Source organism: Actinomycetospora sp. NBC_00405 (assembly GCF_036044095.1).
GTDB lineage: Bacteria > Actinomycetota > Actinomycetes > Mycobacteriales > Pseudonocardiaceae > Actinomycetospora > Actinomycetospora callitridis.
Genome location: NZ_CP107938.1, coordinates 4,425,915 through 4,483,042, shown reverse-complemented (window position 1 = coordinate 4,483,042; position 57,128 = coordinate 4,425,915). Strand labels below are relative to the sequence as shown.

Sequence of the window (57,128 nt, the reverse complement as noted above, 5' to 3'; positions counted from 1 at the left end):
AGGATCTGGTTCTTGAGCTCGAGCGCCGCCTCGACCTTCTCGCGCAGCAGCTTCTCGTCGAGCAGGTCCTGCATCCGCACGCCGACGCGCGCGACCTTGTCCTGGTAGGCCGGGCCGATGCCGCGTCCCGTGGTGCCGATCCGGGACTTGCCCAGGAAGCGTTCGGTGACCTTATCGATCGCCACGTGGTACGGCATGATCACGTGCGCGTCGGCGGAGATCAGCAGCTTGCCGGTGTCGACGCCCTTGCCCTCGAGCTCGGCGAGCTCCTCGAGCAGGACGCCCGGGTCGACCACGACGCCGTTGCCGATCACGTTGGTGACACCCGGCGTCAGGATCCCCGACGGGATGAGGTGCAGCGCGAAGTTCTTGCCGTCGGGGAGGACGACGGTGTGCCCCGCGTTGTTGCCACCCTGGTAACGCACGACCCACTGGACCTGCTCACCGAGGATGTCGGTGGCCTTGCCCTTGCCCTCGTCACCCCACTGGGCGCCGATGAGGACGATGGCCGGCATGTCAAACTCCCTGGCGTCGACTCCGTTGGTCGCACGGGAGTGCGGGCCGCCCCGTGCAGCGAAAGGGTAGTCCACGCGTGTGCAGCGGCTCGTCCTCACGGGGTCCCTGGTGCGCGTGATGACCTGCGGGGACTCCGCCCGGGCCCGCTGGGCGCCCTGGCTGCCCGCCCACGGCACCCCGCGACACGACCTCCCCGACCTCCCCGCGCGCGCCGACGTCGACCCGGTGCTCGCCGACGTCCCGGCCGGCGGACGCCTCGCGGTGGCGGGTGACGACGCGGCGCTCGCCGCCGTCCTCGTGCGCCTGCTGCGCCGCGAGCGCCTCGACGTCGCCGTCGCCCTGCTCCCCGCGCCCGGCTCCGCCGCGGCCGGCACCTGGGGTGTCCCGACCGACCCCGCGACCGTGGTCGCCCTCGCTCGCGACGGCGTCGCGCACCCGGCGCCGCTGGTCCGCGACGACCACGGCGGCCTCGTCGCCGGACGCCACGCGACCGGACCGTTCCACGGCGAGGTCTACTGCGACGAGCACCTCGTCGCGCGCGGCGACGCCGAGAGTCTGGTCGTCGTCCCGGATCCCGGCGGCGGCGTGACCGTGACCGTCACCGGCCCGCGCCGGCTCGCCGGGCTGCGCGCGGGGCACGTCACGACGCTCTCGGGCCGCGCCGTGCAGCTCGGCTGCCGCCTGCCCGTGTCCGTGGTCCGCGACGGGGTCCCCGGTGACCGGCCCGTGGCTCGGCGCAGCTGGTACCGGCACACGCAGGACTGGCTGCTGGTCAGACCTCGGGCGGCGTCAGCGGGACGGTGACGACGAGGACCTCGTCGAGCCCCTCGGACGCGTGCTCGACCCGCCGCCGCTCGGCGTCCACCGCCGCGGCCTCGCGGTCGAACGGGCCGAACGCGTCGGTCTCGCCGGTGACCGGATCGGCCACCAGCACGACCCAGGCCACGGGACCCGGTTCCGCGTGCCCGGGCTCGGCCGGTCCCGGGCCGCCGCTGCGCGACACGTCGACCACGCCGCGAAACTACCCCCGGGCGCGCCGGCGCCTGCGGGGACACGGCGCAGCGGGTGACCGGCGACGTTCCCCCGACCCAGGGGTAGCGCACCGATCGATCGACCGATCGACTTCTCTGCGCGACCGGCCAACGACCGTCCGTGCACACTCATGCCGATCACGCATGGGTCCCGGAGGCCCGGGTACACAGCCTCCATGCTGGCGGTGGTCATCCTCGTTCCGATCGCGATCATGGTTCTGGCCTGTGTGCTCGAGCGGTTCGAGGCCCGGGCCGTGCCCACCGCCCGAGCCCCCCGCACCTCGCGCGCCGGCCTCCGCACCCCGGCCACCACCCCCGCGGCGCCCCTGCAGCTGGTGCCCGGCTCGGCCGACGACGGCGAGCAGGACGTGCTGCCCGAGTCGGCGGCAACGCCCTCGGGGCCCCTGCGCCGCGCGTCCTGAGCAGACCCGCCCGGACACCACGCCGCCCAGGTCCCGCCAGCTCAGCCCTCGTCGAAACCCGGGCGCATCCGCGCCGTCGCCGCCACCGCGTCGTCCCGCTCCATCCCGGTCGCCCCCAGCAGGTCCACGAGCATCGAGCGCAGCTGCGCCAGCACCACCTCCGCCGAGTAGCCCCCGCCCTGCGCCGGCACCAGCGCGGCGGTGTCGAGCAGGTCGCTGCGGGCCCCGTCGGTGGACTCGCCCGTGGTCAGCTCCTGACGCAGGACCGCGACGGCCTCGGCGAGCCGGCGCATCACCAGCACGAGATCGGGATCGGGCTCCTCGCCGTCGAGCACCGAGGCGTGCCCGCGCCGCGCGAGCACCCGGGCGTTGCGCAGCGCCAGGTCCACCGGCCGGATCGCGGTGCGCAGCCGCGCCAGCTCCCCGCGGTGCCGGCGGCGCAGCGGGGCGATGGTCGTGATCTCGAAGCCGGCGTCGACGGCGTCGATCAGCGTGTCGACGCGCTTCTGGGTGGCCCGCGCCCGCTCGAGGACCGCCGCGGCGGCGTCGCCGTCGTGCGCGTCGAGGGCGTCGGCGGTGCCGACCAGCACCGCCTCGAGCTCCTCGAGCAGCTCGGTGAGGCCACGGCGCGCGCGGGTCAGGGGGTGGGACGGCAGCGTCGCCGCCATCGCCAGCCCGATGGCGGCCCCGATGAGCGTGTCGATCCACCGGGAGAACGCCGCCATGGTGCCCGGCGGCTGCAGGGTCGCCACCAGCACGGCCGACACCGCGGCCTGGTTGAGCAGCAGGGCACCGACGTCGAAGAGCAGCGCCGCCAGCAGCGCGAGCCCCACCACGACGCTGATCTGCCACCAGCCGGGGCCGATGAGCACGACGATGAGGTCGCCGACGGCCACGCCGACGCTGACCCCGACGGCGAGCTCCACCGAGCGCCGTAGCCGGTTGGTGACCCCCACGCCCAGGACGAGGACGCAGGCGATGGGCGCGAAGAACGGCACCGGGTGGCCGAACAGGTCGCGCGCGACGAGGTAGGCGAGGCCGGCCGCGAGCGCGCACTGCAGCACCGGCAGCCCGGAGTCGCGCAGCCGCCGCACCCGCGTGCCGGCGACCCGGCGCAGACGGTCGACAGCGGAGGCAGCGGCCACGGCGCGACTCCGGGGCCCGTCAGTCCGCGAGGCCGAGCAGCTCGACCGCCGAGGGGTCGCAGTCGGCGACGAGCTGCACGCAGCGCTCGACCTCGTCGGCCTCGCCGATCGCCTTCGCGGCACGCGCCAGCGCGGCGACGGAGCGCAGGAAGCCCTGGTTGGGCTCGTGGTCCCACGGCACGGGGCCGAAGCCCTTCCAGCCGTTGCGGCGGAGCTGGTCGAGGCCGCGGTGGTAGCCGGTGCGGGCGAAGGCGTACGCCGTGACGTGCTCGCCGGCCGCCTCGGCGCGCTCGGCGAGCGCCGCCCAGCCCGCGCTGTAGGTCGGGTGGTCGGCGACGACGGCCGCCGGGTCCTCGCCCGCGGCGAGGCGCGAGGCGGGTTCGGGGGACTCGGGGAGGTAGGTGGGCTGGGGTCCGAGCAGGTTGTAGCCAAGAGGATCGTCGGAGTGCGCCGCGCCGGGCCCGGTCGGGATGGTCATGGACTCCATCATCCGCCCGGGCCCACCGCGCTCAGCGGCCCAGGGTCTGCCCGGTGGAGCGCAGGTTCTCGCAGGCGGTGACGACGCGCGCGCCCATGCTCTTCTCGGCTTCCTTGAGGTAGCTGCGCGGGTCGTAGACCTTCTTGTTGCCGACCTCGCCGTCGATCTTCAGCACGCCGTCGTAGTTCGCGAGCATGTGCCCGGCGATCGGGCGCGTGAACGCGTACTGGGCGTCGGTGTCGACGTTCATCTTGATGACGCCGTAGTCGAGCGCCTCGTGGATCTCCTCGAGCAGCGAGCCGGACCCGCCGTGGAAGACCAGGTCGAACGGCTTGGAGCCCTCGGGGAGCCCGAGCTTGCGCGCCGCGACCTCCTGGCCCTCCTTGAGCACCGAGGGCTTGAGCTTGACGTTGCCCGGCTTGTAGACGCCGTGCACGTTGCCGAAGGTGGCCGCGAGCAGGTAGCGGCCCTTCTCGCCGCCTCCGAGGGCGTCGACGGTGTGCTCGTAGTCGCCCGCGGCGGTGTAGAGCTTGTCGTTGATGTCGTTGGCGACGCCGTCCTCCTCGCCGCCGACGACGCCGATCTCCACCTCGAGGATGATCTTGGCCTTGGCCGCCTCGGCCAGCAGCTCCTGGGCGATCTCGAGGTTCTCGTGCAGCTCCACCGCCGAGCCGTCCCACATGTGGGACTGGAACAGCGGGTTCTGCCCGGCGTTCACGCGGTCCTGGCTGATCGCGATCAGCGGGCGGACGAAGGCGTCGAGCTTGTCCTTCGGGCAGTGGTCGGTGTGCAGCGCGACGTTGATCGAGTACTTGTCGGCGACGACGTGCGCGAACTCGGCCAGGGCGCTGGAGCCGGTGACCATGTCCTTCACCGACTGGCCCGACCCGAACTCCGCGCCGCCCGTCGAGAACTGGATGATCCCGTCGCTCTCGGCCTCGGCGAAGCCGCGCAGCGCCGCGTTGATGGTCTCCGAGGACGTGCAGTTGATGGCCGGGAAGGCGAAGGCGTTGGCCTTCGCGCGGTCCAGCATCTCGTTGTAGACCTCGGGGGTCGCGATGGGCATCGTCGTGTCTCCCAGGAGTTTCTCGACGCGGTCGGTGCAGGGCGGCCGACCGGCGGACTGGCGCGCAGTATGACTCAGGCGAGCGCCCCGGCGCTGGGTCTCCAGGGTGTGACCCGACCGTCGTCGGTGAACGGGCCGGTGCACCCCGGTACTCGTCTTGGGCCACGCGGGTGACACGCCGGGGGTCGCTCCCCGGACCTCGTCCCCACCGGGAGCACGGGTGGTGAAGGGCTATCGTCGGAGACGTGGGCCACCCCGGGGAGAGTGCCGTCGAGCGCACGCTGGGCAGCCTGAGGGCGATCGATGCGGTCGCCCCGTCGGATGCCTCGGTGCACCATCCGTCGGCACCACCCGCGGCGCCGTACCGACCGGGCCCCCCGGCGCCGCACCCCGCCAGCGGGCCCGTCGCGACCCAGAACGAGCAGGCCCCGCGCACGCTCGAGGATCTCTACCGCGAGCACCGCATGCGGTTCGTCCGCCTCGCCGTCCTGCTCGTCGACGACCCCGCGACCGCCGAGGACGTGGTCCAGGAGGCGTTCACCGGCCTGCACCGGCACTGGAGCCGGCTGCGCGACGAGCACGCGGCGCTGGGCTACCTGCGCACAGCCGTGGTGAACGGCTCGCGCTCGGTGCTGCGGCGCCGGCGCACGGCCCGCGAGTACACCCCGCCCCACACGGCGGACGCACGGTCGGCGGAATCCCTGGCGATGCTCTCCACGGAGCACCAGGCCGTCGTGTCCGCCCTCGGGAAGTTGCCGCGCCGCCAGCGCGAGGTGCTGGTGCTGCGCTACTACGGCGGCCTGTCCGAGGCCGAGATCGCCGAGGCCACCGGCATCAGCAAGGGCACCGTGAAGTCGACGGCGAGCCGCGGCCTGGAGGCCATCGGCAAGCTCATGGGAGACGGCTAGGCCGTCGGCTGGGCCGTTCGGGGCCCCTCGGGCGGGCCTGGGTCGCGTCGGGGGGCGCGGCTACCATCGATCGGGATGGACGACGAGCGGCTGCTGTCGGAGGCCCTGCGCGCGCACGCCGCGGGCGGGGTCTCGTCCCCGGGCAGTGGCCCGGCCGCCCCGACCCCGGGTGCCGCCACCCCGTCGGACACCGCGTCCGACTCCTCCCGTCTGCGTGACCGTTTCCGCCCGCTCGGGCGCCGCCGCGGCGCCCCCGATACCCCTGTTGCCCCCGACGCCGAGGACGTGACCGCTCTGTCCGCCCGCCCCTCCGCGACTCCCCCGTTCCCGGCCGCCATGCGGGGCGCACCCCCTCCCGGAGCCCGCCCCGGGCCTCCCGCACCGACCGGACCCGCACCGACCGGACCCGCACCGACCGGTCCCGCACCGACCGGTCCCGCGCGTCCCTGGCCGCAGACCGGCCCCCGTCCCACGTCACGCCCGCCGGTCCCGCCCACCGGTCCGATGGGCCGTCCCGGCGTCCCGCAGCAGCGGCCCGCCCCGGGCACGGGAGCCACGACGGTCACCCCGACCGGCGCCGGGCGCCCGGTCGCGGACCAGGGCGGCGCGACGGGGTGGACGCCCGCACGGATCGCGTGGTGGTCGGCCGTCGCCCTGCTCGGCGGCGCCATCGTCGGCGCGCTCACGGCCGTCGGCACTCTCGCGCTGCCCGGCTGAGGACCGACCCCGGGACACGCCCGCGGGAGACCCCGAGGCTCGCGACGAGGCGCGCCGCGTACCATTTTGACACGTGTCGACCACTCTCGCCGCCGCGACGACCTCGGTGCAGGCCCTCGGACCGGAGTGGCTGGACCCGCAGTTCATCATCGAATGGCTGGGCCCGTGGGCCCTCGCGGGTGTGTGCCTGATCATCTTCGCCGAGTGCGGGCTGCTGGTCGGGTTCTTCCTCCCGGGCGACTCGCTGCTGTTCATCACCGGGCTCGCCGTGGTCACCGGCCTCATCGACACGCCGCTGTGGCTGGTCTGCGTCCTGCTCCTCGTCGCCGCGTTCCTGGGCAACGTCTGCGGCTACTACATCGGGCGCAAGGCCGGGCCGGCGATCTTCGACAAGCCGAACTCGCGGCTGTTCAAGCGCGAGAACGTCGACCGCACCCAGGCGTTCTTCGACAAGTACGGCAACCGCGCGATCGTGCTGGGCCGTTTCGTGCCCATCGTGCGCACGTTCATCACGGTCATGGCGGGCGTCGGGCGGATGGACGCCAAGCGGTTCTTCACGTTCTCCGCGATCGGCGGCGTCGCGTGGGCGGCCGGCGTGACGCTGCTCGGGGCGGCGCTCGGCCAGATCCAGTTCGTGCGGGACAACATCGAGATGATGCTGATCCTGGTCGTGCTCATCTCGGTGCTTCCGATCGTCTTCGAGGTGATCAAGGCCCGCCGGGAGAAGAAGGTCGGCGCCCAGGGCCTCGCCGAGGACGTCCTCGACGGCGCGAGCGAGGAGCCCACGCAGGTCATCGACACCCGGCGCACCGACCGCTAGGGCTCCGCGTGCGCGCGGATCCACGCGTGCATGGCGATCCCCGCGGCGACGCCGGCGTTGATGGAGCGCGTCGAGCCGAACTGGGCGATGGCCAGCACCTGGTCGGCGCCCGCCGCCGCCTCCGCGGTCAGCCCCACGCCCTCCTGGCCGAAGAGCAGCACGCAGCGCCGCGGCAGCACCGCGGTCTCCAGCGGCCTCGCCCCCGGCCCGTTGTCGACGGCGACCACCGCCAGGTCGTCGGCCCGCGCCCAGGCGAGCAGCGCCGCGACATCGGCGTGGTGGTGGACGTGCTGGTAGCGGTCGGTGACCATCGCGCCGCGCCGGTTCCAGCGCCGCCGCCCGACGACGTGCACCGCGGCCGCCGCGAACGCGTTGGCCGTGCGCACGATCGTGCCGATGTTCGCGTCGTGGTGGAGGTTCTCGATCGCGACGTGGAACGGGTGGCGGCGTCGGTCGAGGTCGGCGACGACGGCCTCGCGGCGCCAGTAGCGGTAGCGGTCGACGACGTTGCGCCGGTCGCCCTCGGCGAGCAGCTCCGGGTCGTAGCGGGGGTCGTCGGGCCACGCCGCGGGCCCGCCCGGCCACGGCCCGACGCCCACCGGCTCGGGGCCCGTGCGCCACTCGGTGGGGCCGGGCCCGTCCGGGTCGTCGGGGGTGGTCACAGCCCCAGGTCGGCCAGCCCGAGCAGCGATCGGCAGGCCAGGCCGCGGGCCTCGACGGCCTCGGTGGCGCCGGTGTCCCGGTCGACGACGGTGACGACCCCGACCACCTCGGCGCCGGTCTCCAGCAGCGCGTCGACGGCCGTGAGCACGCTGCCGCCGGTGGTCGAGGTGTCCTCGACGGCGAGCACCCGCCGGCCGACGACGTCGGGCCCCTCGATGCGCCGCTGCATCCCGTGGGTCTTCGCCGCCGAGCGCACGACGCACGCGTCGACGGGAGCGCCCGGGGCGTGCATCACAGCGAGGGCCACCGGGTCGGCGCCCAGGGTGAGCCCCCCGGCGGCGTCGTAGGTCCAGTCGGCGGTCAGCTCGCGCACCAGGCGCCCGATCAGAGGGCCTGCCTCGTGGTGCAGCGTGGCCCGGCGCAGGTCGACGTAGTAGTCGGCCTCGCGGCCCGAGGACAGCGTCACCCGCCCGTGCACGACGGCGAGCTCGGTGACCAGGGCGGCGAGCCGGGCGCGGGCGTCGGGGTCGACCGACGGAACGTCTGCGGCGCTCATCCGCGCCCCGACGCCGAGCGGGCGGCCAGGGCGCGCAGCAGCGCGCGCGGCATCACCCGCGTCACCCCGACGATCGTCTTGTACACCGCGCCCGGCACCGACACCGCCTTCCCTGCCTCGAGGTCCGCCATGCCCTGCGCGACGACCTCGTCCGCGTCCATCCACAGCCACTCCGGGCCGGAGCGCTCCTGGCCCAGCCGGGCGTGGAACTCGGTGCGCGTGTAGCCGGGGCACAGGGCCATCACCCGCACGCCGGTGTCGACCAGCGTCAGGGCGAGCGTGCGCGAGAGCGCCGTGACGTAGGACTTGCCGGCGCTGTACACCGAGCCGCGCCCGGGCAGGAACCCCGCGACGCTGGAGATGTTGACGATGTCCCCGCGTCCGCGGGCGACCATGCCGGGCAGCGCCGCGGCGGTCAGCTCGAGCACGGCGGCCATGTTGACCTCGTAGTTCGCGCGCAGCGCCGCCGGGTCGGTGTCGACGAACTCGCCGGCGGTGGCGAACCCTGCGTTGTTCACCAGCAGGTCGATCGGGCGCTCCGGGGCCGCGACGCGCTCGGCGACGCGGGCACGGCCGGCGGCGTTCGCGAGGTCGGCGACGAGCACGTCGACCCGCACCGCCTGCGCGCGCAGCCGGTCGGCGACCTCCTCGAGGCGGATCGCGTCGCGGGCGACGAGGACGAGGTCGTGGCCCGCGGACGCGAGGTGCTCGGCGTACGTGGCCCCGATGCCGGAGCTGCCGCCGGTGACCAGCGCCGTGCCGGCCGGGCGCGCGCCCCGGGGCCCGCGCCGGCCCCGCAGCGCCTGGGGCAGGGATCCGCGCCGCAGGCCGGCGGCGACCCGCACCGCGGGGAACGGCACGAGCCGGGAGACGCCCACCAGGGCCCGCGGGCCGACACCGGGCACGCAGAGCGCCCGGCCCGCGGCGTGGTCGGCGAGCGCGGCGGCGGCCACCGCGTCCGCGTCGGGCGGTGCGACGTGCAGCGGCATCGCGCCGGCGAGGCGCCACCGCTCCTTCTCGACGTTCGGCGGCGTCGGGCACACCGTGGTCAGGGCGAGGCCGTCGCGGGAGAACGTGTGCGCCAGCGCCTCGGTCAGCATCCCGATGTAGGCCTGCGCGGCGCCGTCCAGCCCCGCGGGGCCGGGCACCGGCAGGTACCCCGCCGGGCCGGTGACGGTGATCGCCCCGCCGGGACCGGGATGGCGACGGGAGATCATCCCGGGCAGCGCGGCCCGCAGGAGCGCCAGCACGGCGCCGGCGCTGCGGTCGAGCGCGGCCCGGACCTCGGCGACGCCGGCCTCGGGCAGCGCGCGGGTGCTCGGCGGGGCGGGCCCGACGACGAGCAGGTCGATCGGGCGGGTGCCGGTGAGGAGCCGGCGCACGACGAGGTCGAGGTCGAGCTCGTCGGCGAGGTCGCCGGGCAGGACCTCGGGGCGCGATCCGGACGGCCCGGACAGCTCGCCGGCGAGCGCCTCGAGGGCGTCGCGCTCCCCGCCCGCGAGCACCAGCTCGTCGCCCGCGGCGTGCAGGCGGCGGACGAAGGCGCGTCCCAGGTCCGTGTCCGCACCGGTCACGAGGGTGCGGCGCGGGGTCGGTCCGGTCACCGCCCCGAGGACGAGCTGCTGCGGGCGCCGGGCCCGAACTCGTCGTCCTCGATGTCGTAGGGGATGTCCGCCGGGCGGTCACGGTGGGTCGGGCGCGGCTGGGACTCGGGCTCGGGCTCGGGCTGGGCGTCCACGGGCTCGGCGTCCACGGGCTCGGCGTCCACGGGCTCGGCGTCGCCCGGCGCGTCGTAGGCCCCGAAGCCGCCCTCGGACCAGCCGTCGCCGCGGTCGTGATCCGCGCCGCCGCCCGCCGCGTCCTCGAGCGCCACCGACACCTCGACGAGGGCCTGCAGCAGGTTCTGGACGCGATCGGGGTCCGCGCCGGGCTCGATGGTGGCGAGCACCCAGGTGTCCTCGGCCCACAGCAGCGGGACGTCCTCGCCGACGAGGTCGGCCGCGCGGGCGACGTCGGGAGTCACCAGCGGTCGCGCCTGCGCCACGGAGGTGACGAAGGCGTAGCGCTCGCCGACCTGGCCCAGCGAGTCGAGCCCCGCGTCGTCGGGCAGCGGCGCCGACGGGAGCCGCAGCTCGATCGCGACCGGCAGCGTCGCCACGCCGCGGACGGCGGCCACGATCCCGGTGACCTGGCCGGCCTGCTCGTGGTCGAAGACGTGCGCGAGGCGGCGGCCACCCGGCCCGGGCACTGCGCCGGTGGCGAGGTCGAGCGCGCGGCCGTGGCCGCCCTGGTGCACGGCGCCGTAGCGCCAGCGACTCGGCAGGACGGGGTCGACGTCGACGAACTCCCAGCTCTTCGCCTCCGCCCACCGACGCCGGTCGCGTCGGTGCCCGCCGGTGCGGGAGCGGTCGGAGAGCAAGAGCAGCGCCCCGCCGCCCGCGGCCAGCGCCGCGATGACGAACCAGACCCAGGCAGGCACGGGCCCGAGCCTACGACGCCCCCGTCCCCCCATCGTGCAGCACGTCACCGGCGCGCCGGAGGAGATGTGAGCGATGGTCGTGGCGACAGCCGCGGATGCCGCTCACACGGGAGCGCCGAAAGGGGTCGCGGCGCACGGATAGGCTCGATCGTCGTGAGTGCCACCCTGGTCGCGCGGGACCTCGCCGCCGCGCACGGTGCCCGGGTGCTGTTCACCGGCCTCGACCTCGTCGTCGCCCCCGGGGACGTCATCGGTCTCGTCGGCGTCAACGGCGCCGGGAAGTCGACGCTGCTGCGCCTGCTGGCCGGTCTGGCGGCGCCCGACCAGGGCTCGGTCGCCGTGTCGCCGGCGACGGCCAGCATCGGGCACCTGCCGCAGGAGACCGCTCGCGTGCCCGGCGAGACCGTGCGCGGGTTCGTCGGACGCCGCACCGGGGTCACCGCCGCGACGGCCACCCTGGAGTCCGCGACGACCGCGCTCTCCGAGGGCCTCCCGGGTGCCGACGACGCCTACGCCGTGGCCCTCGAGCGCTGGCTCGACCTCGGTGGCGCCGACCTCGAGGAGCGCACCGAGGAGGTCGCCGACGACCTGGGCCTCGCCACCGACCTGCTCGACGCGGAGATGACCTCCCTGTCGGGGGGCCAGGCCGCGCGGGCCAACCTCGCGTCGCTGCTGCTTGCGCGCTTCGACGTCTTCCTGCTCGACGAGCCCACCAACGACCTCGACCTCGCGGGCCTCGACCGGCTCGAGCGCTGGGTGCGCGAGCTGCGGGCGGGCACCGTGCTCGTCAGCCACGACCGCGAGTTCCTCGCCCGCACCGTCACCTCGGTGCTGGAGCTCGACCTCGCCCAGCAGGAGGTCACGCTCTACGGCGGCGGCTACGAGGCCTACCTGACCGAGCGGGAGACGGCCCGGCGGCACGCGCGCGAGGCCTACGAGGAGTACGCGGAGAAACGCGGCGAGCTGACCGCGCGGATGCAGACGCAGAAGCAGTGGGTGGAGAAGGGCGTGCGCAACGCCCGGAAGAAGGCGTCCGACCCGGACAAGCACGTCAAGCACTTCCGGGGCCAGACCTCGGAGAAGCAGGCCGCGAAGATCTCGCAGACGGAGCGGCGGATCGAGCGCATGGAGGTCGTCGAGGAGCCCCGCAAGGAGTGGGAGCTGCGGATGTTGATCGCGGCGGCCCCGCGGTCGGGCACGGTCGTCGCCACCCTCGACGGCGCCGTGGTCCGGCGGGGCGACTTCACCCTCGGCCCCGTCTCCCTCCGGCTCGACTACGCCGACCGCGTCGCCATCACCGGCGCCAACGGGTCCGGCAAGTCGACGCTGCTCGCCGTCCTGCTCGGGCGCCTCGCCCCGGACGAGGGGCGTGCCGCGCTGGGCTCGGGGGTCGTCGTCGGCGAGGTCGACCAGGCGCGCGGCCTCCTGTCGGGCGGCACGTCCCTGCTCGACGTGTTCTCCCGGGAGCCCGAGCTCGACCGCTGGCCCACCGCGGAGATCCGCACCCTGCTCGCGAAGTTCGGGCTCGGCTCCGAGCACGTGCTCCGGGGCGCGGACACCCTCTCGCCCGGGGAGCGGACCCGGGCCGCCCTCGCGCTGCTGCAGGCCCGCGGGGTGAACCTGCTCGTGCTCGACGAGCCGACCAACCACCTCGACCTCACGGCGATCGAGCAGCTCGAGACCGCGCTCGCGTCCTTCGAGGGCACGCTGCTGCTGGTCTCCCACGACCGGCGCCTGCTCGCGGGCGTCGCCACCACCCGCGGCTGGCACCTCGACGCCGGGCGCGTCGTCGAGGTCGACCGGCGTGGATGAGAGCACTCTCATCCGGGCGTCACCCACGGCTCACCGACACCCACGAGGGTGGCCGCATGGCTCGATCGACGGCTCGGCCCCGGCTCGTCACTGCCCTGCTGCTCGCGGGCCTCGCCGTGGGCGCGACCGCCTGCGACACCGCGGGCGAGGTCCCGCTGCCCGCGCCGGTCTCGGTGCCGTCCGTCCCGAGCGGTGCGCCCGTGCCGGCGCCCGACCAGGACGACGACGGCTACGTGGCCCCGCCGCCCGCCGGGGGGCAGGAGGACGGGGATGACGGACCGGACGCCGGGCCGAACGACGACGGACCGGACGACGACGGCTGACCGCCACCCCGCGTCCGGCGCGGATCTTCGCCCGGTTCGCCCGCGGCAGCGGGGCGACGCGACGCTCGGACGGCGCCGGCCTCGGGCTCGCCATCGCGGGCGCGATCGCCGCCGCGCACGGCGGCCGCGTCGAGCTCTCCGACGGCGTCGGCACGGGCCTGCCGGGCCAGACCGGCCCCGGCGCCACGTTCACCCTGGTCCTGCCCCTGCATCCCGGGACGGAGGTGGCGTCCCGATGAGCAGCATCCTCGTCGCCGAGGACGAGCCGCGCATCGCCTCGTTCGTCGAGAAGGGCCTGCGCTCGGCGGGGTTCGTGACGGCCGTGGTCGCGGACGGGATCGCCGCCCGCGACCAGGCCCTCGGCGGGCACCACGACCTGCTCGTCCTCGACATCGGGCTACCCGGCCTCGACGGCTTCGCGGTGCTCGCCGAGCTGCGGGCCTCGGGGTCACGGATGCCGGTGATCGTGCTGACCGCGCGCGACAGCGTCGCCGACACCGTCGCCGGGCTCGAGGGCGGCGCCGACGGCTACATGGCCAAACCGTTCCGCTTCGAGGAGCTGCTGGCCCGCGTGCGCCGCCGGCTCGCCGACTCCGGCCCCGGCGAGGTGACGGTCCTGCGCCACGGGTCGCTGTCGCTCGACCTGCGCACGCGGCAGGCGACGGTGGACGGCGCGACCGTCGACCTGTCGGCCCGCGAGTTCGTCCTCGCCGAGACCTTCCTGCGCCATCCCGGCCAGGTCCTCTCCCGCGAGCAACTGCTCTCGCGCGTCTGGGGCTACGACTTCGACCCGGGCTCCAACGTCGTCGACGTCTACGTGCGCTACCTGCGCCGCAAGCTCGGGACCGAGCGCATCACCACCGTGCGCGGGATGGGCTACCGGCTGGCCTGAGCGGGGCCGGGGCTGTGGCAGCGAGGGACGCCCCGGCTGCGTGGGGGGCAGGCAGGGCGTCCCTCGCTCGCGACCTCAGTCGTCCCGGTCGTCATCCAGGTCGTCGTCGCGGTCGTCGAGGTCGCGGATGTCGTCGTCGTCATCGTCGTCGTCGACGAACGCGGGCTGGGGCGCCGGGACCGGGCCGCCGGCGGGGACGGCCGGCACCGACACGGACGCGGGGACCACCCCCGTGTCGTCGGCGGCACAGCCGGTGAGCGCGAGGCCGGCGGCCGCGGTGGCGAGGGCGAGGGCGAGGCGGGAGCGGGTCACGGGAACCTCCGGGGCGGGTGCTCACCGGGGCGGATCGCCCGGCGAGGACCAGGGTCGGCGGCGCCCGTGAGGCCCTCGGGAGACGTTCGTGAGGGCCTTCTCATCAGCGCTCAAGCAGCGCGGACGGCCGATTGACGCGACCGTCCACCAGTGCTTGCATCAGTGCATTCATTGCATGACTGCAAGGATCTGACGATGGACGAGCGGGACCGGCTCGCGACGAGCTTCGGGGACATGCGGCGCGCGATGATCCCCGCGTTCGTGCTGGACCTCCTCGCCACCGTCGACGGCGGGGACGAGCTCTCGATGACCCAGCTCGCCACCCTCTACGTCCTCGACGCCGGCGAGCCGGTGTCCCTCGGCGGGCTCGCGGACCGGGTCGGGCGGTCGGTGTCGGCCACCAGCCGCCTCGTCGACGCCCTGGTGCGCCGCGGTCTCGTCGAACGCCGGGAGCACCCGTCCGACCGTCGCGTCCGGCGGATCGCGCTCGCCGACGACGGCGACGCCCTGCTCCGTCGCCTCGAGCGCACCCGCGCCGAGGCCCAGCTCGAGGTCATGAACCGCCTCGACCCCGCGGAGCGGGCCCTGGTGGCCCGCGCGATGACCCTGCTCGGCGACTCCGCCCGGCAGGGACGAGAGAAGAGAGACCCGCCATGACCGACGTACCGCTCGTGCTGCCCCTGGAGGCCGTCGACCCGACCGACCCCGACACCCTCGGCCGCGTCGGCGGCAAGGCCGCCAACCTCGGGGCCCTCGTCCGCGCCGGCTTCCCCGTGCCGGCCGGGGTCTGCCTCACGACCGCCGCGTACCGACGGGCGGTGGGCTCGGCGCTCGACGCGCTGCTCGCCGAGGGCACGGACGCGGCCGGCCTCGCCGAGAAGGCCCGCGCCGCGGTGCTCGCGGTGCCGATCCCCGACGAGGTCGCGGCCGCGGTGCGGGCGACGTGCCCCGACGGGCCGGTGGCGGTCCGCTCGTCGGCGACGGCCGAGGACCTGCCGGACGCGAGCTTCGCCGGACAGCAGGACACGTTCCTCAATGTCGTCGGCGACGACGCGGTGCTCGACGCGGTCCGGCGCTGCTGGGCCTCGCTCTGGACCGACCGCGCCGTCGCCTACCGCGGCGCCCACGACATCGACCACGCCGCGGTCACGCTCGCCGTGGTGATCCAGTCGATGGTCGACGCGCGGTGGGCCGGCGTGCTGTTCACCGCGGACCCGGTGACGGGACGCCGCGGGCAGGCCGTGATCGACGCCGCGCCGGGGCTCGGCGAGTCGGTGGTCTCCGGCTCGGTCGATCCCGAGCACCTCGTCGTCGACCCGGGCGGCGAGATCGTCTCCCGGTACACGGGCGCCGGCGGGACCGTCGTGCGGGCCCTGCCCGGTGGGGGGACCGAGACGGTGGCGCACGCGAGCGGTGCGGCCTCCCTGGACGACGCCGACGTGCGGACGCTCGCCCGTCTCGGCCGCCGGGTCGAGGCGATGTTCCGCGCGCCGCAGGACATCGAGTGGGCCCTGGACGGCGAGGGCCGCGCGTGGCTGACCCAGTCGCGGCCGATCACGACGCTCTACCCGCTCGTGCCCGGGCGCCCGGGCCTGCGCCTGTTCCTCTCGGCGAACGTCGCGCAGGGCGTCTTCCGGCCCTTCACCCCCGCCGGGCTGTCCGCCGTCCGGCACCTCGCCTCCGGCGTGGCCGGCCTGCTCGGTGCGCCGGTCGACGACCCCGAGGAGGGTCCGCCGATGGTCTCCGAGGCCGCCGAACGGGTGTTCGTCGACCTCACCGACGTCCTGCGCAGCCGGGTGGGCCGCGCCGGGGCCGCCGGGGTGCTCGGGGTCATGGAGACCCGCTCGGCCGAGGTCATCGCCACCCAGCTCGACCGGCCCGAGCTCGCCGTCACCCGGCGCTCGCCCCTGCCGACCGTGCGGCGGGTCGGCCGGATCGCCCTCCGGTACCGCATCCCGCCGGCCGTCCTCGGCGCCTGGGTGCGCCCCGCCCGCGCGCGGGACCGGGCGTTCGCGCTGGTCCGGGACACGGCCGCGATCCTGCCCGCTCCTGCGGGCGCCGGGCCGCAGGAGCGCGTCGACCGCGCCCGGTGGATGCTCACCGCCTGCTCCGCGCCGATGGCGCCACGGATCGCGCCGGCCCCCGCCGCCGGCTTCCTCGCGCTCGGCCTGGCCGCCCGCCTGCTCCGCGGTCGCGCCCGTCCCGGCGAGCTCGGCACCGTGCTGCGGGGCCTGCCGCACAACGTCACCACGGAGATGGACCTCGCGCTCTGGGACCTCGCCGTCCGCCTGCGCGACGACCCCGCCACCGTCGCCGCCCTCACCAGCACCCCGCCTGCCGAGCTCGCGCGGCAGCGCGGCACCTGGCCGCCGGTGCTCGCCGCGGGTCTCGGCGCGTTCCTCGCCGCGCACGGCCGCCGCGCCGTCGCCGAGATCGACCTGGGCCTGCCGCGCTGGTCCGACGACCCCACCCACCTGCTCGGGGTGCTCGCCAACTACGTGCGTCTCGACGACGCCGAGCGCGCCCCGGATATCGTGTTCGCGCGCAGCGCCGCGGAGGCCGAAGCGATGATCGAGGCGTTGGCCGCACGCGCAGGCGGCCTGCGCGGGCGGGTCGTGGCCGCGGCCCTGCACCGGGCCCGCGACCTCGTCGGGCTGCGCGAGCTGCCGAAGTACTGGCTGGTCACGGTGCTCGCGGCCGCCCGGACCGAGCTCGCCGCGGTGGGCGCCGACCTGGCGTCCCGAGGCCGTCTGGACACCGGCGACGACGTCTTCTTCCTGAGCCTCGGCGAGGCCCGGGAGGACGTCGACCGCCGCTCCGTCGTGCGGGAGCGACGCGCGACCTACGAGCGCGAACTGCGGCGTCGGCACGTGCCGCGCATCGTGCTCTCGGACGGCACCGAGCCCGAGGCGCTCGGCACCACGGACGCTCCCGCCGACGGTGCGCTCACCGGCGTCCCGGCCTCGGCCGGCACCGTCACGGGCCGGGTCCGGGTGATCACCGACCCGCAGGGCGCCCGTCTCGAGCCCGGCGACGTGCTCGTGTGCCCGTCGACCGACCCCGGCTGGACGCCGCTGTTCCTCACCGCCGGCGGGCTGGTGATGGAGATGGGCGGCTCGAACTCCCACGGCGCGGTGGTCGCCCGCGAGTACGGCCTGCCCGCCGTCGTCGGCGTCCGCGACGCCGTGGCCCGCCTGACCGGAGTGGCAGAGGTGCGCGTGGACGGCACCAGCGGACGCGTGGAGCCGCTGGTGACGTGTAGAAGTGTCAGCGGCGTGGCGCCGCAGACGTTGAGTGTCCGTACAAGGGGAGCACGCCGATAGGGCCACGCACTCGAATCCGTCGCGAGCCTCAGTGCCGCAGCCGGTAGAACCGGAAGATGTCGTTCTCCAGGTCGTCGAGCACCTCGACGCCCGAGAACCCGGCGGCGCGGGCGTACTCCTCGAGCGTGCTCCGGCGCATCACCGTGCCGGTCCCCACCGAGTCGTCGGCGGAGAGCCCGTCGGGCAGGCAGCACATGAGCGAGAAGCCGTAGAACAGGCGCTCGACCTCGTCGCCGTCGGGAGCGAACGCCTCCGCGACCTTCTCGTCCATGATCAGGACCGTGCCGCCCGGCGCCACGGCCCGGCGCATCGCGGCGAGCACGGACACCGGGTCGGGCATGTCGTGGACGCACTCGAACGCGCACACGAGGTCGTAGACGCCGGCCTCGGCGCTCGCGACCTCCGCGTGGTGCACGCCGGACCCGGTCGTCGACGCCCTCCGCCTCGGCGTGGCGCCGGGCGGCGTCGACCGAAGCGGCGTCGACGTCGAAGCCGTCCACCCGGGCCGTCGGGTAGCCCCGCGCGATGCCGATGCTCGACCAGCCCTCACCGCAGCCGACGTCGGCGACCCGTCCGCCGGCGCGCAGCGCGGCGTCGACCTCGCCGAGCCGCGGCAGGTGGTCGCGGGCGAGGGCATCCCGCAGGAGCGGGCGGTTCTGCGCCGCCTGGCCCTCGCGGGCGTCGTCGCCGAGGGTCTCCCAGCTCACGCCGCCGCCCGTCCGGTAGGCCTCGAGGAGGTCGTCGATGTGGCGCAGCGACGCGACGAGGATCCGTGCGAACGGCGTCAGCACCGTCTCGCTGTCGAGGTCGGCGAGCACGGGGACGTGCGCGGCGGGCATCGCGAAGCGGCGCTCGTCGGGCGCGGCGGCCGCGTCGTCGACGGTGAGCATCCCGCTCACCGCCTGGTACTCGAGCCACTCGCGGGCGTAGCGGGCGGCGGTCCCGGTGCGCGCCGCGAGCTCGGGCGCCGTGGCCGGGCCGTCCTCGGCGAGCGAGCGGAACCAGCCGAGCCGGTCGCCCACGTAGAGCGCGGTGGTCTGCTCCATGCCGAGGATCCAGCCGAAGACGGTCTCGGCGCAGGCATCGGTGGTGTGGGTGGGGCTGTCCTCTGTGGTCGTCATGGGGTCGACGGTGGCGCACGGGCCTGTCACGGCGCTGTCTCGATGCTGTCGCCGCGCCGATACTCGGGGGCGTGAGCACGACCAACCCCGTCCGGGGCCGGCTCAACGCCGGCTTCTTCCGGCTCGTCGACCGCTACGTCCACCACGTCCTCGGCGACCGCAAGGCCGCGTTGTTCGCCGATCTCCCCGGAACGGTCGTGGAGCTGGGCGCCGGGACGGGCGCGAACATGCGCCACTACCCGGCGGGGACGCGGCTGATCGCCGTCGAGCCCAACCCGCCGATGCACGGCCCGCTGCGGGACGCCGCCTCCCGCCACGGCGTGGAGCTGGAGATCCACGCGGTGGGAGCCGAGGACACGGGCCTGGCGGACGGCAGCATCGACGCGGTGGTGAGCACGCTGGTGCTGTGCACCGTGGACGATCCCGGCGCGGTCGTCGCCGAGGTGCGCCGGATCCTGCGTCCCGGCGGCCGCTTCCTCGTCCTCGAGCACGTCGCGGCCCCGGACGGGAGCCCGCTCGCCCGGCTGCAGCGCGGCCTGCGATCCGGATGGCGGTGGGCGTTCGAGGGCTGCGACCTGCGCCGCCGCCACACCGGCGAGCTGCTGGCCGACGCCGGGTTCGCCGACGTCGCCCTGGAGCGCTACCGCGCCGGCTCGGTCTTCCTGCCGGTGGACGACCAGGTGGCCGGGACGCTGCGCCGCTGACCTGTGCGGCACCCCCACAGCGCCGCACACCCGCCGACCCCGCACGCCGCGGCCACCGCGACACCGGCCGCCGGGCTCGCCCAGGCCTCCGCCACGAACCCGGCCGTCGCCGGGCCCACGAATCCGCCGGCGGCGGCCGCGAGGCTCACCACGCCGAGACGACGACCGAAGCCGACCAGCCCGAACAGCTCGGCCGCCGTCGCGCCGGTGAGCCCGACGAAGGTCCCGTGCGCCCCGCCGAACACCACGGCGAAGCCGGCGAGGGCCGCGACCCCGTGCGCCGGCGCCCACAGCCCGAGACTCAGGGTCATCACCACGGCCCCGACCCGGAAGACGGCGAAGGCGCCCCAGCGGGCGACGGCCGGCACCACCGCCAACCTCGCGGCCAGGCTCACCGCTCCGGCGACCGCGACCAGGGCGGCGCCGGTGGCGAGGTCGATCCCCCGCAGGGCGGCGAACGGCGCGAGGTGCACGAACGGCACGAACATCGCGGCGGAGAGCCCGACGACGCCCAGGCCGAGGCGCCGGAAGCCGCGGTCGGCGAGGACGACGGACAGACGCGGTTCCGGGAGAGCCCCGCTCCTCGACCCGCCGGCGGGCGCTGCGGGGACGCACGCCCCGAGCACGACGGCCGCCACCACGGCGAGCACGACCGCGGCGCCCCGCAGCCCGAGCGGCGCGACGAGGGCCACCGTCGACGGCGGAGCGATCACGGTCGCCAGCCCCGCGCCCGCCGTCGCCACGACCAGGGCCGGACCCCGGCGGCGCTCGAAGGCGGCCCCGACGGCCGCCTGTAACGGGACGAACAGGCACCCCGCCCCGCCGCCGACGCCGAGCACGAAGCCGGCGGCCGCCACCGGGAAGCCCGGCGCCGCAGCGAGGACGAGCAGGCCGCCGGGTACCAGGACCGCGGCGAGCGCGACCAGCGGGCGGACGCCGTGGCGCTCGGCGAGCGGGCCGGTGACCGTCCCGAGGGCGAGCATCGTGGCGAGCGTCGCCGCGAACATCACCGACGCCGTCCCCGGGCCCACGCCGAAGGTGGCGGCGACGGGCCCGGCGAGGGGACCGGTGCCGGTGGCCAGCCCGAGCGCGACCGCGGTCGCGGCCACGGTCGCCGTCAGCAGCCGTCCGGGCGACGCCTGTGCGGTGGTCACGATCCGTCGAAGAGGGTGGCGGCGGGCCGGAAGTACTCCCCGGCGATCGAGGCCCGGTAGCGGTCCGCGCCTACCGCCGCCTCGAGGCCGGCGGTCTGGGTGGCCTGGGCGCGCAGGGCCGCGAGCTTGCGGTCCAGGAGATCCTCGTCGAGCTCCAGGGCGACGGCGAGCTCGGCGTCGCGGCAGGGCACGAAGGCGTCACCGGCGCCGTCCATCGGCTCGGCGAACTCGGCGAACCGCCGCACCCAGGCCTCGGTCACGGCCGCGTGCAGCAGCCGTGGCGCCGCGGGCACGCGCCGCAGCGCCCGGTCGGTCCAGGCCGAGACCGCGCGGTGGTCCCGGTGCCCGGTGATGCCGTCGGGCCCGAAGGTGACGACGGTGTCGGGCGCGATCTCGGCGACGATCGCGGCGAGCTCGTCGACCGTGTCCTCGCCGGGGTCGGCGACGAGCGCGCCGTCGCGGTGGCAGCGCCCGCTCGCGTCACCGAGGAAACGGTGCTCGATGCGGCGCCGGACGGGGTCGAGCGCGGAGAGGCTCGCCGTGATCTCCCGCGACCGCTCGGCGGCGAGGCGGGCGGGCGACCAGCGACCGGGGTCGTCGGTGCCGTGCTCGCCGCGGGTGGCGGTGACGACGACGACCCGCCGACCGGCGGCGACGGCCGCGGCCAGGACGCCGCCGGAGAGGTAGAGCTCGTCGTCGGGGTGGGCCCAGACCCCGAGCACGGTGCCGAGGGCGGCGACGTCGTCGGGGGTACGGACGGGACGGGTGGTGGTCGGGGCGCTCACGGCGGGCTCCAGGTCGACGACGGGGTGGGACGCCGTCGAGACTCGGGCCGGGCGCTGTCAGCCGGCGTGCACCGCGCTGTCACGCCCCGCGAGGTGGCGCGCGATCGCCGCGCGGGCCAGCGCGAGGGCCTGCTCGCGGTCGGGCGCCCGCTCCCGCGGCACGACACCCTGGTCCCGCGGCCGGTCGTGCGCGTCCGGGGCGCGGTCGGCGGCGGCGTCGAGCAGGTCGGCGGTGTCGGCGTCGTCGAGGGTGCGGAGCAGGTCGGCGAGGTTGCGCAGGGTGACCCACTGGTGGCTCCAGTTGCCGCCGTCGGCCCAGTGGTCGATCACCTCGCGGTACCCGACGAGCGCGGCCCCGATCCGTCCCGACCGCGAGCGCAACGAGGCAAGCCCCACCGCGGCGATGGCTTCGAGGAACGTCGACCCGACGCTCCGGGCGCGGGCCATCGCGAGCGAGTAGCCCTCCTCCGCGGCGTCGGTGCGCCCCTCGACGCTGTCGATCTCGGCGGTCACGTAGGCGGCGAGCCCGAGCAGTGACGGCACCTCGCCGGCGGGCATCAGGGCGATGAGCTCCCGTGCCTTGCGGGGGTCGCCGCCGTACAGCGCGGCGAGGGCACCGACGCCCGGCTCGGGGCGGGGGCGGTCGGCGAGGCGCAGCGCGGCGACGTCGTACTCGACCGCGTCGGCCCAGGCGCCCCGGCTCAGGCTCGCCTCGCCGACGGCGGCCAGGCAGACACGTCGCCCTTCGGCATCGCCGGCGCACGCGAGCCCGCGGCGGGCGAGACGCTCGGCCGCGACGGAGTCTCCGCGCAGGTACGCGTCGTGGGAGGCGTGGCCGTAGACGCGCGCCTCGAACGGGTGCCCGGTCAGCGCCGGGTCGTCGACGAGCTCGGTCGCCAGGGCGCGCACCTCGCGCAGGTCCTGCCAGTAGGCGATCTCGGCGGCCGAGACCGCCATCGCGGTGGCCGCGTCCAGATCACCGCGGGTCCGCGTGAGGCGCCACGCGGCGCGCAGGTTGCCGAGCTCGCGGCGCAGCACGGGCCCGACGACGGCCTCCCGGGCGGTCAGCGCGGTGCGCTCCGCCCACGCCGCGAGCTCCACGGCCCAACGCACGACGTGCCGGTCGGCGGCGTCGTCCTCCCCCGCGGCGACCAGCCGGTCGCGACCGAAGGCGCGCAGGGTCTCGAGCATCCGGTACCGGGTGCGCCCCGAGGCGTCGGACCCCGCCTCCACCATCGAGGCGTCGACGAGTCGCGCCAGCAGGTCCCCCGCGTCGCCGGCCAGCCCGAGCGCGGCGGCCACCCCCTCCACCGCGACGAGGTCGACGCCGTCGACGAACGCCGACACGTGCCGGAACAGGCGCTGCTCCTCGTCGGTGAGCAGGTCGTAGGACCAGGCGACGGTGGCTCGCAGCGTGCGGTGCCGGGCGTGCAGGGCGCGGCTGCCGAGCAGGTCCAGCGCCCGGTCCAGCCGGAGGGCGAGCGCGGCCGGGGCGAACGTCGACAGCCGCCCGGCGGCCAGCTCGACGGCCAGCGGGAGGCCCTCCAGCCGTCGGACGATCTCGGCGACCTCGCGGAGCTCGTCGGGGGAGAACTCCAGGTCGGGGCGCACGCGGCGGGCGCGGTCGAGGAACACGGCGACGGCGGCGAGGTCGGGCAGCGGGGCGAGGCGCACGACGGCCTCCTCGGCCAGCCCGAGCGGCTCGCGGCTCGTGGTCAGCAGCGTGACCTCCGGACAGCGCTCGAGGAGCTCGACCACCAGGTCGCGGACGGCGTCGAGGAGGTGCTCGCAGTTGTCCAGCACCAGCAGCCGCGGCGACGCGTCCAGCACGTCGAGGCAGGCGGTGAGGACGTCGCCGGTGATCGAGCCGAGGCGCAGCGCCGCGGCCAGCGCGTCCGGGATCCCCGCCGCGTCGGTGACCGCCGCGAGCATCAGGGTCGCCGCGTCGGGGCGGCGGCGGGCGAGCTCGCGGGCGATGCGCGTCTTGCCGACCCCGCCGGTACCGACCACGCTGACCAGCCGCTCGGTGGCGAGCAGCCGATCCGTCGCGGCGAGCTCGCGGTCCCGTCCGTGCAGGTCGGTGGGCGTGGCGGGCGTGGCGGGCACGACGATCTCCGCCGCGGCCACCGGCCCGGCCGCACCGCCCGCCACGTCGCTCTCGAGGGCGGCGAGCGCCGGCGACGGGTCGAGGCCGGTCTCCTCGGCCAGCCGCGCCCGGAACTCCCGCGCGGTGCGCAGCGCCCGCGGCGCCTGCCCGGTGGCCGCCAGGGCCCGCACGAGCAGCAGGACCGCGGGCTCGCGCAGCGGGTCGTCCTCCACCGCGTCCGCCGCCGGGCCCAGCGCCTCCCCCGCGGCCCCCGCCGCGAGCAGGGCGCCGGCGAGCCGGTCGGTGACGTCGCGCCACAGCTCCCCGGCGGCGTCCGCGGCCGCCCGCAGCGGGGGCACCTCGGCGAGGTCGGCGAGGGCCGGTCCGCGCCAGGCGGCCCGCGCCTCGCGCAGCAGCGCGGCCGCCGCGGCGGGGTCGGTCGTGACGAGGTCGCGGGCCCGGTCCCGCAGGGTCCGCACCCGGTGCAGGTCGAGCCCGTCGTCGTCGAGGCGCAGCCGGTAGCCGCCCTCGTCGGTGGTCAGGCGGGGGGCGGCGGCGCGGAGGTCGGCGCGCAGCCGGGACACGTGGCTGTGGACCGTCGCCCGCGCCGACTCCGGCGGGTCGTCGGGCCACAGGGCGTCGACCACCTGCTCGACGGTCACCGTGCGCCCCGGCGCCAGCGCCAGCAGGGCGAGCACCGCGCGGCGCTTGGGGCCGCGCACGTCGACCGGCCCGCCGTCGACGGCCAGGCGCAGCGGCCCGAGCACGTCGACGCGGACGCTCGCGCCCTCCTGCGCACCGGCCACGCTCACCACTCCCCGTGGCGAGCATGCCGTGCTGACAGCGGCGTGCAAGGGGTCTGCCAGCCGTCCGGCGGAACGTCATCGGTGCTCGACACGCACCGCACCCGGGAGGACCCCGTCATGCACGCCCTGCACATCACCTACACCTCGTCCGCCTCCATCGAGCAGCTGCGCGACGCCTCGGTCGTCTTCGCCGAGGTCCTGCGCACCGTGCCCGGCTTCGTCGCCAAGACCTGGCTGGTCGACGGCGCCCACCACGGCGGCTTCTACCTCTTCACCGACCGCGCGGCGGCCCAGGCCTACCGCGACGGCCCCCTCGTCACCGGTCTGCGCGAGCACCCGGCGTTCAGCGACTTCGAGGTCCGCGGATGGGACGTCGACGACGAGCTCGGCGCCCTCACCGGCGCGACCACCAGCACCGCCGCCTGACCTTCCACCCGACCCACCCGTCCCGGAGGACACCATGACCACGACCGCGACCACCGCCACCCGCGACCAGGCCCTCGTCGCCGCGCTGCGCACGACCCTCGTCGGCGACGTCATCGACCGCACCGACCACCGCTACGAGCAGGCCCGCCGGGTGTGGAACGGCCTCATCGACCGGCGCCCCGCGGTGATCGCCCGCTGTGCGACGACCGCCGACGTCGTGGCCACCGTCGCCGCGGCCCGGGCCCACCGACCGCCCGTGAGCATCCGGGGCGGCGGCCACCAGGTCGCCGGGAGCGCGGTGTGCGAGAACGGCCTGGTCATCGACCTGTCGGACATGACGTCCGTGACCGTCGACCCGGCGGCGCGCACCGCCCGGGTGGGCCCCGGCGCCCGGTGGGCCGACGTCAACGCCGCCACCCAGCGGCACGGTCTGGTCGTGCCCGGCGGCGAGGTCTCCGAGACCGGCGTCGCCGGGCTCACCCTCGGCGGCGGCATGGGCCACCTGCAGCGCGCGCTCGGCCTGAGCTGCGACGCCCTGCGCGCGGTCGAGATCGTCACCGCCGACGGCGTCCTGCGCACGGCGAGCCGCACCGAGCACGCCGAGCTGTTCTGGGCGCTGCGCGGCGGCGGCCGCGGCCTGGGCGTGGTCACGGCGTTCGAGTTCGAGCTCTTCCCGCTGGGCCCTGAGGTCGCCCAGTCGATGGTGCTCTACCCGTACGAGGACGCCGCCGCGGTGCTCGCGGCCTGGCGGGACCTGGTGCCACGGATGCCGGAGACGGTGTCGCCGGAGTTCGCGCTCTGGGGCATCCCACCGGACCCGGGATTCCCGGCCGAGATGCACGGTGCGCCGGTCGTCGTGGTCGCCGGCCTGTACGCCGGACCCGCGCAGGAGGGTCTCGAGGTGCTCGCACCGCTGGCGCGTCTGGGCACGCCGCTGGTGGACGCCACCACGGTCACCGACTACGTCACCAGCCAGTCCGGCTCCGACCCGCTGTTCCCCGCCGGCGCGCGGTACTTCTTCAAGTCGCACTTCCTCGAGAGCTTCGACGACGACGCGGCCGCCGCCGTGCTCGCCGCGGGGGCCGCGCGGCCGACGCCGCAGTCGCTGGTCATCGTCCGCACGATGGGCGGGGCGATCGCGCGCGTCGGGGACGATGAGAGCGCCTTCGCCCACCGGGCGGCCCGCTTCAACGTCAGCATCGACGCGGGCTGGACCGACCCGGCGATCGACGACGACGCGATCGGCTGGGCGCGGGGTGCGTGGGACGCCCTCACGCCGTTCGCCACCGGCGGGGTGTACGTCAACTTCGCCGGGCTCGACGAGGACGCCGACCGCGGCGCGGTGTTCGGGACCCACGCCGGGCGTCTCGACGCGATCGCCCGGACCTACGACCCGGACGGCATCCTCACCGCGGCCACCGCCCGGCACTGAGCGCGCCCGCGGACAGGCGAAGGGCACCTTCGACCGGCTAGATCGGTCGAAGGTGCCCTTCGCTCGGAACAGGGCGGGTCATCCCTGACGCGGCGGCGGGATGACGTTGCCGGCGGGGACGATGTTCTGGTTGGTCCGGAACAGGTTGTCCGGGTCGTAGTGGTGCTTGATCCGGGTGAGCCGGTCGTAGTTCCCGCGGTACGACGCCCGGATGCGGTCCTCGCCCTCCTCCATCATGAAGTTGATGTAGGCGCCGCCGGCCGAGTACGGGTGCAGGGCCTCCTGGTAGTCACGGGCCCAGCGGGTGAGCGCCGCGGCGTTCGCGGGGTCCGGGTCGACGCCGACGATCACGCCCGACCACCCCCCGTCGCGGTACGGGAACGCCGTCGCGTCCTCGGGCACCTGCGCGGCGGCACCGTCGATCGGATACAGGTGCATCGTCGACTGACCGCTGGGCAGCACCTCGGCGAACCGACGGTGCACCTCGATCGCCTCGTCGCTGATCTCCCGGAAGACGTCGCCCTTCCAGTACCACTGCAGGCCCGGCGGGAAGAGCGGGTCGAACGCCGACTGCAGCGCCGCGTACGGCATCGGCTGCAGGCCCACGAGCAGCGGGGACCCAAAGGTGCGCACCGGTTCGAGCACCTCGTCCGCCCGGTCGCCCGGCCCGGTGTAGCACCAGACGATCCCGCAGACGGTCCGTCCCCAGAGCTCCTCGGGGAACGGCGGCGCCGGCGGGACGGCCATCACGCCGATCCAGCCGCTGAGCTCCACCGGCAGCGACGGCAGCAGCTCGCGGTACCAGCGCATCACCTCGGCGAGGTCGTCGAGCGCGTAGAACACCGGCCCGCCGATGATCGTCCCGGCGTCGCCGACCGGGTGGCAGCGGAACCGGAACGAGGTGACGACGCCGAAGTTGCCGCCGCCCCCGCGCAGGGCCCAGAACAGGTCCGGCTCGCTGTCCTCGGACGCGGTGACGAACGAGCCGTCGGCGAGCACGACGTCGGCAGAGAGCAGGTTGTCGACGGTCATCCCGTAGCGCCGCGTCAGGTAGCCGGTGCCCCCGCCGAGCGTCAGGCCGGCGACCCCGGTCGTCCCGACGATGCCCGACGGCGTCGCCAGCCCGAACGCCGACGTCGCGTGGTCGACGTCGCCCCAGACGCAGCCGCCGTCCGCGCGCACGGTGCGCTCCGCGGGATCGACGCGGGTGCTGCGCATCGGGGAGAGGTCGAGCACCAGCGCCTCGTCGGTGACGCCGAGGCCCGCCGCGTGGTGCCCACCGCCGCGCACCGCCAGCGTGAGGCCGTTCTTGCGCGCGAAGCCCACGCCGGCGATGACGTCGGCGACGTCGCGGCACTGCGCGATCGCGGCCGGCCGTTTGTCGATCATGCCGTTGTAGACGGCACGCACCGCGTCGTAGTCGGGGTCGGCGGGCAGGACGATCCGGCCCCGGAGGACGGCGGCGAGATCGGTCCAGGGAACGGTGGCGCGTGGGGCGGTGGTGGTCACGACGGGGCCTCCCGGCGAGGAACGGTGGACGACGAGCCCCGACCGTCCATCGAGGGCGTTCGCGCAGCGTTCCGCGGCGCCGCGGCGTCATCCGGGCGGACGCAGCACCGCGGAACGCTCCGGACGCCGGTCCGGCTCGTGACCGTTCTGCCCAGCCACGGCGCGGATGTCGGCGTGGCACCGGTGCAGCAGCGCGCTGCTGCCGTGCTCCCGGGCCAGACCTGCGGCCACCCGGAGGCGATCGAGGGCGCCCGGGCCGTCGTCGAGCGCCGCGCGCCGGCGCAGGACCTCCGGGAGCCACCACACGTCGTGGCGGGACCGGGCGTCGGCGACCGCCGCGTCCAGCACCGCCCGCGCCTCGTCCGGCCGACCGCGGCGTACCGCGATGTCGGCGACCAGCGTCAACCAGTAGGTCATCCGGAAGTACGAGCCGGTGGCCCGCAGCCCGTCGATGCCGCGCCGGGCGAACGCCGCGCCCTCCGCGCCGCCGCGCGCCCAGCCGGAGAGCACCGGAGCCCATTCGCGGTAGTACGCGAAGCCGTAGCGCTCGCAGAGCTCGGTCAGCTCGGCGACCGACGCCTCGACGGCGGGGCGGTCGTCGCGCAGCTGGTGGGTGACCGCCTCGTAGGCCACCGCGACGGCGACGCTGTAGGGGTGGTCGATCCGGCGTGCGAGTGCGACGGCGCCCGCCGCGGTCTCGCGGGCGCGGTCGTCGTGGCCGAGCAGCCAGTGCGCGTGGGCGGCCCACCCCGCCCCGTGAACGTCGGGCCGGGTGCCGACGCTCAGGGACACCGCGTTCCCCGCGTCGGCGACCACCGCGAAGTGGTGCAGGGCCTGCCGCAGCCGTCCGAGGCCGAACGCCGACCCGGCCGCCGCGAAGTGGGCGGGCCCGGCGAGCGCGGGGGCTGCGTCGACCATCGCCAGCGCTCGGGCGGCGATCCCGTCGGACTCGGCGACGTCGCCCGCGACGAACCGTGTCGACCAGAGCGCCACCAGGGCCGCGAGCTCGGCGTCGCGCCGCCCGATCCGGTGGGCGAGCGTGGCCGACGCCTCCAGCGTCTCCCGCACGACCGGCGACGCGTACCCGTGGCGCGCGTTGAGCGGCGCGGCCAGGGCGTTGCGGACGGCGAGCTCCTCCTCGTCGCGGTGCCGGCCCGGAGGGAGGGCGCCGACCAGGCCGAGCGCGTCGCGGAGCAACCGGATCGCCTCGCCGTGGGCGAACCGCGAGGCGGCGACGTCGGCGGCCCGCCGGTACATCGCGACCGCCTCCTCCGGTCGTCCGCCACGGGCGTGGTGGCGCGCCAGCCGCGCCGACACGGCATCGAGGTCCTCGGCGTGCAGCTCCTCGAGCGCGCGGGCCAGGCGACGGTGCAGCAACCATCGGGTCGGCGGGCCGGCGAGCGCATCGGCCGCCTCGCGCAGGAGGTCGTGGGAGAAGTCGTAGCCGGCCGCGGTCTCCCGGACGATACGGCGGCGCCAGAGCTCGTCGAGCGCGCGGACCACGGCCTCGGCGTCGAGCTCGCTGGCCTCCACGAGCAGGGCGAGGGTGAACTCGCGGCCGACGGCGGCGGCGAGGACCGCGACATCACGCGCGGTCGGTCCCACCTCCTCGAGGCGGGCGCGCAGCATCCCCGCGAGGTCCCCCCGCGCGAGCCCGGCTCCCCCGCGGACGGCCTCCACGACGTGCAGCGGGAGTCCGCCGGTGATCGCGTGCAACGCCTCGCCGTCGTCGGGGACCCGGCCACTGACCACCGTTGCCAGCCGGGCGGTCCCGACGGCGTCGAGCGGGCCGAGAGCCAGCTCCGACGCGACCCCGGTCGCGCGCACCCGCGGGAACCACGCGTCGACCGCGCCGGGTCCGTCCCGCGCGGTGCCGACGACGAGCAGCGACGCGTCCCCGGCCCGGCCGAGGAGGTGGGCCAGGAACGCGAGGGTCTCCTGGTCGCCCCACTGCACGTTGTCCAGCACGAGCAGCAGGGGCCGATCGACCGCCAGGATCGCGCGCGCGAGCCCCTCGACGAACCGGTGCCGCCGCCAGGCGTCCGCCATGGCGCGGGCGCCGTCGGCGAGCTGCGGGTCCGCGCGGCCGTCGCGGGGGACCAGCCGCTCCACCTCGAGACGCCAGACGGGGTCGAGCCCCTCGACGGCCGCCCACACGCCCGGCACCCGCAGCCAGTCGGCCACCGGGGCCAGCGCGAGGCGGTCGGAGGTGCCGTAGCAGCCCGACTCCGCCACGACGCCGGCGCGCTCACGGACCACCGCGGCGAGCTCGGCGACCAGGCGGCTCTTGCCCACACCCGCCTCACCCCGCACGAGCACCAGCCCCGGCTCGCCCGCGACGGCGCGTCGCCAGGCCCGGACCAGGGCGGCGAGCTCGGTCTCCCGGCCGACGAGCGTGGGCGCCGCGCGGGCCCGGGGCACAGGCGCCTCCGGGGGCGGCCCGGCCACGGTGGACGAGCTCGCCACGGCGGCGAGGACCCGCCGCGTGGCCGGGTCCGGTGCCACGCCGAGCTCGTGGCCGAGGACCGACGCGCAGCGCTCGTAGGTGCTCACCGCCCCGGCGCGGTCACCCTGGGCGAGCTGCAGCTCCATGAGCGCCCGGTGGCCCGCCTCCTCCAGCGGTCGCAGCCGGACCCGGCGGCGCGCGACGTCCACCGCCGCCGCCGGGTCGCCGGTGCTCGCCAGGGCCGCGGCCAGCACGCCGCACAGCCGGGCACAGCTGCGCTCGCGGTCCTCGCGGACCTCGCGCACCCAGTCGTCGTCGACGCCGGGGAGGAACGGTCCGCGGTACTGCGCGAGCGCGGCCGCAGCGTGCGGGATCACCGCGCCGGCGTCGTGGCGGGCCGCGGCGTCCTGCGCCACCCGCGCGTCGCGGTCGAAGAGGCGGAGGTCGACGTCCACCTCGGCGACGTCCTGCCACGCGAGGCCGTGGGTGTCGGCGCGCACCACCGGCGCGTCGTCGAGCGCGTGGCGCAGGTGGTGCAGCTCGCGACGGAGGTTCGTGAGGGCCTGGGCGTCGGTGGAGTCGGGCCAGAAGAGGGCGGCCAGGCGCGGCCGCGGTGTGACCGTGCCGGCGTGCGCCACGAGGTAGGCGACCAGCGCGATCCCGCGCGACGAGCGTGACCGCGGACCGCCCTCCTCGTCAGCGATCACCTGTTGGCCCAGCACCGCGACGTGCAGCATCGGAGGCCTCCCCCCAGCGGTCACCCAGGGTGGCGACCCCGTCGGCCCCCGGCCAGAACGAGCGACGGCCTCCCGCTGTTCGTCACCGGATCGTGACGAACAACGGGAGGCCGTTGGGCTGTACGGGTGAGATCAGGCCGCGCGCGACACCAGCAAGGCGCCGGTACCGCCGTCGCCCTGCTCGTCGAGGTCCACCGACACCGTGTCGCCCTCGCGCACCTCGCCGCCGAGCAGGGCCTTGGCGAGCTGGTCGCCGATGGCCGACTGCACGAGCCGGCGCAGCGGCCGCGCCCCGTAGACGGGGTCGAAGCCCTGCAGCGCCAGCCACTCCCGGGCGGCGTCGCTGACCTGCAGCGTCAGCCGCCGCGCGGCCAGCCGGGCGCCGAGGCGGTCGAGCTGGATGTCGACGATGTGCGTGAGCTCCTCGGTCGAGAGGGCGTGGAAGACCACCACGTCGTCGAGCCGGTTGAGGAACTCCGGCTTGAACGAGCGCTTCACGACCTCCATGACCTTCTCCTTGCGCCCGGCGTCGTCGAGCGAGGTGTCGACGAGCGCGGCGGAGCCGAGGTTCGAGGTCAGCACGAGGATCGTGTTGCGGAAGTCGACCGTGCGGCCCTGGCCGTCGGTGAGACGCCCGTCGTCGAGCACCTGCAGGAGCACGTCGAAGACGTCCGGGTGGGCCTTCTCGACCTCGTCGAGCAGCACCACCGAGTACGGGCGCCGGCGGACGGCCTCGGTGAGCTGGCCGCCCTGGTCGTAGCCGACGTACCCGGGCGGGGCACCGACGAGGCGGGCGACGGAGTGCTTCTCCCCGTACTCGCTCATGTCGATGCGGATCATGGCCCGCTCGTCGTCGAACAGGAACGCGGCGAGCGCCTTGGCCAGCTCCGTCTTGCCGACGCCGGTGGGCCCGAGGAACAGGAACGACCCGGTGGGACGGTCCTCCTCCGCGATCCCGGCCCGCGCGCGGCGCACGGCGTCGGACACGGCTCGCACGGCCTCGGCCTGCCCGACCACGCGGCGGCCGAGCTCGTCCTCCATGCGCAGGAGCTTCGCGGTCTCGCCCTCGAGCAGGCGCCCGGCGGGGATGCCGGTCCATGCCGACACGACGTCCGCGACGTCGTCGGGACCGACCTCCTCCTTGAGCATCACCGGGGCCGCCGAGCCGGCGTCGGCCGCGGCGAGCTCCTTCTCCAGGGCCGGGATGCGCCCGTAGCGCAGCTCGGCGGCGCGGCCCAGGTCGCCGTCGCGCTCGGCGCGCTCGGACTCCCCGCGCAGGGTCTCGAGCTGCTCCTTGAGAGAGCGGGTCGAGTCGATCGCGTCCTTCTCGCCCTGCCAGCGGGCGGTCAGCGCGTCGAGCTCCTCGCGGCGCTCGGCGAGCTCGGCCCGCAGGGCGTTGAGGCGCTCCGCGGACGCGGCGTCGGACTCCTTGGCCAGCGCCATCTCCTCGATCTCGAGGCGGCGCACGGCGCGCTCGACCTCGTCGATCTCCACCGGGCGCGAGTCGATCTCCATGCGCAGCCGCGAGCTGGCCTCGTCGACGAGGTCGATGGCCTTGTCGGGCAGGAAGCGCGCGGTGATGTAGCGGTCGGACAGCGTCGCCGCGGCCACCAGCGCGGCGTCGGTGATCCGCACGCCGTGGTGGACCTCGTAGCGCTCCTTGAGCCCGCGCAGGATGCCGACGGTGTCGTCGACGGTCGGCTCACCGACCAGGACCTGCTGGAAGCGGCGCTCGAGCGCCGGGTCGGACTCGATGTGCTTGCGGTACTCGTCGAGCGTCGTCGCGCCGACCATGCGCAGCTCACCGCGCGCCAGCATCGGCTTGATCATGTTGCCGGCGTCCATGGCGGACTCGCCGGTCGCGCCGGCGCCGACGATCGTGTGCAGCTCGTCGATGAACGTGATGACCTGGCCCGCGGAGTCGGTGATCTCCTGCAGGACGGCCTTGAGCCGCTCCTCGAACTCACCGCGGTACTTGGCCCCGGCCACCATCGAGCCCATGTCCAGGGCGACGACGCGCTTGTTGCGCAGCGACTCGGGCACGTCACCGGCGATGATCCGCTGCGCCAGGCCCTCGACGATCGCCGTCTTGCCGACGCCGGGCTCGCCGATGAGCACGGGGTTGTTCTTGGTGCGCCGGGAGAGGACCTGGACCACGCGACGGATCTCCGCGTCGCGGCCCACGACGGGGTCGAGGGCGCCGGACCGGGCGCGCTCGGTGAGGTCCTGGCCGTACTTCTCCAGGGCCTGGAAGGTGCCCTCGGGGTCGGCGGACGTGATCCGCCCCGACCCGCGCACCTTCGCGAACGCCTCCTGGAGCGCCTCGGGCGTCGCGCCGTGGCGGGTGAGCACCTCGCCGGTGCGCCCGCCGGCCGCGGCCAGCCCGACCAGCAGGTGCTCGGTGGAGACGTACTCGTCGCCCATGTCGGCGGCGAGCGTCTGGGCGTGCTGGAGCACGCGCGCGGTCTCGCGGTCGAACTGCGGCGCCGCGACGCTCGAGCCGCTCGCGCTCGGCAGGCCCGCGAGGACCTTGCCGACGTCGGCCCGCACCGCCGACGGGTCCGCCCCGACCGCGCGCAACAGCGGTTCGGTGAGGCCGTCGGTCTGGTCGAGGAGCGCGGCGGCGAGATGGGCCGGCGAGACCTGCGGGTGACCGTCGACGGTGGCCGCCCGCACGGCGGCCGACACCGCCTGCTGGGTGCGGGTGGTGGGGGTGAAGTCCATGGCGGGGGTCCTCCTGCGTGACGTGCGGATCGGGCAGCCCACCAGCCGCCCAGTGAACTTGAGTCTACCTGGCTCAACTTCGCTGACGTGGCGTTTGTTCCCGGCGATTCACCGACGTCCGGTCACCCACAGCGACGACGACGAGAGGTCTCGATCCGGGGTGTCGTCGCTGCTCAGCGTGGCCGCGGACGTCGTCCGACGCCGGTGGGAGGTCGGACGACGACACGATGATGGGGACCCTGCGTGACGGCCACGAACGGGCTGTCATAGTGGTCCGGACACGCGGGGCCCGGTCGTACGACGGGGGCCGCGCGATGGGGGGCTGGGGAGAGGTAGGGGGCATGTCCGCGGAGCCGCTGCCGGGCGACGGTCCGGCCGACCCTGCCCTCGCGCCTCCCCCCTCCCCGCTTCTCCGCCCCTCGCCGACCGTCCGGCCCGGACCCCGGCGCCTCGCCACGGTCCGTCCCGTCCCGGCCCCGCCGACCGCGCCGATGGTGCGTCCGGGACGGCACGCCGCGCCTGACCCGGTCGACGGCCCGGCGCCGAGCGTCGCGTCGGTCGCCGCACCGCCCGCTCCCACACCGCCCGCGCCCGCACCTCGCGCGTCCCGTCCTGCGCCCCCGACCCCCGAGGCGGACGCCGCGCGCCGGGTCCGCGAGGCGTGGGAGGAGGTCGGGCCGCAGGTCGACGAGCTCGCCGACTGGTTCGCGGCGCTGCTGTTCAGCCTCGACCCCGGGTCGCGGGCGCTGTTCCCCGCCCGGATCACCGAGCCTGCGCGCCGGCTGCTGCGCTCGCTCGTGCTGGCGATGAGCACCGTCGACCGTCCCGCCGACCTCGCCGCGCTGCTCGAGCCGCTGGTGCGCGAGCACCGCGCGCTGGGCCTGCGCGCCGGGCAGTACGAGACGCTCGGCGTCGCCCTGATCGGCGCGATGCGGCGCTTCGGCGGCGCCACCTGGGACGACGCGGCCGAGCACGCCTGGGTGCGGGCGTTCTCGCTGGCCGCGGGCCCGATGGAGGACGCGGCGCGCGCCGCCGGGAACGACGGGGCGCCCGCCCTGGCCGAGGCCACGGTCGTGGGCCACCGGCGCGTGGGCTGGGACCTCGCGGTGCTGCACGTCGCGCCCGACCGGCCCGTGCCGTACCGCGCCGGGCAGTCCCTGACCGTCGAGATCCCGCAGCGCCCGCGGATGTGGCGCACGCTCAGCCCGGTGACCGCACCCCGGCCGGACGGCCTGCTGGAGTTCCACGTCCGCGCCGTCGAGGGCGGTTGGGTGAGCCGGGCGATGGTCGCGCACACGGCGACGGGCGACCGCTGGCGCCTCGGTCCGGCGTCCGGGCGGCTCGGGCTCGACCCGCGCAGCGAGCGCGAGGTGCTCATGGTCGCCGGCGGCACCGGCGGCGCGCCCGTGCTTGCTCTCTGCGAGGACATGGCCCGGTGGGCGCGACCCCGCCCGTGCACGGTGTTCCTGGGCGGACGGGTGCCCGACGACCTCGTCGTGCTCGACCGCCTGCGGGCCCTCGCCGAGGCACACCCCTGGTTGGCGGTCGCCCCCGTCTGCGAGGACGACCCGCTCGACCCCGAGACGCTGCCGGGGACGCTGCCGGACGCCGTGGTGCGCTCCGGCGACTGGTCGTCCCACGACGTGCTGCTCTCCGGCTCCCCGGGGATGATCCGCGCGACGGCCCAGGCGCTGCTCGTCGACGGCGTGCCGCTCGATCGCATCGCGTACGACCCGTTCACCCAGTAGTCGCCGCCGGAAAGTGCGGCCGTCAGCGCCTTGTTCCTCGCGCTGCCCACCGCCTCCCGGCCGGGGTCGATCACTCGTGCCGATGGCGCGGGCCCGGTTGCCAGACGACCACCGACTGGGTGCGCCGGGCCGGCAGCCGGTCGCCGCGGGACGGGGCCTGCTCCGCGGCGGCGCGCCAGCGGGCCAGCTCCTCGGTGACCTCGGCGAGACGGTCGGTCAGCGCGCCGACCTCGCGCTCGAGCTCGATGATCCGCTTGATGCCGGCGAGGTTGACGCCGTCCTCCTGCGAGAGCCGCTGGACCTCACGGAGCACGGCGATGTCGCGCACCGAGTAGCGCCGCCCGCCGCCGCTGGCGCGGCCCGGGCTGACGAGACCGATGCGGTCGTAGCTGCGCAGGGTCTGCGCGTGCATTCCGGCGATCTGCGCCGCGACGGAGATGACGAAGACGGGGGTGTCCTCGTCGGCCCACGTCGGGAGGGCGGGCATGGACGGGGCGCCGAGCGGGGCCGGCCACGGCCCGCGCTCGTCGGCCCCGCCCTTGCCGCTCATGACGCGGTCTCCCTCCGGGCAGCGGCCTCGGCGCGCCGCGTGAGGTCGGCCCGCGGGTCGTGGTCCGCCGTCGCCTCGACGTAGGCGTCGAGGGCCTGGCGCGCCGCGGAGCTCAGACGGCTCGGCACCGCGAGCTCGACGGTGACCAGCAGGTCGCCGGTGCGCCCGTCCTTACGGTGCACCCCGCGCCCGCGGACCCGCAACGTCCGTCCGCTGGAGCTCCCCGCGGGGACCTTGAGCGAGACCTTGCCGTCCATGGTGGGCACGGTGATCGTCGTGCCGTCGACGAGCTCGGGGAACGTCACCGGCACGGTGAGCGTCAGGTCGTCGGCGTTGCGCTCCGAGCGCCCGAACAGATCGTCGGAGTTGACGTGCACGACGACGAACAGGTCGCCGGGCGGGCCACCCCGACTGCCGGGCTGCCCCTGACCGGCGAGGCGGATGCGCTGGCCGTCGTCGACGCCCGGCGGGATCCGCACGGTGAGGGTGCGCGAGCGGGTGCTCACGCCGTCGCCGCCGCACTCGGGGCACGGCTCGTCGACGATCGACCCGGTGCCCGAGCAGTCGCGGCACGGCTCGCTGAACGCGAACGCGCCCTGGCTGCGCGAGACCACACCGGCGCCGCCGCAGGTCAGACACGTGCGGGGGCTGGTGCCGGGCTTGGCGCCGTTGCCGCCGCAGTTCGTGCAGCGCGTCGGCGAGGCCAGGCGCAGCGGCAGGGTGGTGCCGCCGACCGCCTCGGCGAAGTCGATGCGCACGTCGGTCTCGACGTCCGCGCCGCGCTGCTCGCGCGGACGGGTGCCGCCCATGCCGGGCGTCGGCCCGGTGGTGGTGCCGGCACCGCCACCGAACAGCCCGCCGAGCAGGTCGCCGAGACCGCCTGCACCGGGCTGGCCCGCACGGGCTCCCCCGCCGCCGAAGAGGTCGCCGACGTCGAAGCCGCCCGAGAACCCGGTGCCACCGGCGCCCGCCCCGGCCCCGGCGCCACGGCCGCCGCCGAACCCGCCGAAGCGCCCGCCCGAGAACATCGTGCGCGCCTCGTCGTACTGCTGGCGCTTCTCCGGGTCGGAGAGCACGCCGTAGGCCTCGCCCGCCGCCTTGAAGCGGGCCTCGGCCTTCGTGTCGCCGGGCTTCGCGTCGGGGTGGTTCTCCCGCGCGATCTTGCGGTAGGCCTTCTTGACGTCGTCGGCGGAGGCGTCCTTGGCCACACCCAGCTCGCGGTAGTAGTCCTTCTCGACCCAGTCACGGGCGCTCATGTCGGAACTGCTCCTTCCGCGGGGCCGGGGGTGTGGTGATCAGGAGGTGCCGGCGTCCGCGGGCTCCGACGTGGTGTCGGTGGCGGGCGCGGTGCCGTCGGAGTCGGTGACCGCGACCATCGCGGCGCGCAGCACGCGGTCGCCGAAGCGGTAGCCGCGGCGCATCACCGTGGTGACGGTCGGGCCCGAGACGTCCGGGGAGGTGTCGTGGGCGACGGCCTCGTGCACCGACGGGTCGAACGTGTCGCCCTCGGCGCCGAAGGGGGTCAGGCCCGCGCGCTGCAGCGTCTCGGTGAGACGGTCGGCGACGACCTTGAACGGGCCGGTCAGGTCGCCGTGGCTCGCGGCGCGCTCGACGTCGTCGAGCACCGTGAGCAGCTCGCCGGCCACGGACGCCTTCGCCGACGCCACGGTCGACTCGCGCTCGCGCTCGGTGCGCCGGCGGAAGTTGGTGAACTCGGCCGAGACGCGCTGGAGGTCGGCGGTGCGCTCGGCGAGCTCGCCGCGCACACGCTCGAGCTCCGGGTCGGCGCCCTCGGCAGCCTCGCCCGAGGTCGCGGTCCCGCCCGACGTGGCGTCCGACGCGCTGGCGTCCGCGGCGGCCTGGGCCGCCCGCGCCTCACCGGCGAGCCCGTCGAGGGCCCCGGGAGCGGGCGTCGCGGCGTCGTCCGTGCCGCCGTCGCCCTGCGGCGTACCGGCGGGCGCGTCCTGACCGGAGGTGGGCACCCCGCCGACACTGGAGTCGGTGGCGTCCTGCCCGACGACCGGATCCTGCACTGTGACCTCCTCGAGAGGGTCCCCGGCGCCGCGGCGCCGGGGTGAGAACGATGGGGGGAGAACGTGCCGGAACCGGCGGGGCCACAGGAAGCCTGCGGCCCCGCCGGTCGGGTCACTCCTTCTTGTCGTCGTCGACGATCTCCGCGTCGACCACGTCGTCGGCCCCGTCGGCCGGGCCCGCGTCGCCGGCAGCCCCGGCGGCACCTGCGGCGCCGCCCTCGGACTGCTGCTGGGCGTAGAGGGCCTGGCCGAGCTGCTGGGACTCGGTGGCGACCTTCTCCGAGGCGGCCTTGATCGCCTCGGTGTCGTCACCCTCGAGGGCGGTCTTCAGCTCGCCGACGGCGGCCTGGACCTTCTCCTTGATGTCCGACGGCAGCTTGTCGTCGTTCTCGGAGATGAACTTCTCGGTCTGGTAGACCAGCGTCTCCGCCTGGTTGCGGGCCTCCGCGGCCTCGCGGCGCTGGCGGTCCTCGTCGGCGTGGGCCTCGGCGTCCGAGACCATCCGGTCGATCTCTTCCTTCGAGAGGGCCGAACCGCCGGTGATGGTCATCTGCTGGGACTTGCCGGTGCCCTTGTCGACGGCCGAGACGTTGACGATGCCGTTGGCGTCGATGTCGAAGCTGACCTCGATCTGCGGCACGCCCTGCGGGGCGGGCGGCAGGTCGGTGAGCTCGAACATGCCGAGCTTCTTGTTGTAGGCCGCGATCTCACGCTCGCCCTGGAAGACCTGGATCTGCACCGACGGCTGGTTGTTCTCCGCCGTCGTGAAGACCTCGGACTTCTTGGTCGGGATCGTCGTGTTCTTCTCGATCAGCTTGGTCATGACGCCGCCCTTGGTCTCGATGCCGAGGGACAGCGGCGTGACGTCGAGGAGCAGGACGTCCTTGACGTCACCGCGCAGCACGCCGGCCTGCAGCGTGGCGCCGACGGCGACGACCTCGTCGGGGTTGACGCCCTTGTTGGGCTCCTTGCCGCCGGTGAGCTCCTTCACCAGGTCGTGCACCGCGGGCATGCGGGTCGAGCCGCCGACGAGCACCACGTGGCTGATCTGGCCCACGGAGATGCCCGCGTCCTTGACCACCTGGTTGAACGGCTTGCGGCAGCGCTCGAGCAGGTCCGAGGTGATCCGCTGGAACTCGGCGCGCGAGAGCGTCTCGTCCAGGAACAGCGGGTTCTTCTCGGCGTCGACCGTGATGTAGGGCAGGTTGATGCTGGCGCTGGAGGAGCTGGAGAGCTCGATCTTTGCCTTCTCCGCGGCCTCGCGGAGACGCTGCATCGCCATCTTGTCCTTGGACAGGTCGATGCCCTGGGAGCTCTTGAAGCGGTCGACCAGCCAGGTCATGATCCGCTCGTCCCAGTCGTCGCCACCGAGGTGGTTCTCACCGTTGGTGGCCTTCACCTCGACGACGCCGTCGCCGATCTCGAGCAGGGACACGTCGAACGTGCCGCCACCCAGGTCGAACACCAGGATGGTCTGCTCGGTCTCGCCCTTCTCCAGGCCGTAGGCCAGGGCCGCCGCGGTCGGCTCGTTGACGATGCGCAGGACGTTGAGGCCCGCGATCTGGCCGGCCTCCTTGGTGGCCTGGCGCTGCGCGTCCTCGAAGTAGGCCGGGACGGTGATCACCGCGTCGGTGACCTCCTCGCCCAGGTAGGCCTCGGCGTCGCGCTTGAGCTTCTGCAGCGTGCGGGCGCTGATCTCCTGCGCCGTGTACTTCTTGTCGTCGATCTCGACGGCCCAGTCGGTGCCCATGTGCCGCTTGACCGACCGAATCGTCCGATCGATGTTGGTCACCGCCTGGTTCTTGGCCGACTGGCCCACCAGGACGTCGCCGTTCCGGGCGAACGCGACCACCGACGGGGTGGTGCGGCTTCCCTCGGAGTTCGCGATGACCGTCGGCTCGCCGCCTTCCAGGACGGCCACCACCGAGTTGGTCGTGCCGAGGTCGATGCCGACCGCTCGCGCCATGCTGACGTCTCCTCTCGAGACCGGGGATGTCATTGAGTGCTCTGTGCTCAAGTATGTCCCGGATGCCGTGTCACGCAAACCGGACCTGAGTCCGTCGCGCTCAAGTGTGTCATCCCGACCAACGGAGCATCGCACGGACTTGTTCCCGACACGCTCAACTTCGTCGGGAAGACCTTGTCAGGCCCGGTCAGGCCCGCTCCGAGCCGGTGCCCGGGCGCGTCGCGAGGGGCAGGAGCTCGCCCTCGTCCCACGTCACCTCGCGGGTGCCCAGCGGCACGCCGGTCTGCTGGGCCTCCATCATCTGCCCGTTGCCGAGGTACATCGCCACGTGGTGGATCGTGTCGGGGTCCGACTGGTCGTAGGCCCAGAAGAGCAGATCGCCCGGCTGGGCCTGCTCGACGGCCACGTGCGCGCCGGCGTTGTACTGGTCCCGGGAGACGCGCGGCAGCACGATCCCGGCGCGCTCGTAGGCGCGCAGCATCAGCCCGGAGCAGTCGTAGCTGCTCGGCCCGGTCGCGCCCCAGACGTAGGGCTTGCCGGTCTCGGCCGTGGCGAACTCGATCGCCGTGCGCGCGATCCCGGGCGGGAGGGCGGCCGCGGGCCCCGGACCCGCCTGGGCCGCGGGCACGCACTCCTGGATCGCGCCGGTCACTCCCGCGAGGTCGGTGACCAGGCTGTTCGCCAGCGACTCCCACTTGGCGTAGGCGTTGGGGAACGCCGAGCGCTGCACGATCTGCGCCGCGCGCGTCACGGGCATCGTGTCCCAGCCGGGCACGGTGAGCAGGCGCTCGAGGAACGTGCGGGTGGCGTAGACGGGGTCGCGCACCTGCTCCGGCGACCCCCAGCCCTGGCTGGGCCGTTGCTGGAACACGCCGAGCGAGTCGTGGTCCACCGCGACGTCCATGCCGACGGTGCCCATCTGCGACTCCTGCATCGCCGTGGCCAGGGCGACCACCCAGCCCCGCGGCGGGATCGCCATCCCCTTGGCGACGCCGATGATCGTGGCCGCGGTCTGGCGCTGCACCGCGTCGAGCTCGGCGGAGGTCTGCGGGACGTCCGCCGACGGCGGCGCGCCCGTCCCCGCCTCGCACGTCGTGGCCTCCTCACCCTCCTCGCCGCCGCCCACGAACTGCCCGACCACGAGCAGCCCCGCGGCCATCACGACGACGAGGAAGCCCGCCAGGGCCGCGACGGGCAGCAGCAGGCGCAGGAAGCGCAGGCGGGGCGGGAGCCGGGGCGGGGTGATCACGCGTGGCGCCTAGGACGCCCGGTCGTAGCCGGACACGCGCCAGTCACCCGGCGCGACCTGCACCATCAGCAGCTCCAGGCGCACCGCGTCGGTGGGCACCTGCACGCGGACGGCCTCGGGGCGGACCTCCACGGCCTGCGGCGGCCCGGTGACGCGGGTGCCGGGCACGTTCGCGGGGTCGACATCGGCGAGGGTCGCGAGGTACTCGTCGGTGGTGAACGGGGCGAGGCCGGCGGTCCACTGCGCGGGCGTGGTGCCCGGCGGGTGCGTCGCCCACGCCCGCGTCCAGCGTTCCGCGACGGCCAGCGCCACCGGCGGGGCGTCGCTCAGCGGCAGGCTGCGGGGGCGCAGCTCCGTGACGGGCGCCGAGCCGCTGCCGGGCGCCGCACCGGGGGCGCTGGTCGACGCCGGCCCGAGGGCGCGACCCGGGGTGCTCGGCCCGCTCGCCGCCCCGCCGAGGTAGGAGAAACCGACGACGACGGCCACGAGCACCGCGAGGACCGCGAACAGGCGCGCGGGCGAGTGCAGGGGCCATTCCCAGAGCGCCCGGTAGGCCGCCGCACGACCCCGCCTAGTCCGGATCGGCACGCGCGCCTCCCTCGCCGGCGGAGGAGCGCGGGGTGCGCGCGGTCCGCGAGGAGCGAGTGCCGGAGCCCGACCCCACCGGCCGGCTGGGGCGGTAGACCCGGTACACCGGCGCGCCGTCGACGAGCTCGGCCTGCACCGGCCGCCGGGGCCCCCCGGCGTCGTCGCTGCGGGCGGCCACGCTGCGGTAGAGGCTGCGGTCGGCGTCGCTGATGGCCGCGCGCGCCGGGGTCGCGTCGCGGTCGCCGCGGGGCGCGCCGCCCGACATCCCCGTGGACGTGCCGCCGGGCAGCGCGCGCTGGGCGGCGCGTCGGGCGGCCAGCGCCGCCGCGGGGTCGGCGGCGTGCTCCTGGGTGTGGCCGACGCGCTCGCTGTCGACGCGCAACGGCCCCGGCGCCACGATGTCGGTACCCCCGGCGGAGGTCGCCGGCTCGGTGCGCGCCGGGGTGCTGCCCTCGGGTCGCCAGCCGTCGCCGCCGGTGCCGCTCGTGCCGCGCCGTTCGGTCCACCAGTCGTCCTGGCGCGACGTCGACCCCGGCAGGAAGCGCGACAGCGCCCCGGTTCCCGCGGGCGGGAGGAAGCCGCTCATCTGGTCGCGGGTCAGCGAGACCATCGCCGCGAGGCGGCGGAACGGCCGCGCGAGGGCCCACATCACCACCGTCACCACCCCGGTGACCAGCAGCGCGAGCCAGGTGTTGACCCCGGCCCCGGGGCGGAACAGCGCGATGACCATCAGCGAGTGCAGCCCCGCCATCGCCCCCACGAGCAGCGTGTTGACCAGCGCCGCGCCGCCGACGCGCAGCGTCGCGGGCAGCACCTCGGGCTTGAGCAGCGCGAGCAGGGCGAGCGCGGGCGCGACCATGACGAGCAACCTGATGATCAACATCGAGACGAGGATCAGCAGCTTGCTCATCAGCTGGAACAGCCCGATGCACACGGCCTGGATCAGCGCGAGCACGCCCGCGCCGGTGCGCGAGCCCTGCCGGCCCTGGAAGTAGCTGTAGCGGTCGCCCGCACGGTCGGCGACGGCCGTGTACTGCTGCTTCTTCGCGTCCGCCTGGGCCTGCCCGTCCTGGCCGTCGGCGACCTCCTGCTTGGTGAACGTCTGCGCCCGCAGCAGCTCACGGCCCAGGTCGCGGGCCTGCGGCACGTCCGCGGAACCGAACTGCCCGCGCAGCCAGTTGTTGTAGACGATCTGGTCGGTGAGCACCGTGGGCAGGGTGTTGGCGTCGCCCACCCCGACCTGGCCCAGGAAGCCCCGCTGCATCGCGGTGACGCCGTCGAGCAGGACCCCGTCGAGCATGCTCGACCAGCGCACCGGGGCGGCGTAGGCCGCGGCGGCGATCGCGAGGGCGATCACCGCGATGCCGGCACGCTGCGCCTGGCGCGAGAGGTCGCCGCGCATCGCGAGCACCAGCAGGATCGCCGCGAGCACGATCAGCGCGAGGCCGACCCACGTCGAGAACACCGCGCTGTACATCGCCTGCGTGCCGGCCTGCACGATCCCGTCGAGCGGGCTGAGCAGCCCCGAGCCCTGCTCGATGAGGTAGTGCGACCAGTTGACGCCGCCGACGACGAGCTTGGCGAGGTTGAAGAACTGATTGCCCAGCCACGTGTCGGTGGCCGCCGCGGGGTCGCGGGCCGCGCCCGGGCCGCAGCCGAGGTCGTAGGTCCACCAGACCTGCCCGGCGTACCCGACCTCGTCGTAGACGCTGCCCGGGGCGCCCACCCCGAGGGGCGCGGGGTCGAGCGAGCCGACGAGACCCGTGCCCGGGCGGTCGGGGTCCGGGGCGGCCTTGCAGTCCAGCGGGGCCGCCGACGCGGGCAGCCCGACGAGCACCAGGCCCGTGACCAGCGTGACGACGGTGACGAGCGCCCGGCGACGACCGCGGCTCGGACGCCCGTCCCGCTCCTCCCGCGCACACCGCGACCGCCGCCACCCCACGACGAGGGCGGCGGCGAGGATCGCGACGACGAGGGTCACCCCGGGTCCCCCGGGCGCCCGGCGCCCACCCAGGGGCCGGGGTCGGGGGCGTCCCGCCGCCCGGGGCTCCGGTCGGCGGGCGTCGTCACGGTGGCGTCGTCCGCCAGCTCCCCGACCGCGTCCCCGGTGGCCGGGCCCTCGTCCATGACCCAGGCGTCGGCCCAGTCGTCGTCGCCGGCGGGCCCGGCATCGCTGCTCTCTGCGGCCGGTCCGGGCAGGTCGTCGTCGAGGTCGGGCACGAGGTCGTCGAGCCCGGGCGGCAGGGCCTCCGGGCCGTCCGGACGCTCGTCCAGCACCGTGCCCTCGACGACGGTGCGCTCGACCATCGGGTCGCGCGACGGCGTCACCGGGCTCACCCGGGCGGTGCCGGGCGGCGGCGTCGCGGGGCGGCGGGGCGGGGCGGGCGGGGCGGGTGCGGCGGGGGGCGGGCCGGCCGCGGGCACGACCGGCACGGGTCCGGTGCGCTCCGCGTCGGCCTCGTGCCGGACGGACGGCGCCGAGCCGGCGGAGGGCTCGCCAGGCGACCCGACCGGCGACTCGACGGGAGCCGGCGGCAGCGGCCGGACGCGGCGGGCGTCCGGGTTGGTGTCGAGGGTCTCGCGCAGGTGCTCGAGGTGCGGGCCCTCGAGGTCGATCCGGATCTTCTCGACGCCACCGTGCCCGTCGGCGAAGACGAACTGGCGCGGGGTGTCGTCCGGGCGGTCGTCGTGGCGGGGCCGCGGGGACAGCGTCCCGAGCATCTCCTCGTAGCCGACGTCGGTGGGCACCCGGAGCAGCCGCAGCGCCTCGGCCTGGGCCTCCTCGTCGTCGGTGCGGCCGACGAACACCGCGTTGACCAGCGACGCGAACCCGGGCACGCGCAGCAGGTCACCCGCGAGCTGCGAGGCGAACAGCGCGCGGACGTTGAACTTGCGGGAGTCGCGGGCGAGGCGATCGATGAGCACCTTGCCGGTGGGGATCTGGGACAGGAAGTGGGTCTCGTCGAGCGCCACGCCCTTCCGCAGGTTCCGGTCGGCGGTGTAGATCGTGCGCTGCGTCAGCCAGGACGCCAGGTTGAGCAGCTCGACGGCGAGCGACTCGCCGTCCGTCCACTCCTCGCGCGGGCTCCCGGGGCGCGGCAGCGCCATGCCCTGCATCGTCAGGACGGTGAGCCGGTAGTTCTCCTCGCCGACCCAGGGGTCGGCGCGCGGGTCGGCGTTCTCGTCGGGGAACAGCAGCGCGGCCTGGGGCAGCTCGCGGCGCTCCTCGAGGAAGTCGGCGACGACGTCGGCGTGCTCCTCCCCCTCCCGCGCGTGGCGGCGCAGCACGGCGATGACCTGGCCCGGGTCGCGGTCCGGGGCGCCGCCGACCTCACGCACCGCGCGCAGCAGCACGATCCGGGTGTGGGGCATGCGAGCCACGTCGAAGGGCAGCAGGCCGGTGAGCACGTCGAGCACGAGGCGCCGGCGGGTCGCGGCGGCCAGCGAGCGCTCGCGGCGCCAGGCCTTGTCGGGGTCGTCCTCGTCGAGGAAGTGGTCGCGCCGGGGCTCGGCCACCACCCGGTAGGGATTGAGGATGCCGGGGTCGGCGCCGAGCAGGTGGATGTGCCGCGAGAACGGCGCGAGCTCCGGGAGCTTGGTCAGCTCCGCGAGAGGGCCGGAGGGGTCGAGCACGGTCCAGCGGGCCCCGGCGCGCAACGTCTTGTAGACGAGTAGTCCGGTGAGGAACGACTTACCGGAGCCGAGGCCACCCACCACCGCGGTGAGACCCGAGGCCCGGCGCACCTCCTGGGCCATCCACGGGTCCCACGCCACCGGGCGGCGGGTGGCCGTGCAGGTCTCGCCGATCATGACCCCGCGCCGGTCGCCCACCGACGCCGAGGCGGCCGGCACGCCGGCCGCCACCCAGGTCACCGACCCCCGGCGCCGGTAGGCCGTCGACGCCAGCGGCTCGCCGGGGATGAACTCGCGGGCGTAGGCGTACTGGGCCTCGGGGTGCTCCATGGCCACGCGCGGGCGGTAGAGGTCGAGCACCTGCTGGGCGCGGGTCAGCGCCTCGCCCTCGTCGCGACCCGAGACCGCGACGCGCCACCACCCGTAGACCCGGGTGTTGAGCTGCGTGAGCCCGCCGGAGAGCTCGTCCTCGATCTGCAGCACCCGGTCGGCCTGGCGCGAGAGCGACATCGGCGGGTCGAGGTCGTGGTCGTGCGTGTAGTGCCGGATCTGGCTGCGCACCTTGCCCATCTGGCGCTGCAGCTCGCCGGCGACCTCCTCCGGTTTGCGCACGTAGATGCGGGCGGACCACTCGACGGGGAACGGCAGCCGGTCGCTGCGCTGCATCCAGGGGTCGTCGGCCTCGGGAATCCGCAGCCCGTCCATCAGGCCCACCGAGAGCACCGCGACGTGTCGCTGCACCGGCTGCGTGCCGAACCGTCCGAGGACCTGCACGGTCGGGGCGTACGGCTCCTGGTGCAGCGCGACGCCGTCGGTGAAGGCCGCGAGGTCCTCGGTCTCCCAGTGGTCGCCCGAGGTCGGCGTCACCGTGCGGGGCGCGGGCAGCCCGAGCGAGCACGAGCGGTGCATCAGCCACGCCATGTCCTCGGCGGTGGCCGGCACGGCGTCCAGCCCTGCCCGCGACACGAGCGCCTCGACGTGCGCGATCTCGGACTCCAGCGCGGCGAGCTCCGCGGTGGCCGCCGAGGGCACCAGCCGGCCCAGGAGCGGGGCGGCCCCCTCGAGCCAGCGGTCGACCACCGAGCGCCCCGAGACCTCGACGCCGAGGAAGACCTCCTTGTCGGACATCGACAGGCCCATGAGGTGGCGCTGCTCGCCCTCGAGGAAGCCCTCCCACGACAGGGCGCCCGCGACGTCCGGCAGGCGGCCGGGCGCGTTGTGGTCGAACGTCTCGGCCCACAGCGCCACGGGGTAGGGCCGGGACGTGACGCGGACGTGCAGCCAGCGGCCCTGCAGCTCACCGAGCTGGGTCGCGATCTGGCGGATCAGCGTCTCGCGCTGCGTGTCGCTGCGGAAGCTCCACGGCTGCGGGGCCAGCCGGTACCAGGCGGTGACGCTCGACGCGGTGCGCGCGAGGTTGCCGTCGATGGCGCGCAGGGCGATCGCGGAGCGGTAGCCCCGGGCCGGCGACTCGCCGAGCAGGGAGCGTCCGCGCCGGCCGGCGCCGTGCGTCGTGCCGGTGGCGGGACGCAGCCCCGTGCTGCGGTGGCCGGATTCGAGTTGCCGGGGCTCGCCGTCGGCCGGGCCCCGGGCCTTACCGCGGCGCAGCACCGTTGTCCCCTCGGTCGCCCCCTCGCGCGCTCCCTCGCCCGCTCTCCGAGCGCCCCGCGCTGCCGCGCGCCCCCGGGCCGAACGGTGCGTCGGGTGCCGACGAGCCGGAGGGCTCGTTGGACATCGGCCAGCCCGGACGGCGCCGCGGACGGGCGGGGCGTCGCTGCGTGCGGTCGGGATCGGCGTCGGCGGCCGCCGTCGTGCCCCGGTGCACCGGGACGGCCTCGCGCCCGGCCCGGCCCGCGCCGGTCCATGCCGCGACCGACGCGTCGCCGGCACGACGGTCGGCCGCAGGCGGCAGGGCGGGCGATTCCTTCTCGGGAGCGGCCTTCTTCGGGGCGGCCTTCTTCGGCACGGCGTTCTTCTGGGTGGCCTTCTTCGGCTCGGCCTTCTTCGGGGTGGCCGCGGTCCCGACGTCCGCGCTGGACGGAGGGCGGAAGTCGGCGTCCGACACGGCGGCGGTCCGCCCGGGGCGCCGGGCCCGCGTGCGGCGCTCGTGCGCGGCGCGCGTCGCGCGGCGGTGGGACGGGACGGCGTCCTCGACGCCGGGCGTCAGGTGCTCGCCGGCCCGCGCGGACGCGGGGCGCCGCTGCTGCGGGACGGGCTCGGGGGCCGGGGTCTCGGTGGCCGGGGCCGCGGCGGCCGCCGGCTCGTGGGTCGCGGCGGGCCGGGCCGGGTGGGCCGCCCGCTCGCGGGGCGACTCGTCGTCCCGCGGCGGCGGGCCCCAGGAGTCGTCGGCCTCCGCGGGTTCCTCCGACGCGACCACGCGCTCCGACCGGTCGCTGCCGCGGGGCAGCGCGATGGCGGTGGGAGCGCCGGTGAGGCGCGGGCGGTCGCGGCGCACGGTGACGTGGCCCGTGGTCAGGGCCCCACCGATCACGCGGTCCCGGGCGCGCGGACCGCGCAGCTCGTGGACGAAGAGCGTCAGCCACTCCAGGAGCGGGCGCTCGTCGTTGATGCGCCGCGACACGAAGCGCGTCACGGCGACGGTGATGAGGAGCGCCCAGGCGACGGAGAAGAAGCCGAGGTCGATGCCGAGGCGCCGCTGGACGAACATCACGACGAGCATGACGAGCAGGCCCACGCCGTACGCGGAGTAGCGGGCACGCCAGGGGAACGTCGCCCTCGGGGGGCCGAGCCAGACGGCGTCGACGCGGTACACGTCGTCGTCGGTGCGGATGTGCACCAGCGTCACCCCGTGATGAGCTGGGCGAAGAACGCGCCCACGCGCGCCCCCGCACCGGGGGTGAGCGCGATGCCGAGCGCGATCAGGCCGATGATCAGGCCGATGGCACGGCGGGCCACGCCGGCGTTGTCACCGCGACCACCGATCCACAACATGATGATCGCGATGCCCAGGAGGATCAGCGGGACGATGTTGTCCTGGATCCACCCCTGGAGCCCGCCGGTCCCCGGGGCCTGCGCGACCAGGTCGGCGCCGAGGAACGTGACGGTCATGGCGGTCCTCCTGCGGACGTGCTCATCGGTGTGCCGGGGCCCGTTCTCGACCGGTTGAGTAAACACAAGAGGTGAGGTGTTCCAAAACCTCCCGCGCCCGGACACGCGGCGCCCTGGAGAAGCGCCGGAACACCCGTCCCGCACTCCTTCCCCCACAGGCGTCGCTGCATCGTCCACCCTCCGCGACCGCATCCGGGGCGCGACACGCCCTCGTGGTCCGGATGAGCCTGGAGTGACCCTCGGCGCACGGACGGTCATCACCCAGCGGCACAGACGGGTGGCGTTCACGTCTGCAAAGCATCGCCCGACGGTGTAGTCGGCCCCGTGGTTACCGCCGAGTAGCTTCGGTCACCCTTCGCGGCGCCGATCCCCCTACCGGCGGTTACAGTGCCGCCGAAGCAGTCGTTGTTCTCAACCGGGTCACCACCACGACCCGGCACTCGGGGAGGTCCCGCCGTGGTCGTCCGTTTGGTCCTGGGCCTCGCCCTGACCCTGATCGTGGCCGTCGTGGCCGCGCGCAGGGCCTGGTGGCTCTACACCCTGATCTCCTCCGGCCAGCCCGACGCCAAGCGTGCCGAGGGTCTCGGCGGGCGGGTGCGCGCGCAGTTCGTCGAGGTGTTCGGGCAGCGGAAGCTGCTGCGCTGGTCGATCCCCGGCCTGGCCCACCTCTTCACGATGTGGGGCTTCATCATCCTGCTGACGGTCTACATCGAGGCCTACGGCGCGCTGTTCGTCGAGGACTTCCACATCCCGCTGATCGGGCGCTGGGCGGCCCTGGGCTTCCTGCAGGACTTCATCGCGATCATGGTGCTGATCTCGATCATCGCCTTCGCGATCATGCGTATCCAGCAGGCCCCGGAGCGCCGGGCGCGGACCTCCCGCTTCTACGGCTCCCACACCGGCGGCGCCTGGCTGATCCTCTTCTTGATCTTCTGCGTCGTCTGGACGCTGTTCGCCTTCCGCGGCGCCTCCTCCGCGGCCGGCAACCTGCCCTACGAGTCGGGCGCCTGGGCCTCGATCGGCACCGGGTACCTCTTCTCCGGGCTGTCGCCGGAGACGCTGTTCGTTCTCGAGACCGTCTTCCTCATGCTCCACATCGCCGTGGCGCTGATCTTCCTCGTGGTGGTGCTCTACTCGAAGCACCTCCACATCTTCATCGCGCCGATCAACGTCTCGGCGAAGCGCATGCCCAAGGCGCTCGGGGCCCTGCAGCCCCTCGAGCACGAGGGCAAGCCGATCGACTTCGAGGATCCGCCCGAGGAGGCGTCCTTCGGTCGCGGCAAGATCGAGGACTTCACCTGGAAGGGCATGCTCGACTTCGCGACCTGCACCGAGTGCGGTCGCTGCCAGAGCCAGTGCCCGGCGTGGAACACCGGCAAGCCGCTCTCGCCGAAGCTGCTGATCATGGACCTGCGCGACCACATGTTCGCGAAGGCGCCGTACATGATCGGCGGCAAGGACATGCCGGACGAGGGTTCGGCCACCCAGGACGGCACCACCAACGCCGGCGGTGACGAGGTCGGCCACGGCCACGGCGTCCCGGAGTCGGGCTACGAGCGCCACCGCGGCACCGACGTCCTGCAGGCCACCCGCCCACTCGTCGGCGACGCGGAGTCCCTCGGCGTCATCGACCCCGACGTCCTCTGGTCCTGCACCACCTGCGGCGCGTGCGTCGAGCAGTGCCCGGTCGACATCGAGCACGTCGACCACATCGTCGACATGCGCCGCAACCAGGTCATGATCGAGTCGGAGTTCCCGGCCGAGCTGGGCGTCCTGTTCCGCAACCTGGAGAACAAGGGCAACCCCTGGGGCCAGAACAACTCCTCGCGCATGGACTGGGCGAAGGACCTGCCCTTCGACGTGCCGGAGTTCGACGGCGAGCTCGCCCCCGAGACCGAGTACCTGTTCTTCATCGGCTGCGCCGGCGCGTTCGACGACAACGCCAAGAAGACGGTGCGCGCGGTCGCCGAGCTGCTGCACATCGCGGACGTGGACTACGTCGTGCTCGGCAAGGAGGAGAGCTGCACCGGCGACCCGGCGCGGCGCTCGGGCAACGAGTTCCTCTTCCAGATGATGGCCATGCAGACCAAGGAGATGCTCGACGCCGTCTTCGAGGGCCGCGAGCCGGGCACGCGCAAGATCGTCACGACGTGCCCGCACTGCATGAACACCCTCGGGCGCGAGTACCCGCAGCTCGACGGCCACTACGAGGTCGTCCACCACACCCAGCTGCTCAACCAGCTGGTGCGCGAGAAGAAGCTGGTGCCGGTGGCGCCGGAGTCCTCGCCGGTGCCGGCCGCCAAGCTCGACATCAACCCGACCACGGGGCTGCAGTACCACGGGCCGCACTCCGACGGCACCGAGCGCGGGCTGATCCCGGCCGACGGGCACGGCACGCCGGGCCACGACGCCGACCAGGCCGCGCCCGCCGCGGTGGCCCTCGCCGAGAAGGAGTCGACGAACGGGCACGGGGCGAACGGGAACGGGCACGCCGGGTCGAACGGTGGGGCCCGCAAGACCGTGACCTACCACGACCCCTGCTACCTGGGCCGTCACAACGAGGTCTACACGCCGCCGCGCGAGCTGGTGGAGGCCGCCGGGGCCGAGCTCAAGGAGATGCCCCGCCACGCCGACCGGGCGCTGTGCTGCGGCGCCGGCGGTGCGCGCATGTGGATGGAGGAGCACATCGGCAAGCGCATCAACATGGAGCGCGTCGACGAGGCCATCGCCACCGAGACCGACACGATCGCCACCGGCTGCCCGTTCTGCCGCGTGATGCTCACCGACGGCCTCACCGAGCGCCAGAGCGAGGCCACGGCCGTCGGCACCGAGGTCATGGACGTCTCGCAGATGCTCCTCGCGGCGGTCAAGCGCGGGCGGCCCGAGGCGGTCGAGGAGACCGACCACGTCGGCGACTCCGATCCGGACACCGCGGCCACCTCGGCCAACGTGCGCAACCCGGGCGACGACGCCTAGGCGTCCGCCCGCCCGTCGGAGAACGAACGACGCCCCCGCTGCTGACCGGGCAGCGGGGGCGCCGTTCGTTCGTGGGGGGGTCGCAGCGAACGGCCTGTTCGCTGCTTCTGTGCGCGCGAACTCCGCGCTCGCGGACGCCGCCTCCGCACCGACCGATAGGGTCCCCGCGTGCTGCTCTCCGACGGCGACATCCGCGCCGAGATCGCGGCCGGGCGCGTCGGGCTCGACCCGTTCGACGCGACGCTGCTGCAGCCCTCCAGCGTCGACCTGCGGCTCGACTCGCACTTCCGCACGTTCAACAACCACGCCTACACGCACATCGACCCGGCGCTGCAGCAGGACGACCTGACGCGCATGGTCGAGCCGGCGCCGGACGAGGCGTTCGTGCTGCACCCCGGGGAGTTCGTCCTCGGCTCCACCTACGAGGTCATCACGCTGCCGGACGACGTCGCAGGGCGATTAGAAGGGAAATCGAGTCTAGGCCGTTTGGGCCTGTTGACTCATTCCACCGCCGGCTTCATCGACCCCGGCTTCTCCGGCCACGTGACGCTCGAGCTCTCGAACGTCGCCAACCTCCCGATCCGGCTGTGGCCGGGGATGAAGGTCGGGCAGCTCTGCCTGTTCCGGCTGTCCTCGCCCAGCGAGCACCCCTACGGCTCGCCGGTCTACGGCTCGCGCTACCAGGACCAGCGCGGGCCGACGCCGTCGCGCTCGTACGTCAACTTCCGGCGCGGCCTGCCCCGCTGACCGGCGACCTCAGCCGACGAGCTCGCCCGCGCGGTGCACGCGGTTGCGGCCCGAGTTCTTCGCCGAGTACAGCGCCCGGTCGGCCTCGCTGAGCAGGGCCTCGCCGTCGCCGGCGTGCTCGGGCAGGCCGGCGACGCCGAACGACGCCGTCACGAGCTGCTTGTCGCCACGCCGGAAGTCGGCCTCGACCCGGGAGCGCAGGCGCTCGGCGAGCTGGGCCGCCTCCTCCGGGCCGCCCCGCGTCACGAGGATGGCGAACTCCTCGCCGCCGTAGCGGTAGGCCGTCTCGCCGTCGCGCATGGCGGTGCGGATGGTGCTCGCGACCTCCTGGAGCACGACGTCGCCCTGCTGGTGGCCGTAGCGGTCGTTGAGCTCCTTGAAGTGGTCGAGGTCGAGCATGATCACCGACATCGGCGAGCCGTGCCGCTTGGCGTTGGCGACGGCGGAGTCCAGGTCCGCGCCGAGGCGGCGGCGGTTGGCGAGCTGGGTCAGCGGGTCGAACTGCGAGAGCCGCTCGGTGGCGGCGTGCAGGCGGCTGGCCTCGATCGCCGAGCCGGACAGCGTCGCGAGCATCTCGACCGCCGACAGGCGCTGGCCGTCGACCTCGCCCTCGGGCGAGTCGTAGCACTCGAGGATCCCTATCACCCGCGCACCGACGACCAGCGGCACCGCGACGGCGGCGTCCTCGCCGGTGTCGGGGTCCCCGCGCGAGATCTGCCCGTAGCGCGCCGACCGTCCCACGACGCCGACACCGAGGTGGCAGTGCTCCTCGAGGGGCGCGACCGCGCCGCGGTCGGAGTCGTAGGCGAGCTCGAGGCCGCTGCCGTCCTCCTCGAGCAGCCAGAGCAGCACCCGGCCGTCGGTGACCGCGACCGCCGCCTGGACGGTGGAGTCGATGACGTAGCGGGTGTTGAGACTGCCCGCGATCTCGCGGGTCATGATCAGGATGGTGCGCAGACGGTCGGTCTGGGCCTGCAGACGCTCGGCCTGGGCGGCCGCCTCCTCGCGCTGCCGGCGCAGGGCGACGGTCATGTCGGCGAGCCCGTCGCGCAGCGCCACGAGCTCTGCTGACCCCTGCACGGGCTCCGGTGGGGCCAGGCGTCCCTCGCTGATACCGCGGACCGACGCGAGCAGGCCGTCGACCGGGACGACGACGTGGCGCTGCAGCCGGTACCGACCGCGCAGGGCGACGACGAGCGTCGCGATGCCGATGAGCGCCAGCAGCACCCCGACGACGAACTGGTTCACCACGGCGCTGCGGTCGGCCGCATCGATCGCCGCGAGGGTGTCGACGCGGGTGGCGTCCTTGCGGGCACGGTAGTCGTCGAAGAGCGCCGTGCCCTGCTTGAGGAACGCCTCCGCGCCGCCGGGCGGCGGCAGCCGGCGGGCCTGGTCGGCCCACTCGGTGCGCCAGCGCTGCTGCGCGAGGAGGAGGGCGAGCACGTCCTGGCGGAGCTGGGGCTCCTCGAGGAGGTTGACCATCTGCGTGTCGGCGGCCGCGAGCGCGGGCGCCGCACCGGTCGCGGAGTCGGCGAAGAACTGGTCGCCGGTCGCGAGGTAGCCGCGCAGCGAAGCGTCCATGTCGAGCATCGCCTGGTGGGAGTCCTCGAGCGCGAGGAGCCCGCTCTGCAGCCGGGCGTCGGTCGGACCCGACACCGCCCCGGACCAGACGAGCCGGAAGACGACGAGCAGCACGATGAGGAGCGCAGCGATCGACACCGTGAGGCCCAACCGCTGGACCTCATGGATCAACCTGGGTGCTCGCCTCACCGACCCCCGCCTTCCTGGTGCGCCGCCTGTACACCAGGTCCATCAGGCTTGCGGGGCATGACGTTAGCCGCGAGGGGGTACGGGCTCTACTTTTTGTACGCACTTCATCACTGAGTGATGATGGAAGGGCCCTGCGATCGCTCTGGGTGACCTTTCGTCAGGCAGACAGCGTGCGATCCGTCGGTAGCCGGACGATCCGCGGGGCGTCCGCCGCCGCCAGCCGCTCGCGCACGAGGCGCTGGGCGGCCGCCACCGAGCGGACGTCGGCCGGCTCGGTCTCCGCGGCGTGCTGCGTCGCCACGAGCGCGGCGATCGCCGCCTGGTTGGCGATCTCCACGGCCGTCCCCCCGTCGACCGGCAGGGCCACGACGGGGACCGAGCGCCACACCGCCACCTGGGCGGCGACGAGCGCGGTGGGCGACCCCCCGCGCACGACGACGGCGCCCGGACGGTCGTCGGCCACGAGCGCGTCGATCCGCGGGAGGAGGACGGCGGCCTCGGCGGCCGGGCCGGCCTCGGCGTCGTCGACGATCAGCACCCGGCCCGCGAGGGCACCGAGGTCGTCGAGGGCCTCGTCGACGGCCATCGGGTCGCGGCCGGTGGCGACGAGCACCGGGAGGACCTCCCGATCGCGGGCTCCGAGCGCCGCGAGGACGTCCGCGTCCTCCACCGAGGCGACGAGGACGAGGAGCTCGGGGAGAAGGCCGTCCTGCTGCTCACAGGCAGTCATCTCGACCTCCTCTGCCGGAGTCCGGTGTGGCGTGTCGCTGACCAGCCAACACGAGACGTGGACCCAGCTGCAGGGCCTGGTCACGGATCTACCCCGACGACGTAACGACCCGTGACGCAGTGTGCGACTTGGTCGCGTCCAATCCGTGATCCCACCGTGATCGGGCGGCGAACGACACGGATGTAGTCACGCAGGGGGTCCGAGCAACGGGCCCTCCGACGGGCCGCACGGGCGCCGTGTACGCTCTTGAACCACGCGCGAGTGTAGTTCAATGGTAGAACATCAGCTTCCCAAGCTGAATACGCGGGTTCGATTCCCGTCACTCGCTCCACGACCATCGTTGCAGGTCACAGGCCCGTCGCCCGATCACTCGGGAGGCGGGTCGTTCTGGTCCCAGGGGCATCGGCGGGATCTCCGTTGCCCTGCCCCGCCCGTCACGACACCCTGCGCGGGTGCTGGTGCGACGGGAACGACGCGAGGACGTGGACGCGGTCCGGGAGGTCGTCGCGGCGGCCTTCGCCGGGGACGACGGACGGGAGCCGATCGAGGTCGGCCTGCTCGCGAGGCTGCGGGACGACCCCGGCTGGCTGCCGGTCTACTCGCTCGTCGCCGAGGAGCCGGACGGGCCGGTCGTCGGGCACGTCGTCGCCACCCGCGGCGACGTCGACGGACGGCCCGCCCTCGGCCTGGGCCCGATCGCCGTGCACCCGAAGTGGCAGGGACGCGGCGTGGGCTCGGCGCTGGTGCACGCCGTGCTCGGTGCCGCCGAGGGGCGCGACGAGGCGCTCGTCGCCCTGCTCGGCGACCCGGCCTTCTACGGGCGGTTCGGGTTCCGCCCGGCCGGCGACCTCGGGATCGTCTCGCCCGACCCGGCCTGGGGCGCGTTCTTCCAGGCCCGGTTGCTCGCGGGGCCGGCGCGGCGTGGGTTCTTCCGCTACGCGGCGCCGTTCGCCGAGCTCTGAGGGACCCTCAGGCCTTCCCGACCGCCAGGGCGGCGATCCGCGGCCCGTCGGGGCCCTCGGCGATGAGGTAGCTCGCCGAGAAGCTCGCGATCTCGGTGTCGTCGGCGGCGCGGCGCCGGAACCGTGCCTCGTACCGGGCGCAGGTGGCGTTGAGGACCACCGTCACGGAGGCCTCGACCTCGGTGCGGTCGAACCCGGCGTGGCGCAGGCCCTCGATCTGCGCGCGGGTGACCCCCACGACCTGCTCCGCGTCGTGGAGCCACCCGGTGCCGCCGGACGAGCTGAGCAGCATGGGGACGCCGTAGAACCCGAGGATCGCCTCGACGTCGTCCCGTTCCCCGCGGGCGAGGGCCACGAAGCAGTCCAGGTAGGTGGCGAACCAGAGCTCGACGTCCTCGGAGGTCACGCCACCATCCTGCCCACCCCTGTGCTCAGCCGGCGAGGAGCTCGTCGAGGCGCTCGTAGCCCTCGCGCACTCCGTGGTCCATGCCGCTGGAGAGCACCAGGTCGCGGGTCTCCACCGAGTCGTAGAACGAGAGGCCCTCGAGGCGGGTCCGGCCGTCGCCGAGGTCGGTGAAGGTCATCGTCTCGAGGCTCACGCCGTCGGGGAAGCCCTCGAAGGTGAAGGTCTGGACGATCCGCTCGTTGGGCCGGACCTCGTGGAACGAGCCGTAGAACCGGTACTCGCCGTTCTCGTCCCGATGGGTGTACCGGTAGGCCCCGCCGGTCTGGCAGTCGAAGCGGTCGATGTCCATCTCCAGCCCGCGCGGGCCGAGCCAGCGCCGCACGAGCTCGGGCTCGGCGTGGGCGCGGAAGACGCTCTCGACCGGGGCGTCGAACTCGCGGGTGATGATGATGGTCGGGGCGTTCGGGTCCGCCGCGATCGTCGTCTCACGGGTCGTGGTGTTCATCAGGAAGCTCCTCGTTCGCTGTCGGGTCGGGGGGTCGGCTGTTCGGTGCCCATCTCGGCGAGGACGTCGTCGAGACGGCGGTAGCGCTCCTCGGCGCGGCGCCGGTAGCGCTCGATCCACTTGGTCATCAGGTCGAAGACCTCCGCCTCGAGGTGGACCGGCCGTCGCTGCGCCTCGCGGCTGCGACTGACGAGGCCCGCTTCCTCCAGCACCTTGAGGTGCTTGGAGACCGCCTGGACGCTGACGTCGTAGGGCTCGGCGAGCTCGTTGACGGTCGCGTCGGCGGCGGTCAGGCGGGCCACCATGTCGCGCCGGGTGGGGTCGGCGAGCGCCGAGAACACCCGGGAGAGTTGGTCGTCCACGTCCACTCCTTGCTCAACCTTGCGGTTGACGAGAACCGTACCCCCGGGCGTCCAGCGTGTTCAACCCCTGAGTTGAACGAGACCCCGACGGTGGCGAGCCCCGGCGACAGCCCCGAGGATGCCGACGTGACCGACCTCCGCATCGACCCCGAGATCGCGACCGCGGTCGCCCGCCTGGAGACCGACGGCTGGCTGCCCCTGCGCCGCGAGACCGTCGCCGAGGCCCGCCGTGTCTACCGGGCCCTGGCGCTCGCGCGCCGCGGCGACGCGGTGACCGAGGTGGGGTCGGTGCACGACGACGTGGTGTCCGACGCCGTGACCGGGACCGACACCGCCGTCCGGATCTACGAGCCGGCGGGCGAGCGCCAGGAGATCACGGTGGTCTGGCTGCACGGGGGCGGCTGGGTGCTCGGCGACCTCGAGACCGGCGACGCCTCGGCG

General features: G+C 75.0%; 51 protein-coding genes, 1 tRNA gene and 1 pseudogene (2 of these 53 cut by a window edge). 20 read left to right on the top strand and 33 right to left on the bottom strand.

Annotated elements, in window-relative coordinates; translation table 11 throughout:
• Positions 1-515: the beginning of an adenylosuccinate synthase gene (locus OG774_RS22080; protein ID WP_328304381.1), read on the bottom strand. It extends 772 nt beyond the left edge of the window; only the first 515 of its 1,287 coding nucleotides appear in the window; it begins with the start codon at positions 513-515; the stop codon falls past the left edge of the window.
• A 79-nt stretch (positions 516-594) separates the two neighbouring features.
• On the opposite strand from OG774_RS22080, the gene OG774_RS22075 reads away from it, so the two are divergent.
• On the top strand, positions 595-1,320 hold the full coding sequence (locus tag OG774_RS22075) for a hypothetical protein (RefSeq protein WP_328304380.1): 726 nt from the start codon (positions 595-597) through the stop codon (positions 1,318-1,320).
• Here the strand turns inward: OG774_RS22075 and OG774_RS22070 are convergent.
• The gene (locus OG774_RS22070; RefSeq protein WP_328304378.1) at positions 1,289-1,528 is read right to left on the bottom strand and encodes a hypothetical protein; all 240 of its coding nucleotides are present in this window, start codon (positions 1,526-1,528) and stop codon (positions 1,289-1,291) included. The two genes, OG774_RS22075 and OG774_RS22070, sit on opposite strands and share 32 nt — an antisense overlap.
• 195 nt (positions 1,529-1,723) lie before the next feature.
• Between OG774_RS22070 and OG774_RS22065 the strand changes: the two genes are divergently transcribed.
• A complete protein-coding gene (locus tag OG774_RS22065) occupies positions 1,724-1,969 on the top strand; it encodes a hypothetical protein (protein ID WP_328304376.1) in 246 nt (81 codons plus the stop codon).
• 41 nt (positions 1,970-2,010) lie between these two features.
• Here OG774_RS22065 and OG774_RS22060 read toward each other — a convergent pair whose 3' ends face one another.
• Genes OG774_RS22060 through fbaA form a run of 3 tightly spaced genes read right to left on the bottom strand, consistent with a single transcriptional unit; the run spans position 2,011 to position 4,658 of the window.
• Complete coding sequence (locus tag OG774_RS22060; RefSeq protein ID WP_328304374.1) at positions 2,011-3,114, bottom strand: FUSC family protein; 1,104 nt, start codon at positions 3,112-3,114, stop codon at positions 2,011-2,013.
• Positions 3,115-3,133: 19 nt separating this feature from the next.
• Complete coding sequence (locus tag OG774_RS22055) at positions 3,134-3,592, bottom strand: DUF3151 domain-containing protein (RefSeq protein ID WP_328304372.1); 459 nt, start codon at positions 3,590-3,592, stop codon at positions 3,134-3,136.
• Between the two features lie 31 nt (positions 3,593-3,623).
• Complete coding sequence (gene fbaA / locus OG774_RS22050; protein ID WP_328304370.1) at positions 3,624-4,658, bottom strand: class II fructose-bisphosphate aldolase; 1,035 nt, start codon at positions 4,656-4,658, stop codon at positions 3,624-3,626.
• A 245-nt stretch (positions 4,659-4,903) separates the two neighbouring features.
• Between fbaA and OG774_RS22045 the strand changes: the two genes are divergently transcribed.
• The 3 genes from OG774_RS22045 to OG774_RS22035 all read left to right on the top strand — a co-directional run bounded on the left by OG774_RS22045 (position 4,904) and on the right by OG774_RS22035 (position 7,103).
• The gene (locus OG774_RS22045) at positions 4,904-5,566 is read left to right on the top strand and encodes a SigE family RNA polymerase sigma factor (protein WP_328304368.1); all 663 of its coding nucleotides are present in this window, start codon (positions 4,904-4,906) and stop codon (positions 5,564-5,566) included.
• A gap of 75 nt (positions 5,567-5,641) precedes the next feature.
• Positions 5,642-6,283 (top strand): hypothetical protein, encoded by a 642-nt coding sequence (locus OG774_RS22040; RefSeq protein WP_328304366.1) that lies wholly within the window; start codon positions 5,642-5,644, stop codon positions 6,281-6,283.
• 73 nt (positions 6,284-6,356) lie between these two features.
• Positions 6,357-7,103 carry a DedA family protein gene (locus OG774_RS22035; protein WP_328304364.1) on the top strand — a complete coding sequence of 249 codons (747 nt, stop codon included), beginning with the start codon at positions 6,357-6,359 and terminating at the stop codon, positions 7,101-7,103.
• On the opposite strand, the gene OG774_RS22030 is transcribed toward OG774_RS22035, so the two are convergent.
• From OG774_RS22030 to OG774_RS22015, 4 genes are read right to left on the bottom strand one after another with little or no spacing between them, the layout of a single operon-like run.
• Positions 7,100-7,765, bottom strand: a complete 666-nt coding sequence (locus OG774_RS22030; RefSeq protein ID WP_328304362.1) for a TrmH family RNA methyltransferase — start codon at positions 7,763-7,765, stop codon at positions 7,100-7,102. The two genes, OG774_RS22035 and OG774_RS22030, sit on opposite strands and share 4 nt — an antisense overlap.
• Positions 7,762-8,322 carry an orotate phosphoribosyltransferase gene (pyrE, locus tag OG774_RS22025; protein ID WP_328304360.1) on the bottom strand — a complete coding sequence of 187 codons (561 nt, stop codon included), beginning with the start codon at positions 8,320-8,322 and terminating at the stop codon, positions 7,762-7,764. Before pyrE ends, OG774_RS22030 begins: the two co-directional genes overlap by 4 nt.
• Positions 8,319-9,926, bottom strand: coding sequence for an SDR family NAD(P)-dependent oxidoreductase (locus OG774_RS22020; RefSeq protein WP_328304358.1), 1,608 nt, complete (start codon positions 9,924-9,926; stop codon positions 8,319-8,321). Before OG774_RS22020 ends, pyrE begins: the two co-directional genes overlap by 4 nt.
• Positions 9,923-10,801, bottom strand: coding sequence for a hypothetical protein (locus OG774_RS22015; RefSeq protein WP_328304356.1), 879 nt, complete (start codon positions 10,799-10,801; stop codon positions 9,923-9,925). The genes OG774_RS22020 and OG774_RS22015 overlap by 4 nt, the downstream gene beginning before the upstream one ends.
• 153 nt (positions 10,802-10,954) lie before the next feature.
• On the opposite strand from OG774_RS22015, the gene abc-f reads away from it, so the two are divergent.
• From abc-f to OG774_RS21995, 4 genes are read left to right on the top strand one after another with little or no spacing between them, the layout of a single operon-like run.
• Positions 10,955-12,613, top strand: a complete 1,659-nt coding sequence (gene abc-f, locus OG774_RS22010; protein WP_328304354.1) for a ribosomal protection-like ABC-F family protein — start codon at positions 10,955-10,957, stop codon at positions 12,611-12,613.
• Between the two features lie 56 nt (positions 12,614-12,669).
• Complete coding sequence (locus tag OG774_RS22005; protein WP_328304352.1) at positions 12,670-12,936, top strand: hypothetical protein; 267 nt, start codon at positions 12,670-12,672, stop codon at positions 12,934-12,936.
• Positions 12,933-13,175 (top strand): ATP-binding protein, encoded by a 243-nt coding sequence (locus OG774_RS22000; RefSeq protein WP_442874008.1) that lies wholly within the window; start codon positions 12,933-12,935, stop codon positions 13,173-13,175. Before OG774_RS22005 ends, OG774_RS22000 begins: the two co-directional genes overlap by 4 nt.
• Positions 13,172-13,828, top strand: coding sequence for a response regulator transcription factor (locus OG774_RS21995; RefSeq protein WP_328304350.1), 657 nt, complete (start codon positions 13,172-13,174; stop codon positions 13,826-13,828). The genes OG774_RS22000 and OG774_RS21995 overlap by 4 nt, the downstream gene beginning before the upstream one ends.
• A gap of 75 nt (positions 13,829-13,903) precedes the next feature.
• Here OG774_RS21995 and OG774_RS21990 read toward each other — a convergent pair whose 3' ends face one another.
• Positions 13,904-14,140 carry a hypothetical protein gene (locus tag OG774_RS21990; RefSeq protein ID WP_328304348.1) on the bottom strand — a complete coding sequence of 79 codons (237 nt, stop codon included), beginning with the start codon at positions 14,138-14,140 and terminating at the stop codon, positions 13,904-13,906.
• Positions 14,141-14,335: 195 nt separating this feature from the next.
• Between OG774_RS21990 and OG774_RS21985 the strand changes: the two genes are divergently transcribed.
• Positions 14,336-14,797 carry a MarR family winged helix-turn-helix transcriptional regulator gene (locus tag OG774_RS21985; protein WP_328304346.1) on the top strand — a complete coding sequence of 154 codons (462 nt, stop codon included), beginning with the start codon at positions 14,336-14,338 and terminating at the stop codon, positions 14,795-14,797.
• Positions 14,794-17,463 carry a PEP/pyruvate-binding domain-containing protein gene (locus tag OG774_RS21980; RefSeq protein ID WP_328304344.1) on the top strand — a complete coding sequence of 890 codons (2,670 nt, stop codon included), beginning with the start codon at positions 14,794-14,796 and terminating at the stop codon, positions 17,461-17,463. Before OG774_RS21985 ends, OG774_RS21980 begins: the two co-directional genes overlap by 4 nt.
• A gap of 28 nt (positions 17,464-17,491) precedes the next feature.
• Here OG774_RS21980 and OG774_RS21975 read toward each other — a convergent pair whose 3' ends face one another.
• Positions 17,492-17,878 carry a class I SAM-dependent methyltransferase gene (locus OG774_RS21975; protein WP_328304342.1) on the bottom strand — a complete coding sequence of 129 codons (387 nt, stop codon included), beginning with the start codon at positions 17,876-17,878 and terminating at the stop codon, positions 17,492-17,494.
• A 70-nt stretch (positions 17,879-17,948) separates the two neighbouring features.
• A pseudogene (locus tag OG774_RS29870) lies at positions 17,949-18,509 on the bottom strand (SAM-dependent methyltransferase); the annotation flags it as partial.
• Between the two features lie 146 nt (positions 18,510-18,655).
• Between OG774_RS29870 and OG774_RS21965 the strand changes: the two are divergent.
• Positions 18,656-19,288, top strand: a complete 633-nt coding sequence (locus OG774_RS21965; protein ID WP_328304338.1) for a class I SAM-dependent methyltransferase — start codon at positions 18,656-18,658, stop codon at positions 19,286-19,288.
• On the opposite strand, the gene OG774_RS21960 is transcribed toward OG774_RS21965, so the two are convergent.
• Genes OG774_RS21960 through OG774_RS21950 form a run of 3 tightly spaced genes read right to left on the bottom strand, consistent with a single transcriptional unit; the run spans position 19,225 to position 24,119 of the window.
• A complete protein-coding gene (locus OG774_RS21960; protein WP_328304336.1) occupies positions 19,225-20,442 on the bottom strand; it encodes an MFS transporter in 1,218 nt (405 codons plus the stop codon). The two genes, OG774_RS21965 and OG774_RS21960, sit on opposite strands and share 64 nt — an antisense overlap.
• Positions 20,439-21,227: a PIG-L deacetylase family protein gene (locus OG774_RS21955; protein ID WP_328304334.1), complete on the bottom strand. Its 789-nt coding sequence runs from the start codon at positions 21,225-21,227 to the stop codon at positions 20,439-20,441. The genes OG774_RS21960 and OG774_RS21955 overlap by 4 nt, the downstream gene beginning before the upstream one ends.
• 57 nt (positions 21,228-21,284) lie before the next feature.
• Positions 21,285-24,119, bottom strand: a complete 2,835-nt coding sequence (locus OG774_RS21950) for a BTAD domain-containing putative transcriptional regulator (RefSeq protein ID WP_328304332.1) — start codon at positions 24,117-24,119, stop codon at positions 21,285-21,287.
• 117 nt (positions 24,120-24,236) lie between these two features.
• On the opposite strand from OG774_RS21950, the gene OG774_RS21945 reads away from it, so the two are divergent.
• Both OG774_RS21945 and OG774_RS21940 read left to right on the top strand, forming a co-directional pair.
• Complete coding sequence (locus OG774_RS21945) at positions 24,237-24,545, top strand: YdhR family protein (protein WP_328304331.1); 309 nt, start codon at positions 24,237-24,239, stop codon at positions 24,543-24,545.
• Between the two features lie 34 nt (positions 24,546-24,579).
• Entirely contained in the window at positions 24,580-25,977 is a 1,398-nt protein-coding gene (locus OG774_RS21940; RefSeq protein ID WP_328304329.1) for an FAD-binding oxidoreductase, read from the top strand.
• A gap of 78 nt (positions 25,978-26,055) precedes the next feature.
• On the opposite strand, the gene OG774_RS21935 is transcribed toward OG774_RS21940, so the two are convergent.
• The 3 genes from OG774_RS21935 to clpB form a co-directional block, all read right to left on the bottom strand.
• Positions 26,056-27,486 carry an FAD-binding oxidoreductase gene (locus OG774_RS21935; protein WP_328304327.1) on the bottom strand — a complete coding sequence of 477 codons (1,431 nt, stop codon included), beginning with the start codon at positions 27,484-27,486 and terminating at the stop codon, positions 26,056-26,058.
• Positions 27,487-27,573: 87 nt separating this feature from the next.
• Positions 27,574-30,669: an ATP-binding protein gene (locus tag OG774_RS21930; protein WP_328304325.1), complete on the bottom strand. Its 3,096-nt coding sequence runs from the start codon at positions 30,667-30,669 to the stop codon at positions 27,574-27,576.
• Between the two features lie 132 nt (positions 30,670-30,801).
• The gene (clpB, locus tag OG774_RS21925; protein ID WP_328304323.1) at positions 30,802-33,393 is read right to left on the bottom strand and encodes an ATP-dependent chaperone ClpB; all 2,592 of its coding nucleotides are present in this window, start codon (positions 33,391-33,393) and stop codon (positions 30,802-30,804) included.
• A gap of 341 nt (positions 33,394-33,734) precedes the next feature.
• Between clpB and OG774_RS21920 the strand changes: the two genes are divergently transcribed.
• Positions 33,735-35,141 carry an FAD-binding oxidoreductase gene (locus OG774_RS21920; RefSeq protein WP_328304321.1) on the top strand — a complete coding sequence of 469 codons (1,407 nt, stop codon included), beginning with the start codon at positions 33,735-33,737 and terminating at the stop codon, positions 35,139-35,141.
• A gap of 70 nt (positions 35,142-35,211) precedes the next feature.
• Here the strand turns inward: OG774_RS21920 and OG774_RS21915 are convergent, their stop codons facing one another.
• The 10 genes from OG774_RS21915 to OG774_RS21870 form a co-directional block, all read right to left on the bottom strand.
• A complete protein-coding gene (locus tag OG774_RS21915; protein ID WP_328311084.1) occupies positions 35,212-35,628 on the bottom strand; it encodes a heat shock protein transcriptional repressor HspR in 417 nt (138 codons plus the stop codon).
• A gap of 59 nt (positions 35,629-35,687) precedes the next feature.
• Positions 35,688-36,947 carry a DnaJ C-terminal domain-containing protein gene (locus tag OG774_RS21910; RefSeq protein ID WP_328304319.1) on the bottom strand — a complete coding sequence of 420 codons (1,260 nt, stop codon included), beginning with the start codon at positions 36,945-36,947 and terminating at the stop codon, positions 35,688-35,690.
• Positions 36,948-36,986: 39 nt separating this feature from the next.
• Positions 36,987-37,724, bottom strand: a complete 738-nt coding sequence (grpE, locus tag OG774_RS21905) for a nucleotide exchange factor GrpE (protein WP_328304317.1) — start codon at positions 37,722-37,724, stop codon at positions 36,987-36,989.
• Positions 37,725-37,836: 112 nt separating this feature from the next.
• Positions 37,837-39,690, bottom strand: coding sequence for a molecular chaperone DnaK (dnaK, locus tag OG774_RS21900; protein WP_328304315.1), 1,854 nt, complete (start codon positions 39,688-39,690; stop codon positions 37,837-37,839).
• A 187-nt stretch (positions 39,691-39,877) separates the two neighbouring features.
• A complete protein-coding gene (locus OG774_RS21895) occupies positions 39,878-40,849 on the bottom strand; it encodes a C40 family peptidase (protein WP_442874007.1) in 972 nt (323 codons plus the stop codon).
• A 99-nt stretch (positions 40,850-40,948) separates the two neighbouring features.
• Positions 40,949-41,527, bottom strand: coding sequence for a hypothetical protein (locus OG774_RS21890; protein WP_328304311.1), 579 nt, complete (start codon positions 41,525-41,527; stop codon positions 40,949-40,951).
• Complete coding sequence (locus tag OG774_RS21885; protein WP_328304309.1) at positions 41,511-43,508, bottom strand: hypothetical protein; 1,998 nt, start codon at positions 43,506-43,508, stop codon at positions 41,511-41,513. The genes OG774_RS21890 and OG774_RS21885 overlap by 17 nt, the downstream gene beginning before the upstream one ends.
• Positions 43,505-46,693, bottom strand: a complete 3,189-nt coding sequence (locus OG774_RS21880) for an ATP-binding protein (RefSeq protein ID WP_442874006.1) — start codon at positions 46,691-46,693, stop codon at positions 43,505-43,507. The genes OG774_RS21885 and OG774_RS21880 overlap by 4 nt, the downstream gene beginning before the upstream one ends.
• 61 nt (positions 46,694-46,754) lie before the next feature.
• A complete protein-coding gene (locus OG774_RS21875; protein ID WP_328304307.1) occupies positions 46,755-47,966 on the bottom strand; it encodes a hypothetical protein in 1,212 nt (403 codons plus the stop codon).
• Positions 47,963-48,229, bottom strand: coding sequence for a hypothetical protein (locus tag OG774_RS21870; RefSeq protein ID WP_274188821.1), 267 nt, complete (start codon positions 48,227-48,229; stop codon positions 47,963-47,965). Before OG774_RS21870 ends, OG774_RS21875 begins: the two co-directional genes overlap by 4 nt.
• 456 nt (positions 48,230-48,685) lie before the next feature.
• Here OG774_RS21870 and OG774_RS21865 point away from each other — a divergent pair, with 456 nt between their 5' ends.
• Positions 48,686-51,205, top strand: a complete 2,520-nt coding sequence (locus OG774_RS21865) for a heterodisulfide reductase-related iron-sulfur binding cluster (RefSeq protein ID WP_328304305.1) — start codon at positions 48,686-48,688, stop codon at positions 51,203-51,205.
• 168 nt (positions 51,206-51,373) lie between these two features.
• The gene (dcd, locus tag OG774_RS21860) at positions 51,374-51,952 is read left to right on the top strand and encodes a dCTP deaminase (RefSeq protein WP_274188823.1); all 579 of its coding nucleotides are present in this window, start codon (positions 51,374-51,376) and stop codon (positions 51,950-51,952) included.
• 9 nt (positions 51,953-51,961) lie between these two features.
• Here the strand turns inward: dcd and OG774_RS21855 are convergent, their stop codons facing one another.
• The gene (locus OG774_RS21855) at positions 51,962-53,683 is read right to left on the bottom strand and encodes a diguanylate cyclase domain-containing protein (RefSeq protein WP_328304303.1); all 1,722 of its coding nucleotides are present in this window, start codon (positions 53,681-53,683) and stop codon (positions 51,962-51,964) included.
• 196 nt (positions 53,684-53,879) lie between these two features.
• Positions 53,880-54,452, bottom strand: a complete 573-nt coding sequence (locus tag OG774_RS21850; protein ID WP_328304301.1) for a hypothetical protein — start codon at positions 54,450-54,452, stop codon at positions 53,880-53,882.
• Between the two features lie 257 nt (positions 54,453-54,709).
• On the opposite strand from OG774_RS21850, the gene OG774_RS21845 reads away from it, so the two are divergent.
• Both OG774_RS21845 and OG774_RS21840 read left to right on the top strand, forming a co-directional pair.
• Positions 54,710-54,783: transfer RNA gene (locus OG774_RS21845), tRNA-Gly, on the top strand.
• Between the two features lie 121 nt (positions 54,784-54,904).
• Positions 54,905-55,414, top strand: coding sequence for a GNAT family N-acetyltransferase (locus tag OG774_RS21840; protein WP_328304299.1), 510 nt, complete (start codon positions 54,905-54,907; stop codon positions 55,412-55,414).
• Positions 55,415-55,421: 7 nt separating this feature from the next.
• Here OG774_RS21840 and OG774_RS21835 read toward each other — a convergent pair whose 3' ends face one another.
• From OG774_RS21835 to OG774_RS21825, 3 genes are read right to left on the bottom strand one after another with little or no spacing between them, the layout of a single operon-like run.
• Complete coding sequence (locus OG774_RS21835) at positions 55,422-55,820, bottom strand: DUF6841 family protein (protein WP_328304297.1); 399 nt, start codon at positions 55,818-55,820, stop codon at positions 55,422-55,424.
• 25 nt (positions 55,821-55,845) lie between these two features.
• Complete coding sequence (locus tag OG774_RS21830; RefSeq protein ID WP_328304295.1) at positions 55,846-56,325, bottom strand: SRPBCC family protein; 480 nt, start codon at positions 56,323-56,325, stop codon at positions 55,846-55,848.
• Positions 56,325-56,693: an ArsR/SmtB family transcription factor gene (locus OG774_RS21825; RefSeq protein WP_328304293.1), complete on the bottom strand. Its 369-nt coding sequence runs from the start codon at positions 56,691-56,693 to the stop codon at positions 56,325-56,327. The genes OG774_RS21830 and OG774_RS21825 overlap by 1 nt, the downstream gene beginning before the upstream one ends.
• 120 nt (positions 56,694-56,813) lie before the next feature.
• Here OG774_RS21825 and OG774_RS21820 point away from each other — a divergent pair, with 120 nt between their 5' ends.
• A protein-coding gene (locus tag OG774_RS21820) for an alpha/beta hydrolase (protein WP_328304291.1) crosses the window boundary here: on the top strand, positions 56,814-57,128 show its beginning. Its footprint extends 624 nt past the window's final position; the window shows 315 of its 939 coding nt (coding positions 1-315); the start codon lies at positions 56,814-56,816; the stop codon falls past the right edge of the window.

Bases quoted from the DNA above. Each gene is read 5' to 3' on its own strand.
- OG774_RS22065 (WP_328304376.1), top strand. From the start codon at position 1,724: ATGCTGGCGGTGGTCATCCTCGTTCCGATCGCGATCATGGTTCTGGCC.
- OG774_RS22055 (WP_328304372.1), bottom strand. From the start codon at position 3,592: ATGACCATCCCGACCGGGCCCGGCGCGGCGCACTCCGACGATCCTCTT.
- fbaA (WP_328304370.1), bottom strand. From the start codon at position 4,658: ATGCCCATCGCGACCCCCGAGGTCTACAACGAGATGCTGGACCGCGCG.
- OG774_RS22040 (WP_328304366.1), top strand. From the start codon at position 5,642: ATGGACGACGAGCGGCTGCTGTCGGAGGCCCTGCGCGCGCACGCCGCG.
- pyrE (WP_328304360.1), bottom strand. From the start codon at position 8,322: ATGAGCGCCGCAGACGTTCCGTCGGTCGACCCCGACGCCCGCGCCCGG.
- OG774_RS22005 (WP_328304352.1), top strand. From the start codon at position 12,670: ATGGCTCGATCGACGGCTCGGCCCCGGCTCGTCACTGCCCTGCTGCTC.
- OG774_RS21995 (WP_328304350.1), top strand. From the start codon at position 13,172: ATGAGCAGCATCCTCGTCGCCGAGGACGAGCCGCGCATCGCCTCGTTC.
- OG774_RS21985 (WP_328304346.1), top strand. From the start codon at position 14,336: ATGGACGAGCGGGACCGGCTCGCGACGAGCTTCGGGGACATGCGGCGC.
- OG774_RS21980 (WP_328304344.1), top strand. From the start codon at position 14,794: ATGACCGACGTACCGCTCGTGCTGCCCCTGGAGGCCGTCGACCCGACC.
- OG774_RS21945 (WP_328304331.1), top strand. From the start codon at position 24,237: ATGCACGCCCTGCACATCACCTACACCTCGTCCGCCTCCATCGAGCAG.
- OG774_RS21940 (WP_328304329.1), top strand. From the start codon at position 24,580: ATGACCACGACCGCGACCACCGCCACCCGCGACCAGGCCCTCGTCGCC.
- OG774_RS21930 (WP_328304325.1), bottom strand. From the start codon at position 30,669: ATGCTGCACGTCGCGGTGCTGGGCCAACAGGTGATCGCTGACGAGGAG.
- clpB (WP_328304323.1), bottom strand. From the start codon at position 33,393: ATGGACTTCACCCCCACCACCCGCACCCAGCAGGCGGTGTCGGCCGCC.
- OG774_RS21920 (WP_328304321.1), top strand. From the start codon at position 33,735: ATGTCCGCGGAGCCGCTGCCGGGCGACGGTCCGGCCGACCCTGCCCTC.
- OG774_RS21915 (WP_328311084.1), bottom strand. From the start codon at position 35,628: ATGCCCGCCCTCCCGACGTGGGCCGACGAGGACACCCCCGTCTTCGTC.
- OG774_RS21910 (WP_328304319.1), bottom strand. From the start codon at position 36,947: ATGAGCGCCCGTGACTGGGTCGAGAAGGACTACTACCGCGAGCTGGGT.
- dnaK (WP_328304315.1), bottom strand. From the start codon at position 39,690: ATGGCGCGAGCGGTCGGCATCGACCTCGGCACGACCAACTCGGTGGTG.
- OG774_RS21895 (WP_442874007.1), bottom strand. From the start codon at position 40,849: ATGGCCGCGGGGCTGCTCGTGGTCGGGCAGTTCGTGGGCGGCGGCGAG.
- OG774_RS21870 (WP_274188821.1), bottom strand. From the start codon at position 48,229: ATGACCGTCACGTTCCTCGGCGCCGACCTGGTCGCGCAGGCCCCGGGG.
- OG774_RS21850 (WP_328304301.1), bottom strand. From the start codon at position 54,452: ATGACTGCCTGTGAGCAGCAGGACGGCCTTCTCCCCGAGCTCCTCGTC.
- OG774_RS21830 (WP_328304295.1), bottom strand. From the start codon at position 56,325: ATGAACACCACGACCCGTGAGACGACGATCGCGGCGGACCCGAACGCC.